This is a genomic window from Sinomonas sp. G460-2 (genome assembly GCF_047759905.1).
GTDB lineage: Bacteria > Actinomycetota > Actinomycetes > Actinomycetales > Micrococcaceae > Sinomonas.
Map to the genome: position 1 here is coordinate 1 of NZ_JBKZWT010000007.1, position 47,962 is coordinate 47,962.

At 66.7% G+C, this 47,962-nt stretch carries 47 protein-coding genes and 1 pseudogene; 25 read left to right on the forward strand and 23 right to left on the reverse strand.

What is annotated here, in order from left to right; genetic code table 11:
• Window positions 1–308 (reverse strand): annotated as a pseudogene (locus ACLN58_RS01705) (aldolase); the annotation flags it as partial.
• 85 nt (window positions 309–393) lie between these two features.
• Window positions 394–1,539: a galactonate dehydratase gene (gene dgoD, locus ACLN58_RS01710; RefSeq protein ID WP_415853547.1), complete on the reverse strand. Its 1,146-nt coding sequence runs from the start codon at window positions 1,537–1,539 to the stop codon at window positions 394–396.
• A gap of 88 nt (window positions 1,540–1,627) precedes the next feature.
• On the opposite strand from dgoD, the gene ACLN58_RS01715 reads away from it, so the two are divergent.
• From ACLN58_RS01715 to ACLN58_RS01730, 4 genes are all read left to right on the forward strand, one after another.
• The gene (locus ACLN58_RS01715; RefSeq protein WP_415853548.1) at window positions 1,628–2,401 is read left to right on the forward strand and encodes a FadR/GntR family transcriptional regulator; all 774 of its coding nucleotides are present in this window, start codon (window positions 1,628–1,630) and stop codon (window positions 2,399–2,401) included.
• Window positions 2,402–2,405: 4 nt separating this feature from the next.
• Complete coding sequence (gene nadE, locus ACLN58_RS01720) at window positions 2,406–3,251, forward strand: ammonia-dependent NAD(+) synthetase (RefSeq protein WP_415853549.1); 846 nt, start codon at window positions 2,406–2,408, stop codon at window positions 3,249–3,251.
• Window positions 3,252–3,324: 73 nt separating this feature from the next.
• Window positions 3,325–4,137: an exodeoxyribonuclease III gene (locus ACLN58_RS01725; RefSeq protein WP_415853550.1), complete on the forward strand. Its 813-nt coding sequence runs from the start codon at window positions 3,325–3,327 to the stop codon at window positions 4,135–4,137.
• 33 nt (window positions 4,138–4,170) lie between these two features.
• Window positions 4,171–5,007 (forward strand): hypothetical protein, encoded by an 837-nt coding sequence (locus ACLN58_RS01730; RefSeq protein ID WP_415853551.1) that lies wholly within the window; start codon window positions 4,171–4,173, stop codon window positions 5,005–5,007.
• Window positions 5,008–5,058: 51 nt separating this feature from the next.
• On the opposite strand, the gene ACLN58_RS01735 is transcribed toward ACLN58_RS01730, so the two are convergent.
• From ACLN58_RS01735 to ACLN58_RS01780, 10 genes are all read right to left on the reverse strand, one after another.
• Window positions 5,059–6,084 carry a LacI family DNA-binding transcriptional regulator gene (locus tag ACLN58_RS01735; protein ID WP_415853552.1) on the reverse strand — a complete coding sequence of 342 codons (1,026 nt, stop codon included), beginning with the start codon at window positions 6,082–6,084 and terminating at the stop codon, window positions 5,059–5,061.
• A gap of 48 nt (window positions 6,085–6,132) precedes the next feature.
• Window positions 6,133–6,423 carry a hypothetical protein gene (locus ACLN58_RS01740; protein ID WP_415853553.1) on the reverse strand — a complete coding sequence of 97 codons (291 nt, stop codon included), beginning with the start codon at window positions 6,421–6,423 and terminating at the stop codon, window positions 6,133–6,135.
• Window positions 6,420–7,301 (reverse strand): carbohydrate ABC transporter permease, encoded by an 882-nt coding sequence (locus ACLN58_RS01745; RefSeq protein WP_415853554.1) that lies wholly within the window; start codon window positions 7,299–7,301, stop codon window positions 6,420–6,422. Before ACLN58_RS01745 ends, ACLN58_RS01740 begins: the two co-directional genes overlap by 4 nt.
• Window position 7,302: 1 nt before the next feature.
• A complete protein-coding gene (locus ACLN58_RS01750; protein WP_415853555.1) occupies window positions 7,303–8,310 on the reverse strand; it encodes a carbohydrate ABC transporter permease in 1,008 nt (335 codons plus the stop codon).
• Window positions 8,311–8,384: 74 nt separating this feature from the next.
• Window positions 8,385–9,677 (reverse strand): ABC transporter substrate-binding protein, encoded by a 1,293-nt coding sequence (locus ACLN58_RS01755; RefSeq protein ID WP_415853556.1) that lies wholly within the window; start codon window positions 9,675–9,677, stop codon window positions 8,385–8,387.
• Window positions 9,678–9,886: 209 nt separating this feature from the next.
• Window positions 9,887–10,516 carry a hypothetical protein gene (locus ACLN58_RS01760; protein WP_415853557.1) on the reverse strand — a complete coding sequence of 210 codons (630 nt, stop codon included), beginning with the start codon at window positions 10,514–10,516 and terminating at the stop codon, window positions 9,887–9,889.
• A complete protein-coding gene (locus tag ACLN58_RS01765; protein ID WP_415853558.1) occupies window positions 10,513–11,160 on the reverse strand; it encodes a hypothetical protein in 648 nt (215 codons plus the stop codon). Before ACLN58_RS01765 ends, ACLN58_RS01760 begins: the two co-directional genes overlap by 4 nt.
• Window positions 11,157–11,534 (reverse strand): hypothetical protein, encoded by a 378-nt coding sequence (locus ACLN58_RS01770; RefSeq protein WP_415853559.1) that lies wholly within the window; start codon window positions 11,532–11,534, stop codon window positions 11,157–11,159. Before ACLN58_RS01770 ends, ACLN58_RS01765 begins: the two co-directional genes overlap by 4 nt.
• Window positions 11,531–11,722 (reverse strand): hypothetical protein, encoded by a 192-nt coding sequence (locus ACLN58_RS01775; protein ID WP_415853560.1) that lies wholly within the window; start codon window positions 11,720–11,722, stop codon window positions 11,531–11,533. The genes ACLN58_RS01770 and ACLN58_RS01775 overlap by 4 nt, the downstream gene beginning before the upstream one ends.
• On the reverse strand, window positions 11,719–12,198 hold the full coding sequence (locus tag ACLN58_RS01780) for an Asp23/Gls24 family envelope stress response protein (RefSeq protein ID WP_415853561.1): 480 nt from the start codon (window positions 12,196–12,198) through the stop codon (window positions 11,719–11,721). The genes ACLN58_RS01775 and ACLN58_RS01780 overlap by 4 nt, the downstream gene beginning before the upstream one ends.
• A 143-nt stretch (window positions 12,199–12,341) precedes the next feature.
• Here ACLN58_RS01780 and ACLN58_RS01785 point away from each other — a divergent pair, with 143 nt between their 5' ends.
• Window positions 12,342–12,560: a hypothetical protein gene (locus tag ACLN58_RS01785; RefSeq protein WP_415853562.1), complete on the forward strand. Its 219-nt coding sequence runs from the start codon at window positions 12,342–12,344 to the stop codon at window positions 12,558–12,560.
• A 30-nt stretch (window positions 12,561–12,590) separates the two neighbouring features.
• On the opposite strand, the gene ACLN58_RS01790 is transcribed toward ACLN58_RS01785, so the two are convergent.
• Window positions 12,591–12,938, reverse strand: coding sequence for a cupin domain-containing protein (locus ACLN58_RS01790; RefSeq protein WP_415853563.1), 348 nt, complete (start codon window positions 12,936–12,938; stop codon window positions 12,591–12,593).
• A 256-nt stretch (window positions 12,939–13,194) separates the two neighbouring features.
• Between ACLN58_RS01790 and ACLN58_RS01795 the strand changes: the two genes are divergently transcribed.
• From ACLN58_RS01795 to ACLN58_RS01810, 4 genes are read left to right on the forward strand one after another with little or no spacing between them, the layout of a single operon-like run.
• Window positions 13,195–13,764: a GNAT family N-acetyltransferase gene (locus ACLN58_RS01795; protein WP_415853564.1), complete on the forward strand. Its 570-nt coding sequence runs from the start codon at window positions 13,195–13,197 to the stop codon at window positions 13,762–13,764.
• Between the two features lie 49 nt (window positions 13,765–13,813).
• Complete coding sequence (locus ACLN58_RS01800) at window positions 13,814–14,236, forward strand: hypothetical protein (protein WP_415853565.1); 423 nt, start codon at window positions 13,814–13,816, stop codon at window positions 14,234–14,236.
• 58 nt (window positions 14,237–14,294) lie between these two features.
• Window positions 14,295–14,684 carry an ArsR/SmtB family transcription factor gene (locus ACLN58_RS01805; protein ID WP_415853566.1) on the forward strand — a complete coding sequence of 130 codons (390 nt, stop codon included), beginning with the start codon at window positions 14,295–14,297 and terminating at the stop codon, window positions 14,682–14,684.
• Between the two features lie 16 nt (window positions 14,685–14,700).
• The gene (locus tag ACLN58_RS01810) at window positions 14,701–15,840 is read left to right on the forward strand and encodes a cation diffusion facilitator family transporter (protein ID WP_415853567.1); all 1,140 of its coding nucleotides are present in this window, start codon (window positions 14,701–14,703) and stop codon (window positions 15,838–15,840) included.
• 36 nt (window positions 15,841–15,876) lie between these two features.
• On the opposite strand, the gene ACLN58_RS01815 is transcribed toward ACLN58_RS01810, so the two are convergent.
• On the reverse strand, window positions 15,877–17,037 hold the full coding sequence (locus tag ACLN58_RS01815) for an FAD-dependent oxidoreductase (protein WP_415853568.1): 1,161 nt from the start codon (window positions 17,035–17,037) through the stop codon (window positions 15,877–15,879).
• Window positions 17,038–17,264: 227 nt separating this feature from the next.
• Here ACLN58_RS01815 and ACLN58_RS01820 point away from each other — a divergent pair, with 227 nt between their 5' ends.
• The 5 genes from ACLN58_RS01820 to ACLN58_RS01840 all read left to right on the forward strand — a co-directional run bounded on the left by ACLN58_RS01820 (window position 17,265) and on the right by ACLN58_RS01840 (window position 22,037).
• A complete protein-coding gene (locus ACLN58_RS01820; RefSeq protein WP_415853569.1) occupies window positions 17,265–17,480 on the forward strand; it encodes a heavy-metal-associated domain-containing protein in 216 nt (71 codons plus the stop codon).
• The gene (locus tag ACLN58_RS01825; RefSeq protein WP_415853570.1) at window positions 17,480–18,418 is read left to right on the forward strand and encodes a heavy-metal-associated domain-containing protein; all 939 of its coding nucleotides are present in this window, start codon (window positions 17,480–17,482) and stop codon (window positions 18,416–18,418) included. Before ACLN58_RS01820 ends, ACLN58_RS01825 begins: the two co-directional genes overlap by 1 nt.
• Before the next feature lie 24 nt (window positions 18,419–18,442).
• Complete coding sequence (locus ACLN58_RS01830) at window positions 18,443–20,767, forward strand: heavy metal translocating P-type ATPase (RefSeq protein ID WP_415853593.1); 2,325 nt, start codon at window positions 18,443–18,445, stop codon at window positions 20,765–20,767.
• A gap of 28 nt (window positions 20,768–20,795) precedes the next feature.
• The gene (locus ACLN58_RS01835) at window positions 20,796–21,071 is read left to right on the forward strand and encodes a hypothetical protein (RefSeq protein ID WP_415853571.1); all 276 of its coding nucleotides are present in this window, start codon (window positions 20,796–20,798) and stop codon (window positions 21,069–21,071) included.
• A gap of 276 nt (window positions 21,072–21,347) precedes the next feature.
• Window positions 21,348–22,037, forward strand: a complete 690-nt coding sequence (locus ACLN58_RS01840) for a GntR family transcriptional regulator (RefSeq protein ID WP_415853572.1) — start codon at window positions 21,348–21,350, stop codon at window positions 22,035–22,037.
• A 76-nt stretch (window positions 22,038–22,113) separates the two neighbouring features.
• Here ACLN58_RS01840 and ACLN58_RS01845 read toward each other — a convergent pair whose 3' ends face one another.
• The 4 genes from ACLN58_RS01845 to ACLN58_RS01860 all read right to left on the reverse strand — a co-directional run bounded on the left by ACLN58_RS01845 (window position 22,114) and on the right by ACLN58_RS01860 (window position 28,272).
• Window positions 22,114–24,000 (reverse strand): ABC transporter permease subunit, encoded by a 1,887-nt coding sequence (locus tag ACLN58_RS01845; RefSeq protein WP_415853573.1) that lies wholly within the window; start codon window positions 23,998–24,000, stop codon window positions 22,114–22,116.
• A gap of 37 nt (window positions 24,001–24,037) precedes the next feature.
• A complete protein-coding gene (locus ACLN58_RS01850; protein WP_415853574.1) occupies window positions 24,038–25,549 on the reverse strand; it encodes an ABC transporter substrate-binding protein in 1,512 nt (503 codons plus the stop codon).
• Between the two features lie 72 nt (window positions 25,550–25,621).
• Entirely contained in the window at window positions 25,622–27,259 is a 1,638-nt protein-coding gene (locus tag ACLN58_RS01855; protein WP_415853575.1) for an ATP-binding cassette domain-containing protein, read from the reverse strand.
• A gap of 326 nt (window positions 27,260–27,585) precedes the next feature.
• Window positions 27,586–28,272 carry a GntR family transcriptional regulator gene (locus ACLN58_RS01860; protein WP_415853576.1) on the reverse strand — a complete coding sequence of 229 codons (687 nt, stop codon included), beginning with the start codon at window positions 28,270–28,272 and terminating at the stop codon, window positions 27,586–27,588.
• Between the two features lie 273 nt (window positions 28,273–28,545).
• Here ACLN58_RS01860 and ACLN58_RS01865 point away from each other — a divergent pair, with 273 nt between their 5' ends.
• Window positions 28,546–29,829: an aspartate aminotransferase family protein gene (locus tag ACLN58_RS01865; protein ID WP_415853577.1), complete on the forward strand. Its 1,284-nt coding sequence runs from the start codon at window positions 28,546–28,548 to the stop codon at window positions 29,827–29,829.
• 74 nt (window positions 29,830–29,903) lie between these two features.
• Window positions 29,904–31,376, forward strand: a complete 1,473-nt coding sequence (locus ACLN58_RS01870) for an NAD-dependent succinate-semialdehyde dehydrogenase (RefSeq protein ID WP_415853578.1) — start codon at window positions 29,904–29,906, stop codon at window positions 31,374–31,376.
• Window positions 31,377–32,430: 1,054 nt separating this feature from the next.
• Here ACLN58_RS01870 and ACLN58_RS01875 read toward each other — a convergent pair.
• The 5 genes from ACLN58_RS01875 to ACLN58_RS01895 form a co-directional block, all read right to left on the reverse strand.
• Window positions 32,431–33,165 carry an SDR family NAD(P)-dependent oxidoreductase gene (locus tag ACLN58_RS01875; protein WP_415853579.1) on the reverse strand — a complete coding sequence of 245 codons (735 nt, stop codon included), beginning with the start codon at window positions 33,163–33,165 and terminating at the stop codon, window positions 32,431–32,433.
• Between the two features lie 76 nt (window positions 33,166–33,241).
• Window positions 33,242–34,303 carry a tartrate dehydrogenase gene (locus tag ACLN58_RS01880; protein ID WP_415853580.1) on the reverse strand — a complete coding sequence of 354 codons (1,062 nt, stop codon included), beginning with the start codon at window positions 34,301–34,303 and terminating at the stop codon, window positions 33,242–33,244.
• Window positions 34,300–35,817 (reverse strand): aldehyde dehydrogenase family protein, encoded by a 1,518-nt coding sequence (locus ACLN58_RS01885; RefSeq protein WP_415853581.1) that lies wholly within the window; start codon window positions 35,815–35,817, stop codon window positions 34,300–34,302. The genes ACLN58_RS01880 and ACLN58_RS01885 overlap by 4 nt, the downstream gene beginning before the upstream one ends.
• Window positions 35,818–35,833: 16 nt before the next feature.
• The gene (locus tag ACLN58_RS01890) at window positions 35,834–37,111 is read right to left on the reverse strand and encodes an NAD(P)/FAD-dependent oxidoreductase (RefSeq protein ID WP_415853582.1); all 1,278 of its coding nucleotides are present in this window, start codon (window positions 37,109–37,111) and stop codon (window positions 35,834–35,836) included.
• A gap of 29 nt (window positions 37,112–37,140) precedes the next feature.
• Window positions 37,141–37,815 (reverse strand): haloacid dehalogenase type II, encoded by a 675-nt coding sequence (locus ACLN58_RS01895; RefSeq protein WP_415853583.1) that lies wholly within the window; start codon window positions 37,813–37,815, stop codon window positions 37,141–37,143.
• Between the two features lie 422 nt (window positions 37,816–38,237).
• Between ACLN58_RS01895 and ACLN58_RS01900 the strand changes: the two genes are divergently transcribed.
• From ACLN58_RS01900 to ACLN58_RS01940, 9 genes are all read left to right on the forward strand, one after another.
• The gene (locus ACLN58_RS01900; RefSeq protein ID WP_415853584.1) at window positions 38,238–39,161 is read left to right on the forward strand and encodes an ABC transporter substrate-binding protein; all 924 of its coding nucleotides are present in this window, start codon (window positions 38,238–38,240) and stop codon (window positions 39,159–39,161) included.
• 15 nt (window positions 39,162–39,176) lie between these two features.
• A complete protein-coding gene (locus ACLN58_RS01905; protein ID WP_415853585.1) occupies window positions 39,177–40,109 on the forward strand; it encodes an amino acid ABC transporter permease in 933 nt (310 codons plus the stop codon).
• Window positions 40,106–40,873, forward strand: a complete 768-nt coding sequence (locus ACLN58_RS01910) for an amino acid ABC transporter ATP-binding protein (RefSeq protein ID WP_415853586.1) — start codon at window positions 40,106–40,108, stop codon at window positions 40,871–40,873. The genes ACLN58_RS01905 and ACLN58_RS01910 overlap by 4 nt, the downstream gene beginning before the upstream one ends.
• Window positions 40,873–42,003, forward strand: a complete 1,131-nt coding sequence (locus tag ACLN58_RS01915; RefSeq protein ID WP_415853587.1) for an FAD-dependent oxidoreductase — start codon at window positions 40,873–40,875, stop codon at window positions 42,001–42,003. Before ACLN58_RS01910 ends, ACLN58_RS01915 begins: the two co-directional genes overlap by 1 nt.
• Window positions 42,004–42,009: 6 nt before the next feature.
• Entirely contained in the window at window positions 42,010–42,783 is a 774-nt protein-coding gene (locus ACLN58_RS01920; RefSeq protein ID WP_415853588.1) for a GntR family transcriptional regulator, read from the forward strand.
• A gap of 103 nt (window positions 42,784–42,886) precedes the next feature.
• On the forward strand, window positions 42,887–43,633 hold the full coding sequence (locus tag ACLN58_RS01925) for a VIT1/CCC1 transporter family protein (RefSeq protein ID WP_415853589.1): 747 nt from the start codon (window positions 42,887–42,889) through the stop codon (window positions 43,631–43,633).
• A gap of 596 nt (window positions 43,634–44,229) precedes the next feature.
• On the forward strand, window positions 44,230–44,709 hold the full coding sequence (locus ACLN58_RS01930) for a Fur family transcriptional regulator (RefSeq protein ID WP_415853590.1): 480 nt from the start codon (window positions 44,230–44,232) through the stop codon (window positions 44,707–44,709).
• Window positions 44,710–44,794: 85 nt separating this feature from the next.
• Entirely contained in the window at window positions 44,795–46,996 is a 2,202-nt protein-coding gene (gene katG / locus ACLN58_RS01935; RefSeq protein ID WP_415853591.1) for a catalase/peroxidase HPI, read from the forward strand.
• Between the two features lie 205 nt (window positions 46,997–47,201).
• Entirely contained in the window at window positions 47,202–47,798 is a 597-nt protein-coding gene (locus ACLN58_RS01940; protein ID WP_415853592.1) for a dihydrofolate reductase family protein, read from the forward strand.
• Window positions 47,799–47,962: the final 164 nt, after the last annotated feature.

Consider the following 47,962-nt stretch of genomic DNA (forward strand, 5'->3'; position numbering starts at 1 on the left):
GCGACCGACTCCGTCACCGCCGGGGTGACCACGAAGTCCGCACCCGCGGCGGCGACCGCATCGACGTCGTCCTCGGTGAGGACCGTCCCCGCGCCGAGGTACGCGCCCTCGGGGAGGCTGGGCGCGAGCTCCGCGATGGCGTGGAGCGTGCCCGGGGTGGTGAGCGCGATCTCGACGAGGCGCACGCCAGCGTCGAACAGCACGCGTGCCGCAGCGACGGCGCTTTCGGACGAATCGCCGCGGATGATCGCGACGAGCCGGGTTTCGCGCAGGATCTGCAGGAGGGTTGCCGAGTCCAGCTGGGCCATAGTCACTTTCCTATCACCGACGTTCGTCTTGTCATACCCGTGACCGTCATCCCCGTCACCGTCATACCGGTCACCGTCATCCCCGTCACCACTCCGCGAACGAACCGTCGGGGTGGCGCCACACGGGTCCGCGCCACGCGTGGCCCCGCGCGTCGGCGGCGCGCACGGCCGCCTCGTCGACCTCGATGCCGAGGCCCGGCGCGGTCAGCCGCTCGATGCACCCGTCCACGAAGCGGAGCGGTGTCTTGTCCACGACGTAGTCGAGCACCTCGGCGCCCTGGTTGTAGTGGATGCCAATGCTCTGCTCCTGGATGAGGTAGTTGGGCGTCGCGAAGCCCACCTGAAGGCAGGCCGCGAGCGAGATCGGCCCGAGGGGGCAGTGCGGGGCGAGCTGGACGTCGAACGTCTCGGCGAGGGCCGCGATCTTGCGCACCTCGGTGATGCCGCCCGCGTGGCTCAGGTCCGGTTGGGCCACAGCGATCCCCGCCTGGAGCACGGGGAGGAACTCCTGCCGCGAGTACAGTCGCTCGCCTGTCGCGATGGGGATCGGCGTCGATTCGGCGATCCGGCCGATGAGGTGCGAGTTCTCCGGGACCACGGGTTCCTCGAGGAAGAACGGGTGGAGGTCCGCGAGCAGGGAGGCCGCGCGGCGCGCCGTGGCGAGCGTGAAGCGCCCGTGGAAGTCGACGGCGACGTCGCGGTCCGGGCCGAGGACCTCGCGCGCTGCCGCGACGCGGCGCACCACGCCGTCGAGCTCGGAGACGCTCCCATTGGGCGACATCTTCCCGGAGGCGTTCATCTTGACGGCCGTGAGGCCCACCTCGAGCTGGGCCGCGATCGCGTCCGCGACCTCGTTCGGCTCGTCGCCACCCACCCAGCCGTACACGCGGATCCGGTCGCGGACCGGCCCGCCGAGGAGCTGGTGAACGGGTGCGTCGAAGTGCTTGCCCGCGATGTCCCACAGCGCCTGGTCGAGGCCCGCGACGGCGCTCGCCAGAATTGGCCCTCCGCGATAGAACGAACCCTTCGTGAGCACCTGCCAGTGGTCTTCGATGCGCAGCGGGTCCTGCCCGAGCAGGAGCTCGGCGAGCTGGTCGACGGCGGCGCGGACGGTCTCGGAGCGGCCCTCGCACGTCGCCTCGCCCCAGCCGACAATCCCGGAATCGGTCTCGAGCCGCACGAACAGCCAGCGGGGCGGGACGAGGAAGGTCTCGATGCGGGTGATTTTCACGGATTCAGCCCTTCGTGACGAGGAGGATTTGTAGTATTTAATGTCAACCTTAGCGGCTTAAGTCGTACCTAACCAGTAGGATGAGGTCATGACGAACGCCCTAGAGGCAGCGCCCGCCGCCTCCCGCCGGCACGCTGAGGTGCTCGACGCCGTCGGCGCGGCGATCTGCTCAGGCGAGCTCGCGCCGCAGTCCGCCCTGCTCTCCGACGAGCTCGAGGCGCGCTTCGACGTCTCGCGGACGCTGGTGCGCGAGGTGCTGCGGGTGCTCTCCTCGCTCGGGCTCATCGCGTCGCGCCGCCGCACCGGCACGGTTGTGCTGCCCGAGTCGGAATGGGACGCGTTCAGCCCCCAGGTGATCCGCTGGAAGCTCGCCTCGCCGCACCGCGTCGCGCAGCTGCAGGAGCTCACGGAGCTGCGCCGCGCCGTCGAGCCACTCGCCGCCCAGCTCGCCGCGGAGCGCGCGGGGAACGAGGCGCGCGCCGAGATCGTACGGCTCTCCGCCGCGATGTGGGCGGCCGGCACCACCGAGCGCACGGACGAGTTCGTCGAGTTGGACATCGCGTTCCACCACGCGATTCTCGCTTCCAGCGGCAATGGCATGTTCGGCAAGCTCAACCGGGTCACGGAGGAGGTCCTCGCGGGGCGCGTCCACCACGGGCTCATGCCGCCGCATCTAGACCGCACGGCGCTCCAAGGGCACCTCGAGGTCGCAACCGCGATCCAGCGCGGGGACGGGCAGGGCGCGCGCGCAGCGATGGAACGCCTCGTGGTTCGCTCCGTTGACGAAATGTCCCATCTGTGGGCCGACCCCGCGCCGGCCATCCCCGCGCAACCCCGGAGAAACATGCCTGAAGTACGCTAGCCCCATGCGCGAACTTCAGGCGAAGATCATCGATGAGATGGGCGTCAAGCCGCAGATCGACCCGGCCGAGGAGGTAGAGGCGAGGGTCGCTTTCCTCAAGGACTACCTCCGTGCCACGGGGGCCAAGGGCTTCATTCTCGGGATCAGTGGCGGGCTCGACTCTTCGCTCGCGGGCCGCCTCGCGCAGCTCGCCGTCGAATCCCTCGCCGAGGAGGGCATCGACGCGGACTTCATCGCCGTCCGCCTCCCCCATGGCGTCCAGCACGACGAGGACGACGCGCGGGCCGCCCTCGCGTTCGTCCGCGCCAAGTCCGAATGGACGTTCAACGTCAAGCCCGCCGTGGACGGCTACGAGGCCGAGTACGCCCGCACCTCCCCGGCCGAGCTCAGCGACTTCGTCCGCGGCAACACGAAGGCTCGCTCGCGTATGGTCGCGCAGTACATGATCGCGGGCGAGCGCAACCTGCTCGTGATCGGCACCGACCACGGTGCCGAGTCCGTCACGGGCTTCTTCACGAAGTTCGGCGACGGCGGCGCGGACATCCTGCCGCTGTTCGGCCTCAACAAGCGCCAGAACCGCCAAGTGCTCCGCTACCTCGGCGCCCCCGAGCGGATCTGGCAGAAGGTGCCCACGGCCGACCTCCTCGACCTGCAGCCGGGCCGCACCGACGAGCACGAGCTCGGGATCACGTACGAGGAGATCGACGACTACCTCGAGGGCCGCGAAGTCCCGGACGAGGTCGCGGAGGCGATCGAGCGCCGTTTCCTCGTCACGCGGCACAAGCGCGCGACGCCGGTCACGCGCTTCGACACGTGGTGGCACGAGGGCGCGGCCGCCTGGTCGAAGTAACCCCCAGCGTCCTCGAACAGCGAGTGGGCACCCCACGGTGCCGACTCGCTGTTCGATTGATAGCGTGGTCAGCGTGAAGATCGCCACCTGGAACGTGAACTCCCTCCGCGCCCGCGCCGACCGCGTAGAGAGCTGGCTGCTGCGCAGCGACGTCGATGTCCTGGCGATGCAGGAGACCAAGTGCCGGGACGACAATTTCCCGTGGGAGCTCTTCGAGCGCAACGGCTACGAGGTCGCTCATTTTGGCCTGAGCCAGTGGAACGGCGTGGGGATCGCCTCCCGCGTGGGCCTCGACGACGTCGAACGCACGTTCCCCGATCAGCCCACCTTCGGCAAGGGTGGGGTCGAGGCAGAGCAGGAAGCGCGCGCGATCGGCGCGACGTGCGGCGGCGTCCGCGTGTGGAGTCTCTACGTTCCCAACGGCCGCGCGCTCGATGACGAGCACATGCCGTACAAGCTCGAATGGCTCGCGACGCTCAACAAGCACGCGTCGGAGTGGCTCGCGCAGGACCCCCACGCGCAGATCGCGCTCGTGGGCGACTGGAACATCGCCCCGCTCGACGAGGACGTGTGGGACATCGAATATTTCCTTGCGGAGAGGCTTACCCACGTGAGCGAGCCCGAGCGCGAGGCGTTCCGGGCCTTCGAGCAGTCCGGCTACGCCGACGTCGCCCGGCCGTTCACCCCCGGGCCCGGCGTGTACACGTATTGGGACTACAAGCAGCTCCGCTTCCCCAAGAAGGAGGGCATGCGGATCGACTTCGTGCTCGCCTCCCCGACGCTCGCGGGCCGCGTGGTCGGCGCCCAAATTGACCGCGAGGAGCGCAAGGGCAAGGGCGCGTCTGACCACGCGCCGGTGGTGGTGGAGCTTGCGAACGGCGCCTGAGCTCGGCGCCGCGGACGACGGCGGGGGGCTGAGTTGAGCGACGCGCACGGCTTCGCGGCACGGCCGTTGTCATCGCATCTGCGCGTCTACGAGCCGCTCGACGCGTTCAGCTCGCACGAGCGCGAGCGGCTCAAGGCTGGGCTCCAGTCCAAGGGCGGGCGCGAAGCGCTCGATACCGCCGAATCGGACGCCGCGCTCGACCGCATCATCAACACGACCGGCGATCCGTTCCCCGGCGACAAGGCCGAATTCACGCGGGCGTTGACCGTCAACGGGACCACGCTGTACTGCCCGAGCCAACTCGTACTGCGCTCGGGCCTCGCGGCCGAGTCCGTGATCAGCACGGCTCCGCGGATGCTCGCCGAGCTCATGCTCCCGGAGGAGGCGCGGGAGCGGCATCAGCGGCGCGTCGACAAGATCGCCGCGGAGACGGCGTCCCCGCGGATCAACACGCGCGAATCGCTGTGGGGCATCCCGTTCAGCTGGTTCGTGCTGTTCCAGGAGTCCGATCCGACCGAGATCGTCGAGGCCGGCGACCATCTGCGGACGGTCCGGATCGTGGCCCCGTGGTCGAAGGCCATCAGCCGGGCGCGGTTCGCCGTGGCCAACCTCGCGCTCGCCGCGCCGGACATGAGCATGCTCGACGAGCTCACGGCGCTGACCGAGTGGCTCGAGGAGTTCAACCCGGAATCGGCTGTCGAGCTCGACTACGGGCGGGTCGCGGACCGCGTCTACCCCGACGAATCGTGCCTCGACGTGAAGCTCGGGATCGAATGCCTCGCGGAGGGGGACATGACCGGGGCCGCCGCCGCGTACCGTCGGCTCGCGTCCCGCTGGATCCCCATCCGCCAACTGGCCCGAGCCTCCTAACTGCCCGGGCCTCCCGGCCGTCCGAGCCTCCGGGCCACCCGCGCCTCCCGGCTAGCGGTAGGCGAGGCTGCCCAGGGGCGGGGCCGTCGATTCTCGGAGCACGAGCCGCTGCTCGGCGTTCTCCGCGTGCACGGCCCCAGTCTCGCCCGCGAGTTCGGCGAGGAGCATCTGGGTCCCGCGCCGTGCCTGCGCGGTCGGGTCCTGCCACACGGTCGTGAGGCCCGCGGCGGCGCCCATCTCGTGCCCGTCGATCCCCACAACCGACAGCTCGGCGGGAATCCGCACCCCCTGCCGCCGCGCCTCGAAGATCACGCCGAGCGCCATCTCATCCGAGGCGCACACGATCGCCGTGGGCCGCGGTTCCGGAAGCTCGATGAACCGGCGCATGGCCTCGACGCCGCTCTCCACCGTGAAGTTGCCGAAGAGGGCCGTGTCCGGATCGAACTCGAGGCCCGCCCGATGCACTGCGTCGTGGAAGCCCTCGACCCGGATCCGCGGCACGCTGAAGTTGAGGTCGGAATCGTCCTGGCCGTGCAGGAGCGCGATGTGCCGGTGGCCGAGGCCGATGAGGTGCTCCGTGATGGTCCGGGCCGCCAAATAGTCGTCGATGCCGACGTTCGAGCAGCCCGGAACGGGCCCTCCCACGACCACGAGCGGCATGTCGATCGTATGGAGATCGTCGATCTCCTCCTGATGCAGATACATGCACAGGAGCAGGAGGGCGTCGATCTGCTTCTGCACCATGGCCTTGCTGAAGAGCCGCTCGCGCGGCTGGGTCCGGCCGCCGAGGTTGAAGAGCGAGAGGTTGTAGCCGCGCCCGTGCAGCTCGCGGTCCACGCCGTCGATCGCCTTGCCGAAGAACCACCGGTCCACGTAGGGCGCGAGGACGCCGATGGTGCGCGTCTTGCCGGACGCGAGGCGCGACGCGGCCGACGACGGAACGTACCCGAGTTCCTTCGCGGTCGCCAGGATCTTGGCTCGCGTGCGCGGCGAAACCCGAGGGAGACCACGGATGGCCCTTGAGACCGTCGCCGTCGACACCCCCGCCGCTGCGGCTACGTCCTCGATCCCGACCATTTTTCCTCCGTTGTCCCGGCCCCAGCACCGGCGAGGCAAGCGCCCGTCTCAGCGATCGGCGTCGTCTGTATGCCCCCGAAGCACCTTACGCCTCACGGCCCACAGCCCTGCCATTGCGACGACAATCGCCGCGAGGCCGAGCGCCCACCCGAGAGCAGGCTGGCCGGTCACCTCGAGCCACACGGTGATCCCGAAAAGGACCAGTCCCCAGAAGGCGAGGATGCCGAAGAAGAGTTCGAACTGCTCGACGACGGCCTTCCGCGGGCCGGAGGAGAGGCGATAGGCCTCTCCCCCGACCGCGAAAGGATTCCACGGCCGGCGTCCGTGCTGTTCGGTCACTTCACCGCGCCAGCGGTGAGACCGGCGACGATCTTGCGCTGGAAGACCAGCACCAAGATCACGAGCGGGACAGTCACGATCGTGCCCGCGGCCATGACGGCGGTGTACGGCTCCTGATGCGGCTGCGCACCGGCGAAGTAGGCGATCGCAACGGTCACCGGACGGGTCGCGTCCGACGACAGCTGGCTCGCGATGAGGAACTCGTTCCACGCCCCGATGAACGCAAGGATCGCGGTGGTGAACGTCGCGGGCGCGGCGAGAGGCAGGATGATCTTGCGGAACGCCTGGCCCTGCGTGCACCCGTCGATGCGCGCCGATTCCTCAAGCTCCCACGGCATCTCGCGGAAGAACGAGGTCAGCGTGTACACCGTGAGCGGGAGGGTGAAGGAGATGTCCGGGATGATCATGGCCTGGTAGGAGCCCATGAAGCCGATGTTCGTGAACAGCTGGAACAGCGGGGTCACGAGCGCCACGCCCGGGAACATCGAGGCCCCGAGGATGAAGCCCATAACGGCGAACTTGAACCGGAAGTTCAACCGGGCCAGGGCGTACGCGGCGAAGACGCCGACCACGAGCGCGACGACGGTGGTCACGCCCGCCACGATGAGGCTGTTGAGCAGGTTCCGTCCGAAGTGGTTGCCGAGGCTCTCGTCGAACACCGTCGCGAAGTTGTCCCACGTGATGTGCGTGGGCCAGAAGCTCGCATCGAAGGTGAACGCCGTGTCGCGGAAGGCAGTCACGATCATCCAGTACGCCGGGAGGAGGCACCAGATGAGGATGATGAGGGCCGAGATGTAGGTGCGGACTTGGCCCCAGTCGAAGCGCTTGCGGCGAGCAGGCGCGGTTGCAGTACGCGGGAGCGTAGCGGTGGCGGCCATGTCACTTCCTTCCCGAGGACGTGGCCGCGCCCACGGCGTTGGCGCCGAGGAAGCGGACGAAGATGAACGCGACCAAGAAGATCACGATGAAGGTGACGGTCGAGAGTGCGGCCGCGCTGTTGAACCCTTCACGGATCTGGTCGACCACGAGGATCGAGAGCGTCGTGGTGTTGTTGGCGCCCTGCGTCATGATGTACGGCAGGTCGAACATGCGCAGCGCGTCGAGCACGCGGAACAGGACCGCGACCATGAGGGCCGGCTTCACGAGGGGAAGCGTGATCTGGGTGAAGCGCTGCCAGGCGGTCGCGCCGTCGACCTTCGCTGCCTCGTAGACCTCATCCGGGATGAGCTGGAGCCCAGCGAGGATGAGGAGCGCCATGAACGGCGTGGTCTTCCACGTATCGGAGATGATGATCGCCCACTTGGCAGGCCATTCCGAACCGGTCCACAGGATCTGGGTACCGAAGACCTTGTTGGCGATGCCGTCGAACGCGAAGATGAAGAACCACAGCTTGGCCGTCACGGCCGTGGGGATGGCCCACGGGACGAGGACGGCGGCACGGACCGCGCTCCGCCCGCGGAACGACCGGGCCATGATGATCGCCATCCAGAATCCGAGGACGGTCTCAAGGGCAACGGTCACCACGGTGAAGAAGAAGGTGGTGCCGAAGGCGCTCCAGAACTGGGAGCCGATGGTTCCCGGCGGGCAGGCTTGCCCGTTGCACTGCTGGAACAGCCAGTGCGCGTAGTTGTCGAGTCCTGCGGGGCCGCCCTGCTCGAAGAATCCGGTCGCCGGGTTGAGGCCTGCGTCCTTCTGGAAGGACATGATGATGGCGTTGACCACCGGGTAGATGATGACGACGGCCAACAGGACGAGCGTCGGCAACAGGAGGGCGGAGGCCCAGCGGCCTTGGGTGACTTGCTTCCGGTCCGCGCTCTCGCGACCCGGCATATGGTGGGTCTCAGCTCTCGCCTTGGCCCGGGTACGCTCCGGGAGTTTCGTAGACATCGAGTCTCTCCTCTTCAGGGGGCCGCTGGCCCGGGAGTCCGTTCCGACCCCCGGGCCACCGGCTCACGACCTGGCTACTTGGCGGCTTCTATCGCAGACTGCATATCGGCCACCGCTTGATCGACCGTCTTGTCCCCCTTGAGGGCGGCATACGCGTTGTCCTCGACTGCCTTGGTCACTGCCGGGTAGAACGGCGTGACCGGACGCGGGACGGCGTTCTGGATCGACGTCAGCAGCGTGGGCAGGTACGGGAGCTTCTGCACGAGGGTCTGGTCCGAGTAGAGGCTCGAGAGGACGGGAGCGAGGGAGCCCTGCGTCGCGTAGTACGTCTCGGTCTCCTGGCTGGTCATGAACTTCATGAAGTCAAGGGCCGTAGCCTTGTTCTTCGAGTAGACGCTCATCGCCACGTTGTGGCCACCGAGCGACGAGGCGCCCGGGCCGGACTTGCCGGGGAGCGGTGCGATGCCGAACTTGCCGGCCACCTTGGACGAACCGTCCGTCTTGCTCGCGATGCTGTAGACGTAAGGCCAGTTGCGCAGGAACAGGAGCTTGCCGTCCTGGAAGGCAGTGCGGCTGTCCTCTTCCTTGTACGTGATGGCCTCGGCGGGGATGTTGCCGTTCTTGAACGCGTCAACGAGCTTACTCAGGCCCGTCTTGGCGTCGGCCGAGTTGACCGCGGCCTTGCCGGAATCGTCAACGATCTTGCCGCCGAACGAGTCGATGGCCTCGGAGGCGTTGACCGTGAGGCCCTCGTACTTCTGGAACTGGCCCGCGTAGCAGCCCATGTTGTTCTGCTTCGCGACCGAGCACATGCTCATCATCTCGTCCCACGTCTTGGGCGGGTTGGGCACGAGATCCTTGCGGTAGTACAGGAGGCCGCCGTCGGAGGTCTGCGGCGCCGCGTAGAGGGTGCCTCCGTACGTGGCGGTCTTGACCGTCGCGGGAAGCATGGCCGAGGTGTCGAAGGCCGTCTTGTCCTTGAGCGGCTGCAGCCAGCCCTTCGCCGCGAACTCGGCGGTCCAGACGACGTCGACGTCGACGACGTCGTAGTTCGCGTCCTTCGCCTGGAAGTGCTGCACGAGATCGTCGTGCTGCTGGTCGGCCGCGTCCGACTGCTCCTTGAACGTGACCTTCTCGTTCGGGTGCGCGGCGTTCCACTTGTCCACGAGCGGGCGGACGACGTTCGAGTTGTCCTTGCCCTGAACGTAAGTGATGGGGCCACGGCCGTCGAGGTTCGCGGAGGCGTCTCCACCGCCACCGCCGCTGCTTCCCCCGGTACTGCTGCCGCCGCTACAGGCTGAGAGTGCCAGGGCCAGTACGCTCACCGTGGCTAACGGTGCGGCATACCTGGAGAACGTCTTTCTCATGCTCGACTCCCTTGTCTGTCAGGGGCAGCCCTGCGCCGCCCCCGGGGTTGTGACGCAGTTCACCCTATGGCCGTGACGTGGAGTGTGCAAGCGCTTACGCACGTCGTTTTCATTCCGTGATCAAAGACCCTAGACACGGGACAGGGCACCGCACTTGTGCGGTGCCCTGCGAACGACGACGGCGCGCGCCCGGCTTGAGCGCGGGAGATTCAGTGCACGCGTTCGGCGCGGCTGAAACGGGCCCTCGTGCCCGAGGCAATGTGCAAGAGCACGGGGCACGAGGCGCCGAGGAGGAGGTCCATCCCGACCGTCAGGCGCTCGATCTCGCGGGCGATCGCGGCCGGGTCGGCCCCCTGCCGCGCAATGACCCTAACGCGCAGGGCGACCCGGCGCTCGAACTCGACGGCGGCGACGGACAGCCCGAGGATGTCCTTCCGGCGCGACAGGGCGGCGCGAAGCGCCTGATCCACCGTCGACGCCGAAATCGCCACGCGGCCCGCCGCCTCGCCGGTCTCCTCGGAGCCGTGCTCCGAGGCCGACCACGCGATCAGGTCGCGCCGCCCGGTGCCCTGCTGGGCCATCCACCAGATCATGACGAGGATGACCACCACGAGGAGAGCCATGGCAAGGAGCCACAGCCAGCTCACGCTCGTGCCGGGGATCCACGTGGTCGCGAAGTCGCGGCCTACTTGAAGAGACGCGGCCGGCGCCCACGAGGCCCACCACGAGCCGACGGAGGGAACCGCGGAGAGGAGCACCACGAGGATTCCCACGGCGAACACGAGCACCCCGAACACCACGACGAGGACGCGATTGAGGGTGCGCGGCGTTCCGTTCATGCGCCGACCACCCCCGTCCCGGCCACGCGTACCCGGATCACCGGGTACGGCGCCGGGCGGAGCCGCCTGAGCTCGTCCTCGACCGCTGCGAGCACCGCCTCGGCACTCACGGGCACGCCCGACGTGGGGCGTACGTTGACAAGGGCCTCGCCCTGCGAGACGAACACCGTGACCTGCTCCGGCCGAACGGTCGCGGCGGCACGGGCGCGGCGCGCGAGGGCCGAGGCGAGCACCTCGTCGTCGACCACGACGGCGATGCGCTGGCCCGGCAGCGCTCGGCGACCCGGACGCCCCGGACGAAGGCCGAGCAGGACGAAGACGAGGCCCGCGAGCGCGATCACGACCCCGAGCAGGCCGAGCACCCCTGGATTGGCGCTCTTCGGCAGGCCCGCGATGAAGCGCGCGGCCGTCTCCGGGTCCGTGATCCAGGCCGGCTGGCCGATGGCCTGGAGCGTCGACTCGAGCAGCGCATACAAGCACAGGAGCGTCACGATCACGGCAACGACGGCTGCCGCGAAGACGCGCCCGGAACTCGTCTCGCGGCGCACCGCCGCGCCAAGACCGTGAGGCGGCTCCGGGCTCTGGGCCGCGGGCGGTTGCTGGGGTGTTCCCTCGGGCTGCGTGACGGATGCCTCCGTGCTCATTGGACGCGCACCCTTCTGGCGGCGGCCGATCGCACCCCCGCGATCCGGACGTCGACCCGGCTCAGCTTCGCGCCGCTGAGCCCCGAGACTCGACGCAGGATCGCGCCCTTCGCTCCCGAGGCGCGATCCCACACGCTTCCGCCGGCCGCAGCGACGTCGGCCGCGCTCTCAATGGCACCCAAGTCCGGTACCGCGATGGGCGAGACGACGCGCAGTGCCAGCAGGCCGGCGTCGTCCGTCCAGCTGGCCCGCACCTCGGACGGCCGCACGCCGAAGAGCTCCGCCGCCGCGGCCTGCGCGAGGCTCGTGAGGGCCTGCGTGCTCACGCGGTTGTGCCCGGCGAGCCCTGGAGCTGGGGAGGCGGCCTCGGTCACTGCGACGAGCGCCTTCCCATGAGCGCGTCCCACACGCGGCGGAGATCCACCTTGCCCTCGACGAGCCGGCCGAGGATCGCGCCGATCGCCATGAAGATGATCGAGCCGATAAAGCCCCATGCGCCGAACTGGAAGGACATGAACGCGACGAAAGCACCGATGGCGATGCCGACTACGGTCAGATTCACAGCACCTCGTTCCCGGACGAGGCAGGCGGCTGCGGGGGTGCAACCGGGGCCTCGGCCTGACGTGACTCGCCCTGCCTGGGCTCGCCGATATAGACGTCCGCGATCTCGACGTTGACTTCGATGACAGTCAGCCCCGTGTACTGCTCGACGGCGCGGTAGACGGCAGCGCGGACATCGTCCGCGAGCTTCTGGAGCGGGACGCCGTACTTGGCGACGAGCGTGACGTCGACAGCCGCCTGCGTGGCGCCGGCCTCCGCGCGGACGCCGCTCGCATGGTCAGCGCCCACCGCGTCGCGGATCGCGCCCAGCGCGCGCGACGGCGTGGTCCCCAGCGAATGCACGCCCGGAACCGACCGGGCTGCGGCGGCGGCAACCTTCGCGACGGCCTGCTCGTGGATGACCGTTCGGCCGCCCGCCTCCGGGGGATCCGTCGCGTAGACGGGCGTCCCCGGGCGCACCTCGGGATACTGCTCCATTCGGTTCCCCTCGCCGTGTGGCCGGACTTTGTTCCCACCTTAGTACGGCTGGGTTCGGGGCACCTCAGGGCGCGCGTTCGGCTCCCGCCGGCACGGCCCTACGGCCCATTCCGGCGGCCGATCGGCGGGCGTACCTTCGGGGTATGGAGTTCATTCGTGTTGCCTACTACCCGAAGGGGCAGCTCGGACCCATCGTCCATCCCATCGCGGCGAGCGACGTCGAGTCCGCCATCGCCGCGACCCAGGGGACGATCGCCGAACTCACCCGCGAGCACTCTCTCCTGCGGCTCGAGCTTCTGGAGCCCAAGCATCACAGGATCGTCGCCGAGTGGGACGGGGCGGCCTGGACCCGCCGCTCCTAACGTCTCGGGTGGGGTTGTGAGTGAGGCGGCTCAGTCGAAGCCGTGGCAGTAGACCTTGCGCAGGGTCTCGGTGACCTCCCAGCGGCCCGACCAGTCCTTGGGCTGAACGATCACGTCGCCCCCGGAGATCTCGTACCTCGTCCCGGTGGTCCCGTCGGTGACCGTCGCACGGCCGCTCACGATGTAGCACACCTCGGTGTCCTCGCGAGGAGTCACGTCCCAGCCGCCGGGCTGGCACTCCCAGACGCCAGTCTTGATGGCGGTGTCGAACTTGAGGATCGCCGTCTTGGGGTCACCCGAGTCATAGCCGAGACGGTAGCCGTTGGGCTCGAGCTCCCCGAGGATCTTGGCCGAGGGCACGTACACGTAGGGCTGCATGGGGTCCTCCTTATGTAGGGTTGTTCAATTGTTGACAATACTAGAGTTGTCGACGGCCGATGTCTATACGGCCCCCCCGTTCGCTGCGTCTCAGCCGTAGGCATGGTCAAAATTGTTCGTTTGACTTGTTGTTGACAATCCTAGGAACTGTTAGTTGAATAGCTACGCAGAAACGCAGATAACGAGCCCGCCAAGCACTCGAACCCAGCCGATGCCCAGACAGCCGATTGAGTCGGCGCCAGAAAGGATCATTTCGATGAATCACGACGTCCGAGGGGGATACACGGTCAGCGACATGGCGCCCGAGGACGTCCAAGAGGCGCGGGCTGTGATGTTGCGGTCGGTGGCCGAGGACTTCGGCTGCGACTACGACCCGGCTATCCACGCCGACATCGACGACCTCCTGGGCTGGTATTCCGGCCCGGACGGCCAGTTCATGCTCGTCGTGAAGGACGACGCGAGTGGGCGTGTTGTCGCCACTGGCGGCATCCGCGGCGGCGCCCTCAAGGAAGGCCTGAGCCCCGAGCATCTGGTGGAGCGGTACCGCGACGGGAGAACGGGGCAGATCGTCCGCGTCTACGTCTTGCGCGAGGAGCGACGCCGCGGGATCGCCCGGGCAGTCGTGGAGGCGATCCTGGACCGTGCGCAGGCCGAAGGGCGCTACGACCGGATCGTGTTCCACACCTTCCTGCACTCCCCCGGCGCGGTCGCCTTCTGGACGTCCATGGGCGCAAGCCTGATTGAGGACGACACGGACGGCATCTCCAACGCAATGTTCTACGAGTTCGACGGCCTCCCGGGCCGCGTCGACGCCACCACCCCCTGATCCTTCACGACCTTCAATCGCACCATCACACCCCAGGAAAGGAACCACCGTGACAAAGCGCCGTGACCTGTTCATCTTCGTAGCCGACCCGGAGAAGGGCGCGGAGGCTCGGGCCTACCTCAGCGGCTGGCTCCGTGAGCTCGACGGCCACCCCGGTTATCTCGGCGGCGCGGTGCTCAAGGAGACCGCCGGCGAGCTCTTCGACAACACCCTCGTCCTCGCCCTCGACTTCGAGTCCACCGAGGCCGCCCGTGCCCTGTGGCCCAAGATCGAGAACACCGTCAACCCGCTCTACCCGGACGACAAGTCCGACAAGACCCCCGACCAGGGCCCCGCCTTCTTCGACCGCACCGCGAGGGCGGCCGCCGAGGGGGGCCAACTGTCGCTGAAGTTCACGCGCGGCAATGGGCTTCTGGCCCGCATGCTGCACATCCACGCCGAGGCCATCGACGAATACGCGACCGCGTCCTGAGATCCATTCGCGGCGGCGTGCCCATTGCTCGCCACCGAGCGACGCACGCCCCAGACTGATGAGCGAAGACGTGAACGCATACCAGCAGGTACCTGCCCAGCTGCATCGCCCCACCCCGGAGGAGATGGACCTCGCGACAGAGGTGTTCCAGATGCTGGCCGACGGCACCCGGTTCCGGCTGCTGCTGGCCCTCCTCGACGACGAGCTTCCGGTTAACGACCTCGCGCGGGCCGCAGACAAGCCGCCGACCGGGGTGTCGCAGCACTTGGCCAAACTGCGCTTGGCCCGCCTTGTGGCGACCCGTCGCGAGGGGACTCGTGTCTTCTACCGCCTCGAGAACGATCACGTGCGCCAGCTGATCGTCGACGTCCTCAACCACGCCGAGCACATGGGTTCGTCCGTGCCGCGCCACCACCAACAGCAGGCGCTCCCCTTCCCCAACGCCTAGCAGGAGATTGAGTCAAATGAGCATACCGAGACCAACGTCCGAGAACCTCGCACCCCGAGAGGTCCGGCGCCACGAGCACAACCACGGCGACCACGGGCACGACCAGGGCGGGCACGAACACCCGCACGGGGGCGCACCGCACGGGCACCCGCACCCGCACGGCCACCCCCACGCCCACGGCCACGGCCACGGCCACGGCCACGGCCACGGCCACGGCCACGGTACGGGCTTCTGGGCGACTGTGAAGGAGTTCTTCGTCCCCCATACGCACGATGCGGCCGATTCGATCGACGATGCGCTCGAGGCCAGCACGGAGGGTGTGCGGGCGCTGAAGATCAGCCTGTTCGCACTGCTGGGCACGACGATACTGCAGTTCGCCGTCGTCCTATTCAGCGGCTCCGTGGCGCTGCTGGCGGACACGGTCCACAACTTCTCCGACGCGCTCACCGCGCTGCCGTTGTGGGTCGCATTCATCCTCGCGCGGCGTCCAGCGACCAGGCGCTACACCTACGGCCTAGGTCGGGCCGAGGACCTCGCGGGCCTGTTCATCATCGTCGTGGTCGCGCTCTCGGCCGTCGTCGCCGGCTGGCAGTCGGTCGAACGCATCTTCAACCCGCACCCGATCGAGAACCTCTGGTGGGTCGTAGCGGCCGGTCTCATCGGTTTCGCTGGGAACGAAGGCGTCGCGGTCTTCCGGATCCGCGTGGGTCGGCGCATCGGTTCCGCCGCCCTGGTGGCGGACGGGATCCACGCCCGCACGGACGGGTTCACATCCCTCGCCGTCGTCGTCGGTGCGTTCGGCGTGATGCTGGGCTTCCCGCTGGCTGACCCGATCGTGGGGCTGCTCATCAGCATCACGATCTTCGTCCTGCTGTGGGGCACAATCGGCAGCATCGGCCGTCGACTGCTCGACGGGATCGAACCGGACCTCGTCCACCGCGCCGAGCACGCGCTCAAGGAAACCCCCGGGATCGTTGGGGTCGAGAGACTCCAGCTGCGCTGGATCGGACACCGCATCCACGGCACCGCAATGGTTGGCGTGGCCCCCGGGTCGACGGTCGAGGAGGCGGACAGCGTGCGCCGCGACGCCCAGCACCGGCTTGGCCACGCCCTGCCAAACGTAGAGGAGATCACGGTGGCAACGGCCCCCAGTTGATCACGCATGCTGGCACCGGCCAGCCTTCTCTCGACCTCACCCAATCGACGACGCAACGCGGGCCACGGCCGCGCCGGCGTTGAACCCGGCCACGCCGGTCAGTTCGCCGTGCGCGTCCACGAACTCGGTCAGCACGGCGTCGGGTTGGGGCGGGGCGATCGGCCAGGCGGCCGGCCGCTCCGATCCGTCCGGGGACCGCAGTCCGCGGACGGATATCGTCGAGCCGAACGCGCGAAGGTTGAAGCCCGTCGTCGGCCGGTAGGGACCGGGGTCTTCGGCGTCCAGGAAGTCGTGGAGTATCGTCCGCGCGGCGTGCTGGCCTTGGGCGACAGCGGCGTTCCAGTGGTCGGTCGTGAGTCGCATTCCTCCGGAGGCGATGTATGCCGCGCTTCCGGCCGCATACCATCCCCTTTCGCTCCAGCGGAGGCGGTCGTCCACCCGGATCCCGTCCGGTGAACCCGCCCAGTCGGTGGCGGGAACTGCTCCATGCGCGAGGATGACAGCGTCAACCTCGACGGAACTGCCGTCGGAGAGGGAGAGCCGTGCGCGGGCACCGCAGGGGGTGATGGCGTGCACAGTTGTTCCCAGCCGTGCGTCCGTCCGCCCCCGTTGCAACGCGGCCAGCCGCGGGGAGATCTCGGAGCCGAGCGCGCCGGCCAGAGGCATCGCCGACCGGCCCACGAGGACAACTTCGGCTCCCGCATCCACATAGTGGCTGGCCAGTTCGGTGCCAGAGAATCCAGCCCCGATCACCGCGACCCGCCGCCCAGCGGCTTGAGGGATCGACTCTCGAAGAGCACCCGCGTCATGTGCTGTGTGCAGCCGATGCAATTGGACTTCCGAAGCCACATCGATGCCGTCTGGTCGCCTCGGTACGGCTCCGGACGCAATCACCACCGCGTCGGCGGCCAGGCGCCGGCCATCGCGGAACTCGACCGTTTTGGTTCCGAAGTCGACGGCGATCGCTTCGCCCGCCGTCACCACCACGCCCTCGATGGGCGGGAGCGCGATCTGCTCTCTCGTGAGCAGGCCCGGAAGCAGTGCCTTGTCGACCAGCGTGCGGTCGATCGCACCCCCTGGCTCGGCGTCAACGATCTGGATGGAGCCAGCGAAGCCGCGCGCGCGGAGCTCCTGTGCGCAGGCACGACCGGCGGCTCCTCCGCCGACGATGAGGACCCTTGGGCTTCGTTCCGGCATGAGCGTACGACCTTCCTTCGGAGAGTTCTTGAAATCATCGGGATAATGTTGGATTGTAGACAAAGCATACCCCGTGGGGGTACTCCCCCAGTAGGCGCCAAGACAGTCGGACCCAGCCGGGCCCACTCGCCTCACCCCTTGCATCCGATACCCCCTATGGGTATATGGTTGGCTTGCGATATACCCCCTCCGGGTATCCTCGCGTCGGAACAGGAAAGGACCCTGTCATGAGCACCACCGAATATCAGGTCACCGGAATGAGCTGCGGGCACTGCGAGATCTCCATCCGCCGGGAGGTCGGGCAGATCCCCGGGGTTGAAGGGATCGAGGTCAGCGCCGCGACCGGCCGGCTCCTGGTCAGCACAGGCTCGGAGGCTCCTGCCGACGACGATGCCGTGATCGCCGCCGTGGACGAGGCCGGGTACGTGGCGGCGCGCGTCTGATGAACACTGCCACTCGCCTGGGCCTGTACACGGCCGGTCTAGCCCTCGCCTTCGGCGCGGCATTCACCGTGGCAGGCGCGGCAATCCCGAAGACGGCGGTAGCCGAGCGGATGGCGACTGCCGCACAGGCGCACGGCGGACACGGCTCGATGGGAGATATGGGAGACGCCGCCGTCCCCCATGGGGTCACCCTCGCGGCTGGCGGCTACCAACTCGGTCCCGTCCACGCACCCGCCGAGGTTGGCTCCGCCGGCAGTCTCTCCTTCGCGATCGACGACGCCGCCGGGCATCCGCTACGCGATTACACGACGTCGCACGATAAGGACCTGCACCTGATCGTGGTTCGCACCGACGGATCAGAGTTCCGGCACGTGCATCCCCAGCTCACCGCAGACGGCACCTGGACGATCCCGTGGACGTGGAAAGAGGCGGGCAGCTACCGCGTCTTCGCCGACTTCGTCCCCGGAGGCGGCGCCGGTTCGGTCACGCTCACCCGCACGGTCGACGTCGCCGGTCCAGTCACACTGGCCACCGCGCCCACCGAGGCGCGAACCGCGCACGTCGACGGCTTCGATGCGACGATCGCCGGCGACCTCCGCGACGGGGCCTCGTCGGAGCTCGCCGTCTCGGTCGCCAAGGATGGCGCCCCGGTCACTACCCTGCAGCCCTATCTCGGCGCGTTCGGTCACCTTGTGGTACTGCGCGACGGAGATCTCGCCTATCTTCACGTGCACCCCGAGGGCGCCGATCCCCAGCCGGGCCAGCTTGGCGGAGGGACCGTGAGGTTCGCGGCAGAGGCGCCGTCGTCGGGGCGCTACCTGCTGTACTTCGACTTCCAGGTCGACGGCGTCGTCCACACTGCGGCGTTCGTGCTCCCGGCCGAGGGCGCATCAGCTCCGCAGGCCGCCCCAACGCAAGGCGAGAGCCATGGCCACTGAGCGCTTCACGAAGATCGGATCATGATGTCCACCACCACAGCACCGACCGAACCTTCGCGTTCGAGCTACGAACTCGAGATCGGCGGCATGACGTGCGCCTCCTGCGCCAACCGGATCGAGAAGAAGCTCAACCGCATGGACGGGGTCGAGGCGAGCGTCAACTACGCCACCGAGAAGGCGAAGGTGTTCGTCCCCGAGGGCTACGACCCTCAGCTGCTCATCATCGAGGTCGAGAAGACCGGCTACACCGCTGCCTTGCCGGCCCCACCCGAGCAGGCCTCAGACGCGAACGAGGGCGAAGAGCCCGACCATGAGCTCGCGGACCTGCGGCGGCGGCTCATCGGATCGGTTGTGCTGGCCGTACCGGTGATCCTCATGGCCATGGTCCCCGCCCTGCAGTTCACCTATTGGCAATGGGCATCCCTCACCCTCGCCGCGCCGGTGATCCTGTGGGCGGCCTTCCCCTTCCACAGGGCAGCCTGGACCAACCTGCGCCACGGTGCCGCCACCATGGACACCCTCGTCTCGGTCGGCACGCTCTCGGCGTTCCTGTGGTCGCTCTACGCGCTCTTCCTCGGCACTGCCGGGATGCCCGGGATGCACCATGCGTTCGAGCTCTCGATCGCGCCAACGGACGGCGCGGGCAACATCTACCTCGAGGTCGCCGCCGGCGTGACGATGTTCATCCTGTCCGGGCGCTACTTCGAGAAGCGTTCAAAGCGCCAGGCGGGCGCCGCCCTGCGCGCGCTCCTCGAACTGGGCGCGAAGGACGTCGCCGTGCTCCGCGGCGGGGTCGAGACACGCGTCCCGATCGAGCAGCTCGCAACCGGAGACGAATTCGTTGTGCGGCCCGGCGAGAAGATCGCCACCGACGGCGTCATCGTGACGGGAACGTCCGCGGTGGACGCGTCGATGCTCACGGGGGAATCGGTGCCGGTCGAGGTCGGCCCGGGCGATGCGGTGACGGGAGCGACGGTGAACGCCAGCGGCCGCCTTGTGGTGCGCGCGACCCGCGTGGGCGCAGACACCCAGCTTGCCCAGATCGCCCAGCTCGTCGAGGACGCCCAGTCCGGGAAGGCCGAGGTGCAGCGCCTCGCCGACCGGGTCTCCGGCATCTTCGTCCCGATTGTGATCGCCGTCGCGGTGGCAACCCTGGGTGCTTGGCTCGGCGCCGGATTCCCCGGCGCGACGGCGTTCACCGCCGCCGTCGCGGTGCTCATCATCGCCTGCCCGTGCGCCCTGGGGCTTGCCACACCGACCGCGCTCCTGGTCGGAACCGGGCGCGGCGCACAGCTCGGGATCCTCATCAAGGGCCCCGAGGTGCTCGAGTCCACCCGGCGCGTCGACACGGTCGTGCTCGACAAGACAGGAACCGTGACCACGGGCCGGATGACCCTCATCGAGGCCGTCGCCGCCGCCGGAACGGATCGCAGCGAACTGCTGCGCCTCGCCGGCGCCCTCGAGGACGCCTCCGAGCATCCAATCGCCCAGGCGATCGCCCGCGGGGCAACCGAAGCACTCGCCGCCCCCCTCTCTGACGTGAAGGACTTCCGCAACGTCGAGGGCAAGGGCGTCACGGGCGTCGTCGACGGCCACAGTGTGCTCGTGGGCCGCCAGACCCTGCTGGACGAATTTTCGATCGCACCCGATCCCGCGATCACGGAAGCGAAGCGCGCCGCCGAGTCAAACGGCCAGACCGCAGTCCTCGCCGCATGGGACGGCGCAATCCGGGGCCTGCTTGTGGTCGCGGACCGGGTCAAGCCGACAAGCGCCGAGGCGGTACAGCAGTTCCGGCGCCTGGGACTCACTCCCATCCTCCTCACCGGCGACAACGAGGTCGTGGCCAGGCACATCGCTGCGGAAGTCGGTATCGATCAGGTCATCGCCGAGGTGCTGCCCAGCGAGAAATCAGCCGTGGTCGCTCGCCTGCAGAGCGAGGGGCGCACGGTCGCGATGGTGGGCGACGGCGTCAACGACGCCGCGGCGCTCGCGCAGGCCGACCTAGGGCTCGCAATGGGCACCGGCACCGATGCGGCGATTGAAGCGTCCGATCTCACCCTCGTCCGCGGCGACCTGCGCGGTGCCGCCGACGCGATCCGGCTCTCGCGGCGCACGCTCGGCACGATCAAGGGCAACCTCTTCTGGGCGTTCGCCTACAACGTCGCTGCGATCCCGCTGGCCGCCCTCGGCCTGCTCAACCCCATGCTCGCCGGCGCGGCGATGGCGTTCTCGAGCGTCTTCGTCGTCGGCAACAGCCTCCGCCTGCGCTCCTTCAAGAGCCAGGCGGTGGACCTACGGCCGCCCGCCCTCGACCGAACCCTGCGTCCGGCCGAACCGGTGAGCGCCTGACCATCCGCAACCAACGAAAGGAAACCCCATGTGCGAGGCACACAACCACGACGCTTCCCCGGCCCACGAGCACTCTCACTCCGAAGCCGCCCCAGCCGAAGAGCACTGCCACTCCCACGCTGTAGCGACCGCAGATGAGAGCACAGCGGAGTGCCCCGTGATGCGCGGCAACTATGTGGACAAGGCGGACGCCGAGGCGAGCGGCCTCATCCGCGACTACGACGGCACCCGCTACTACCTCTGCTGCGCCTCGTGCGGCCCGCTGTTCGACGCCGACCCCGAGAAGTACCTCGCGGCAATCTAGAAGATCTGTTTACCACGCCGAGCGACGACGGAAGGGAAGGGCGGGAGCGCTGCGCGCACTCCTGCCCTTCCCTTCCGTCACGTCTAGTCGCCCCGAACACTCCGATCATATCGCCCGATTGTCAACTATGAACAATCCTGCTAACGTGACAAGTGACTCTCTCATCCGTGAGCGCAACGGCGGGCCGTGATGTGAGAGATTCACCAGCATGAACTCGAGGAGGGTTCCGTGAACGGGGTACACACGCTCTCTGCAATCGCAACAAGACCGACCGCGGTGATCATCGCCGACCAGCTGCGAGAAGGAATCATTGACGGCGTGTTCGAACCGGGCGATCAGATCAACGAGGCCCAGGTTGCCAGTCAGTTGAACGTCTCCCGCGGGCCGGTGCGCGAGGCGCTGCACCGGCTCATGCAGGAGGGCATTCTGATCGGCCGGCCGAACCGCGGTGTGTTCGTCCGAAAACTGACCGCCGACGACGTCAGCGAGGTCTACCAGGCCCGCGAGGCGATCGAACTCGCGGCCGTTTCGATCCTTGCGGGCAAGGACGCTTCGTCCAGAGCAGCCGTCACCGAACAGCTCAACCAGGTCATCTCGCGGATGCGGAAGTCCGTCGAGGCCTCCGATTGGTCAGCGATACACCGCGTCGACTTGGAGTTTCACACGAGGCTCGTTCAACAGGCTCACAACACGCGACTCATGCGCGCGTATGCCACCCTCGCCACAGAAGCTCTCATCTGCATCGCGCACTTCGTGGATGCACACCCTGATCCGTACCACGTACTGCAAAAACACGAGGAAATCGTGTCGCTGCTCGATGCCGGGGATCTGCCCGCGCTCCAAGATACACTCCGGCGGCACCTGTCGGTCAGTGAGGACGAGCTGCGTTCGCCCGACGACGTCGACCAGTCGCCGTCGTCGTCTGACGAAGCGATGTCAGCTCCGATTCTTCGATCCATCCAATAGCATCGCGGAAACGGGAAGAGGGCCGGTCTCCCGGCTCTCTTCCCGTTTGTTTGCCGAGGTCCCTCAGCCCCGCTTGCTACCTGATTTCCTCAAAGTTCTTGACGACAGCCGTAGGACCGGTGTTCCTGGGCCCACGGTCCTTCGGGCGCGTCGCGCGGAGGCGGCGGATCCCTCCGCGGCCGCTGCGGAAATCGACGGTGAGGCTGGAGAGCGAGACCGCGAACACGGACAGGAGCACGAGTGCTCCCGCGGGGATGAGCACCACCAGCGGTGCGCGCTCGATGTACGGCATCCCCTCGGCGAGGATCAGGCCCCAGTCCGGTGCCGGCGGGCGTGGACCGAGGCCGAGGAAGCCGAGCGCGGCGAGCGCGAGGGCGATGCCCGGCAGGCGCAGGGCAGCATGGCGGAACACGGGCCCGACGACGCCGGGCAGCACATACCGGAGCATGAGGCGGGCACGTCCCACTCCCAGCATCGGCGCAATCTGCACGTACGGTTGGGCTCTGACTTCCGCCACGAGCGCCGAGGTGTGCGCGGCGAGCGGCGCCCACCCGGCCAGGGTTATCGCCAGCGCCGCGCCGATGGCCGAGGGGCCGAGGATGCCCGCGACGATGAGGCCGGCGATAACCGGCGGCAGCGCATTCTTGACCTCGATCAGGCCGGCTGCGGCGTTGGGGAACATCCCGATGACGATGCCGAGGACGAAACAGAGAATGCTGACGCCGATCGCGACGAAAACGGTGTCGAGCGCGCCGTGCGAGATCCGCGCCAGCAGGTCGCGGCCGGACTCGTCGGCGCCCAGGGGGATCGCCCAGGACGGCGCCGCGAGGCGCGGCCATGCGACGGCGTACGGGTCTCGGGCCAGCCCGAGGAGCACGAGGATCACGATGGCCGAAAGCGAGGCAATCGGCAGGATCCAAGCCCTGCGCGGGCTCGGCGGCTTCGGCACCGCGGTGGGGAGGGCGTGGGTCCGGAGCGCTGGCCCCAGCAGGACGCGGCGGACGATTCCGGCGCTGATGCCGAGGAACATCGCCAGGAACATCAGGAAGATCACCCCGGCCTGAAGCATCGGGAGGTCCTGGGACTGGGCGGCGCTGAGGGTCGTACGGCCGATGCCAGGGATCGCGAACACCTGCTCGACCGCGACAGCCGCGGCGGTGAGCCCGACGAAAACGAGGCCGATCTGCGGGGTGATGCCGGGGAGCGAGCGGCGGATCACCGCTGTGACCAGGCGCGTCTTGGAAAAGCCGGCAACCGACCACGTCGCCACCCAGTGCTCGCTGAACGTGGTTGCCACGGCGTCGGAGAACAGCCTCCCCATGTAGCCTCCAGCCGGCAGACCCATGGCGAGCGCCGGGAGGACGGCGTCGGACAGATTGGCCCAACCGTACGGCGGGAACCATCGCAGCCCTACGGCGAAGACGACCAGCAGGAGTGACGCCAGCAGGAACTCGGGCATCGAGGTGAAGGCTGCCGCGATGCCGCCGCTGGGCCGGTCGGTGCGGCCCGCCATGCCCCTGCGGAACGTGCCGATGCTCAGGGCCGAGGCAACCACCGTGGCCACCATGAGGGAGAACAGCATGAGTGAGAGGGAAACGCCCAAGGCACTCAACACCGTAGGCAGCACCGGCTGCTGGCTGACCCAGGACACGCCCCAATCGCCCCTCAGCGCGTTCCCCAGCCAGGTGAAGAACACCCCGAACGGACCGGAGTGCAGGCCCAGCTGCTGCCGGACCGCTTCCAAGGCAGCTGGCGTCATGTCCGCCTCGGTATAGCGGGCCCGGAAGATCGAGACGGCCGGGTCCCGGTTGGACAGCCAGGGGAGCATGCCCAGGAAGAAGATGACGGCGGCGGCCGAGATGACACGCGACGCTGTGGGAACCCATGCGCGCCACTTGCCTCTGGTCTGAGGGCTTTGAGTGCGTCTCCGAAGAATCGGGACGAGCTGGGTGGAGTCGGCCATGGCTACTCCTTCTGCTCCGTGCTCATAGTGTCTCCCATCACCGTGCGACCGTGGTCTCGTTGGTGACCAGACGTCGCTCGTATGGATCGCGGACGGCTCCGTTGACTCCAGCAGCCTCGCCCTGGACGGATCGCTCGTTCACGAGCGGGACTACGACGTCCTGCTGGAGGAGCATTGCCTCGACGCCCATAGCCGCCTTCTGCCGGTCCGGGCCCAGCTTCTGCGTCGACGCATTCGCAATCGCCTTGTCGATCTCCGGGTTGCAGAGTTGGGCGAGCACGTAGCCGGTGCCTTTGCAGGTGTAGTCGCTCCGGAGGTAGCCGACCGGGTCACCGGTGTCCAGCGCGGACGACCTCGAGCCGATCACGATGTCGAATGCCCCGTGCAATGCGTCCTTGGACAGGTTGGAGTACTGGCGGATGTCCTGCTTCACCACGAAGCCGGCCTTCTCCAATTGCTGCTGGACGAGCACTGCGTCCTCCGGCAGCTCGGAACGATCCGTGTAGGTGGCCAGCGTGATCATCTTGCCCTTCGCGTCGCCGGGCGCAACCGCTGATGCGGTGCTTCCACGCAAATCCTTCGCCCAGGGGACGGCAGGGCCGAAGAGGCCTTCGGCCGCGTCAGCGTGACCTTCGTACACGTTGGAGACAAAGGCTTTCGGGTCAAGGACGGCCCGTGCCGCCGCCCTCATCGAGGGGTCCGCGAAAACGCCCTTGGAGTTGTTGAAGTAGATCGAGGTGGTGCGCGGCATGGCGACCTCGTGGAGCAGCTTCGGGTCCATCAGGGAGAACTGCGAGATGGGCAGGGCCGCTGCGATGTCGGCCGATCCGGACCGCAGGGCCGCTGCACGCGCGGTCCCGTCGGTGACGAAAGTGACGTCGATGCCGGCTGCCTTCGCCTTCGCACCCCAATAGCCGTCGAAGCGGTCCAGGGTAACCGTCGAAGTTCCACCGACGTTGGTGATCTTGAACGGTCCAGTTCCTGTGCCGACCGCGCTGACCGTACCGTCCGCCTTGTACGCCGCCGCGGAGAGGATCGCCAGCTGCGGGTTCGAGAGACGGGCGGGCAGGACCGGGTCGAGCGTCCCGGTGACGATCCGCACTGTCGAATCGTCGGGCGCCGAGAGCTTCAGGTCAATCCCGCCGAGCACACTCGGACGTGTCTTCGCGTCGAGCGCCTTCTGCAGCGAGTTGACAACTGCTTTGGCGTCAAGCTTCGTTCCGTCCTGGAAGGAGACGCCCGTGCGGATGGACAACTCCCAGGTCTGGTCGTCGATCTGCTTCCACGAAGTCGCGAGCGAGGGCTGCGGATTTCCTGATCCGTCCAGCTGGGTGAGCGACTCAGTGGCGTCCCAGCGCGAGAGGTCCGAAGCGTCATCGCTGTAGGGCGAAAGCCCGGAGCTCGGGGCGATGGCCATTGCCAGCCGAATGCGTGCACCCCCGCCGGCTGATGCGTCAGCGGATCCTCCCGCGAAGCATCCGGTGAGGGCGAGGGCGGAGGCGAGCATGAGCGCGCCGGTCAACGTCGAGCGGCGACGTACATGGTTCATCGGTTGGGCCTTTCGGGGGATGGGCTTTGTACTGGGGATCGGAAATGCCGTAGAGATCGTGCGGTAGGGGGCTCATCCCTCGACAGCGATGAGCGCTCGGGGAAGGACGTGCAGCGTGGGGATCGCCGCGAGGAGCTCGCGTGTTCGAGGGTGCCGCGGTTCGGTGAGCAGTTTGGCTGTGGGGGCGTCTTCGACGACCTCGCCGCCGTGCATGACCACCGTGCGGTGACACATGCTGGCCACCATGGACAGATCGTGGGAGACCACCACGATGCCGGTGCCGCGCTCGTCCGAGATCCGGGTGAGGAGGGCGACGATGGACTCCCGCATCGGCAGGTCCAGTCCGCTGACGGGCTCATCGGCGATCAGGAAGTCCGGCTTCGTGGCGATCGCGCGGGCGATCGCCACGCGCTGCGCCTGGCCGCCCGAGAGCTCGTTGGCGCGGCGCGAGACGAACCTCTCGTCGAGCCCGACCGACTCGAGCGCCTCGCGCACCGCCTGGTCGCGGTCGCCTGGCACCTTCAGCCGGACCAAGGGCTCGGCCACTAGCTCGCGGACGGTCATGAGCGGGTGCAGCGAGCTGGCCGGATCCTGGGGAACGTACTGCACCCGGCGCCGATACCACTTCAGCGCGCGGATCTCGGAGGGAAACACCTCTTTCCCATCGCACGCCACTCCCCCGGTGTCCGTTGAGTCGAGGGCGAGCAGGATGCGCAGCAGCGTCGTCTTGCCCGACCCCGACACACCCACAATGCCCACGCGCTCGCCCGCCGAGATGGCGAGCGTGGTCGACTGCAGCGCGACCTTCATCTCCGGCTTGGCGAACGGCTTCTTGCGAGGCATCGGGTATGCGCGGCTGACCCCGCCGATGTCGAAGAAGACCTGGCGTCCGGGCGCCTGCACTGCCCGGTCCTCTGCCTGGAGCTTCTCGATGTAGGGCTCTACCGTCGCCGCGCGTGCGGCGCGGATCAACTCGCAGGTATAGGGGTGCTTCGGAGAAGCAAAGATCTGGTGGATCTGTCCCTGCTCGACGATCTCGCCGTCTTTCATCACCACCGAGTCGCTGCACAGCTCGGAGGCGACCGCGAAATCGTGGGTGATGAACAGCAGGGCCGGGGTGTCCTTGCCCGTCGTGTACTTCTTCAGGACGTCCAGGACGCGCGCCTGCGTCACGACGTCCAGCGCCGTCGTCGGCTCATCGGCGACCATGAGGCGCGTGTTGCACGCCAGCGCCAGCGCGATACACACCCGCTGGCGCTGGCCGCCGGACAGTTCCGAGCAAAAGCGGTTAATAAGACGCTCGGGATCGGGCAGCCCCACCGAGCCAGCTAGTTCGATGGCGGCGCTGAGCGCGTCCCGCCGCGAGAGGCCGCGATGGCGGCGCAGCGGCTCGACGAGCTGATCGCGCAGGCGCACCAAGGGGTTGAGGGCAACGGCGGAGTCCTGGAATACCATCGCCACGCGTGCGCGGTCTGGCCTCTTCGACACCGGAAGGCCCAGCACCTCGACCCCGTTGATCCGGATGCTGCCCTCGGTGACCGCATTCGACGGCAGCCGGCCAAGGACTGCGGCCGCCGTAAGAGACTTGCCCGAGCCGGATTCGCCGAGCAGGCAGACCCGCTGCCCCTGTGCTACGGCGAAGGAGATCCCCTTCACGATCTCTCGACCGCGAATCGAAATCTTCAGGTCAGTGACTTCAAGAGTGTTCACGATTTCCCTCTGCACTTCAGCGGAGACGCATCATCGTTGATGCCCCGGATCGTTGCTTCAACGCTAGAAGTGGATAGGCAAATTGTCAACACTCAAACAATATGCCTTCGGAGTTGAGCAGGCCTCATCAACGACCCCGCAGTCACAGGCAGAGACGCTCGACGACTGAAAAGCGCGGTCGGGCGAGGATGGCCGCTTCCATGAGAGCGCGAACGACGACGGCGAGCGTGCCTTAGTCGCAGATCACGCCCGGCTGGTGGAGCCTTGTCAGCAGCCCGATGCCTGAGTCGTGCCAGCTTCAACGAGCCAGCCCCAACGTCGCGCCATTAAGAGACAGCTGTGCTGTTCGGCTCGCGAAGAGGGAGCAGCCTTGCGAGGGCGTCGTCCTTGTGTGCGTCCAAGCGGTCCATCACGAGATCTCGCTTCCCGTCACGGATGGCCTCAGCGATTCCCCGGTGCTCCGCAACACGGACCGATTCGTCGTCGTACCGCCCTTGGAGACGGTTGAGGCACATGCGGGTCTCGGTCAGAAGCGTCGCATGCATCTTCGAGAGCCTCGGGCTCGCAGCCATTTCCACGAGTTTTTCATGGAAGGCGATGTCGGCTTCCGAAACTGCCGTGTCATCGCCCGAGGCCCTGGCCTCATCCATGCGTTCGACGCGCCTGAGCAGTTCCGCCCCCGCCGCAGCGCGATCGCCGTCGGCAAGGATTCCCGCAGCAGCCTTCTCCACCGCCGTCCGCGCTTCGTAGATGTCGCGAATGTCGCTGTCGTCGAATTCGGAGACGAAGACGCCCCTGTTGCGGATGCTCACCAGGAGGCCCTCCTGGGTGAGCCGTTGGATCGCCTCACGAATCGGCCCCCTGCTCACGCCGAGCTCTCTGGCGATGTCAGCCTCAACGAGCTGGGCGCCCGGCTGCAGCGCACCCTCAGCGATGTGCCTTCTGAGCTGCGCGGCGATGAGCGACGGCGTGGACTCCTGGACGATGGGCTGGAGCACCCGGCTGGACTTCATAACGCTCTTCCTGAGACTCGGTCAATACGTTGTAGACAATCATATCGCGGACCCCCCGCGAAACCGGCGATTTCAGGCCGAAGGCCAGATGCTCAACGAAAACACACTTCCAGCGCCTCCTATCGTGCGATTGTTGACAATCTTGAAGTCGTGTTCCACCATTGAAGTCAGGCTGTGAGCACACACGGAGACGCGAGATCAGGCACCACCCGCCAGGTGACTCCAAGGCGCTGGCCGCACCGCATTAAAGGCACCACAAAAGGAAGGTGAAACGTGACTTCGCTGAGCCCCGTCCTCAAGCAGGCGACGCCCGTCGTCGTCGACCACGCCCTCGGCAGCTGGATCTTCGGCACCGACGGCGAGAAGTACCTCGACTTCACCACGGGCATCGGAGTCACCAGCACCGGACACTGCCACCCGAAGGTCGTAGCCGCCGCCCGGGAGCAGGTCGGCAAGATCATCCACGCGCAGTACACCACCGTGATGCACAAGCCCCTCCTCGAGCTGACCGAAAGGCTCGGCGAGGTCCTCCCGGCCGGCCTCGACTCTGTTTTCTATGCAAACTCCGGCTCGGAGGCGGTCGAGGCCGCCGTCCGGCTGGCCCGCATGGCAACGGGCCGACCCAACATCGTCGTCTTCCAGGGCGGCTTCCACGGCCGCACCGTGGCCGCTGCTTCCCTCACGACTGCGGGGACGAAGTTCTCCGCCGGCTTCGCCCCGCTCATGGCGGGCGTGCACATGTCCGCCTTCCCCCACGCATACCGCTATCGCATGGATGAGGCGAGCGCGGTCGCGTTCGCCCTTCAGGAACTGGACTACCTGCTCAAGACCCGCACGGCCCCCGAGGACACCGCCGCGTTCCTGATCGAGCCGGCGCTTGGCGACGGCGGCTACATCCCTACGCCTCCGGCCTTCATGGACGGCCTCCGGGAACGGGCAGACCGGCACGGAATCAAGCTCATCTTCGACGAGGTTCAGGCGGGCGTGGGCCGCACGGGCAAGTTCTGGGGCCACCAGCACTCCCACGCGACCCCGGACATCCTCATCACCGCCAAGGGCATCGCCTCCGGCTTCCCCATCTCTGCGATCGCGGCGTCCACCGAGACGATGTCCAAGGCCTGGCCAGGCTCGCAGGGCGGAACCTACGGCGGCAACGCCGTCGCTGCCGCCGCCGGCGTCGCGACCCTTCAGGTCATCGAGGAGGAGGGGCTCGTCGAGAACGCCCGCGTCCGCGGAAACCAGATGCTGGCCGGGCTCAACGAGATCCACAGCCGGTTCCCCGCGATCGGAAACGTCCGCGGGATCGGCCTCATGGCGGGGATCGAGTTCACCGCACCCGACGGCACAGCCGATGCCGCCACGGCCGCGTCCGTGCAGCAGGCAACGGTCGACCAACGACTCCTGACCCTCACCTGCGGCCCAGAGGGCAACGTCGTCCGGCTCATCCCGGCCCTCGTCGTGACCGAGACGGAAATCGCCACAGGCCTCGAGAGGTTCGAAGCGGCCGTCGCCGCAGTCCTCGGCATGCCGGTAGCAGCGGCGGGAATCGGCTCCTGAACCAACGGCCGGAATTCCCGCCGCACGGTCAAAAAGCAACCCTCACCCACCTACGGCAACCGAAGGACAAGCCAGTGACCATCACCGCCCACCTCCTCGAAGAGCTCCAGGTAGACCTCTTCATCGACGGACAATGGACCCCCTCCTCATCCGAGAAGCGATTCGCCGTCGAGAACCCAGCGACACTTGAGACCCTCGCCTATGTGGCCGACGGCACGCCGGAAGATGCCCAGCGTGCCATCGTGGCCGCTGGCGCCGCCCAGGCCTCGTGGGGACGGACCTCGCCCCGATTCCGTGCCGACATCCTCCGGAAGGCGTACGAGATCATCCTCGGCCGGGCCGAGGAACTCGCCGCGATCATGACCGCGGAAATGGGCAAGCCGCTCGCGGAGGCCAAGGGCGAAATCGCGTACGGTGCGGAATTCTTCCGCTGGTTCTCCGAAGAGGCCGCACGGATCGACGGAGACAGCACGACCTCGGTCGACGGCGCCAACCGCATCCTGGTGACCAAAGAACCGGTGGGGCCATCCATCCTTGTCACGCCGTGGAACTTCCCCCTTGCCATGGGGACCCGCAAGATCGGCACCGCGATCGCGGCGGGCTGCACGATGGTGTTCAAGCCCGCCGAGCTCACCCCGCTGACCTCCCTTGCCCTCGCCGCGATCCTCAAGGAGGCCGGGCTGCCGGACGGCGTGCTCAACGTGGTACCCACCTCGAGCGCCCCATCGGTGGTCGGCGTCTGGATGAACAGCGGGATTGCCAGGAAGATCAGCTTCACCGGATCCACCGAGGTCGGGAAGATCCTGCTGAGGCAGGCTGCGGAGAACGTCCTGCGCTCTTCTATGGAGCTCGGCGGCAACGCGCCCTTCATCGTCCTGCGGGACGCGGACCTGGACCGGGCCGTCGAGGGAGCCCTCGCCGCAAAGATGCGCAACATGGGAGAGGCCTGCACGGCTGCCAACCGCATCTACGTGCACCGCGACATCGCCGAGGAGTTCAGCCGCCGGTTCGCCGAGCGCATGGACGCGCTCGTCGTGGGCGATGGAGCGCGTCCCGGCACTCAAGTCGGGCCCCTGATCGATCAGGACGGCCTCGACAAGGTCCAGCAGCTCGTCAACGATGCGGTCGCACGCGGAGCCAAGGTCCTCACCGGCGGATTCCGGCCTGAGGGACCCGGGTACTTCTACAAGCCCACGGTCCTGGTCGACGTTCCCGCCGATGCCGAGATAAGTCGCACCGAGATCTTCGGCCCCGTCGCCCCCATCACGGCCTTCGACACGGAGGACGAAGTCATCCGGATGGCCAACGACACCGAATGGGGCCTCGTCGGCTACGTCTTCACGCAGGACCTCGACAAGGCCGCCCGCTTCTCGGCCGAGCTCGAGGTCGGCATGGTCGGGATCAATACGGGAATCGTCTCCAATCCCGCCGCACCGTTCGGAGGCGTCAAGCAGTCCGGACTCGGGCGCGAAGGCGGCCGAGTGGGCATCGACGAGTTCCTCGAGTACAAGTACACGGCCATCCCCGCACCGGTCCCCCGGGCATAGCTCCGCCTCAGAGAAAGGGGCGGCGGGTCGCTAGGCGAGCCAGAATGGCTCACCGGGCACCTGCTGCCCCTTTGCTGTGCCCAACGCCACCAGGACGTGTCCGATTGTCACCACTTTCACAAAATGATTGTTGACAATCTACGGAAAGGATGCGAGACTAAGGGGAAAGAAACCGCTTGAGCGGTACACCGGCTTCACTCCAGTTCTGGCCCTTCGTACCGCTCCACACCTCAAGGAAGAGGCAGAGGGCGATGCCGACCAGTGGATCAACGACCAGTCCGCAGCGATGGCCTTGGGTCGTCATCCTCCGTCAGGAGGACCGGGTCGCAACGACTGGCGAACATTGCCCGACGAGCGGTGCCTGGACTGCCCCGGCTTGGCCGGCTGCCGCCGTCGTCCTCCTGAAGGGCGAGATCATGCCGCCTCTTTGTGGGAAGGCGGTCGAATGGCACTACACGGCGGAGCTGAACCCTCTCGACTTAGAAGTCACCATGGCAGGGAACGCAGCTCAGCCATTCCGCCGTCTGCCGGCGAGGGTGGCACTAGCAATGGGAAAGGAGCACGGCCGTGAAATCGAGATCCCGTTTCTCGCAGAGGAACACTGAAGCGGCCACGCGGGTGCGTATGAGCGGACTCGAGCTCGACGAGGACCTCATGGGAGCGCCTCTCGCGTCAGAGGTACCTCACCATGAGTGGGTGTCCCTCGAGAAGCACGACCGAGTGACAGTCCACAGGGGCTGGGAATCCCGCTTCAGCGGAACAGTGGACGTCGTCGCTGAGGACGGGACAGTCTTCTGGGTCTGGGGCGACGAGGGCCGTGGCAGGTTTGCCGTTCACGCAGGAGACCACGTCAGTGTGTCGCGGACGGAGCAATGCGGATGTGGCACTTGCACATCACCCGCCGCTCACGGTCGTCCATGAGGACGTCGACATCGGCCCCGCGGGCTTGGAACGCTGTGCCCCCGGCTCACTTCCGGCCGTCCTCCGGCCACCCGACCGAAGTGGCGCGATTTCCTGGGATGAGTGCCGTCTGGGGGCCCCGGGCAGGCCGTTGCTAGAAGGCGGTGTAGCCGCCGTCGACCGGGAGGGTTGCCCCGGTGATGTAGGACGATTCCGACGAGGCGAGGAAGAGGACCGCGTCGGCGATCTCCTCCGGCGTGGCGAGGCGCTGGAGGGGGATCGAGGCCTCTCGCTGGCGGCGGGCGGCCTCGGGGTCGGGCCTCCGCTGGAACGATGCTTCGATGACCGGAGTCGCGGTCAGGCCGGGGGCAACCACATTGACGCGGATATTCCGCGGAGCCCATTCGATCGCCGCACCCTTGGCGAGCATGATGAGGCCACCCTTGGCCGCGGAGTACAGGACCTCCTCGGCCTTGCCGACCATCCCGAGCCGTGAGCTGACCAGGACGAACGAGCCGCCCGCGGCGGACATCAGGGGTGCGAAGTGCTTCATCACCAGGAACGCGCTGAGCAGGTTGCTGTGGAGCACGTTCTTCGCATCCTCGTAGGCCATCTCGGTCAGAGGGCTGCTGACTTGCAGGCCATGGTTGAGGACGACGACGCCGACGCTGCCGAACGCCTCTGCGGCTTCACGGGCCAGGCTTTCGACGAAGGCCTCGTCGTTGAGATCCCCGGGGACGAACATGTCGCCAGGCTGGGCTCCCTCGAGTCGCTCCCTGCGGCCGGTGAGCAGCAGGCGTGCCCCCTCACGGCGGAACCGGGAACACACGGCCTGCCCGATGCCGCTATTCGCGCTCGTCACCAAGGCGGTGACCTTCTCAAGCCTCATCGAGGCACTCCTTCCGAGTAGGCAGCGGGGTAGTCAGCCGGGGCGGAGACTCATGTCGAACGAGACGAACGTCGGCTTAGGGTGAGACGGTGTCGATCATTGAGAGGACGGCCGAGGTGAATTCCGTCGTCGAAGCGGTCCCGCCGATGTCCCTGGTCCGCACTCCGCCCCGGAGCACTGCCTCGAAGGCTTCCTGAAGGTGTCGAGCGGCTTCGGTATGACCGAGATGTTCGAGCATCATGGCCCCGGACCAGATCTGGCCAACCGGGTTGGCGAGACCCTTCCCCGCGATGTCTGGGGCCGAGCCGTGGATGGGCTCGAAGAGAGACGGGTAGCGGCCCTCCGGGTTCAGGTTGGCACTCGGGGCAAGGCCGATCGACCCCGCTACCGCGGCGGCAAGATCCGAGAGGACGTCGCCGAACAGGTTCGAGGCGACAATGACGTCGAGCGTCCAGGGCTTCAGTACGAGATGAGCCGCGAGGGCGTCCACATGCACGGACGTGAGCTCGACATCAGGGTAAAGACTGACTGTTTCGGCAACGATCTCGTCCCAGAACGGCATCGTGTGCACGATACCGTTGCTCTTGGTCGCTGACGCCAGCTGCCCACGGCGGGACGCCGCGAGGGACGCCGCGAAGTGCGCGGCACGGGCGACGCCCAGACGAGTGAAGACGGATTCCTGGACAGCACTCTCCTGCGGGAGGCCACGGTACATCCGGCCACCGATTTCGGAGTACTCCCCTTCGTTGTTCTCGCGCACGATGACGAGATCGACCGGACGCTCGCTGGCGAGAGGTGAGGCAACGCCGTCGAGCGTCTTGACCGGACGGAGGTTGATGCACTGCTGGAACTCCCGACGAATGGGAATGAGCAGCCCCCACAGGGTCTCCGCATCCGGAACCTCGGGTGAGCCCACGGCACCCAGGAAGATCGCATCGTGCAGGGCCAGCCGCTGCAGACCGTCAGCTGGCATCATGCGGCCATGCTGAAGGTAATAGTCCGAGCCCCAGTCGAAATGAGTGAACTCCAACGTGAGCGAGTGGAGCTCCCCGATCCGCTCGAGGCATGAGATCGCGGCAGGAACCACTTCCTTACCGATGCCGTCGCCCGCGATGACTGCGATCCTACGAGTGCTCATGAGATGCGGTCCATCTGCTCGCGTGCCGGACCGGACAGATTGATGATGGTGTTCTTCGGCTCCGTCATCTCGCGAACGGCGTGCTTGAGTCCTTCGCGGCCCACGCCTGACTTCTTGAATCCGCCGAACGGCATGGAATCAATGCGCACGTCGCTGGTCTCGTTGACGACGACACTGCCCACCCGGAGCCTGTCCGCAACTGCGAGTGCCAGATCGATGGACTGAGTGAAGACTCCGGCCTGGAGGCCGTAATCGGAGTCGTTGGCCGCGTCGATCGCTTCAGACACCTCAGAAAAGGGAACGATGCTCACCACCGGACCGAAGACTTCGTCTCGGACGACCCTGCTCTCCCCCGGCACGTCCGTGAGGACTGTGGGCTCGTAGTAGGCGCCCCGGCGTCGGCCCCCCACCTGAACCGTTGCGCCGCCGGCTCGGGCTTCCTCCACCCAGTCGGCCACGCGGCGGGCTTCGGCCTCCGTGATGAGCGGACCCACCTCGGTGGTTCGGTCGAGCTTCGGCCCGATCCTGAGGGACTCGGTCCGGCAAACGACGTGATCGAGGACTGGCTTGAACAGCGAGGAGTGGACGTAGACCCGCTGGACGGAAAGGCAGTTCTGCCCGGCGACCCCGAAGGCGCCGGCCACGATGGCGTCGGCCGCCGCCTCTGGATTAGCATCGGCGAGGACTACCGTGGCGTTGTTGCCCCCGAGTTCGGAGAGGAACTTCTTCGCGCCGGCGACCGCTGCAATCCGAGCGGCAGTTCCCGGGCCCCCCGTGAACGAGATTAGATCGACGCGGGGGTCGCTGACGAGCGTTTCAGACACCCCAGGGCCGGTGACGACCACAGCGATGCGCCCCGAGGGGACGCCCGCCTGGAGCAGCAATTGGACCAAGGCGAGCGCGGACAGGGGCGTGCGGCTCGAGGGCTTGAGTACGACGCCGTTGCCCCCTATGAGGGCCGGGCCAACCTTGTGCGCTACCAGATTCAGCGGGTCGTTGAATGGGGTGATCGCGGCAATGATCCCGATAGGATGACGCCGGTACCAGCCGGTCTTGCGCTTTCCGACGAGACTGTCCTCGAAGGCGAGCGTCTCCCCCTCCAGCTCCGCGGAGGCCGCAGCGGAAAGCCTGAGAGTCTCAACGCAGCGACGCACCTCCTGCTCAGCTTCCCGGATGGTCTTGCTGCTCTCAGCGGCAATGATCTTGGCAAAGCGTTCGGATTGCTCGCCGAGGAGGAAGGCGGCCCTTTCGAGGGCCTCTCGGCGGGAACGCAGAGGCCACTCGTGGCCGTCGAGCTCTCGGTGGATGTGCGCAATTGCACGCCTCACCTCGGCGGAAGTGGACTCGCAGACCTGCCAGAGCAGGAAGCCGTCCTCGGGGTCCCTCACGTCGAAGGTCATGTTCGCCGTCTGCCACTGCCCCTCGAAGAAGGCTCCTCCCGGGATACCGGCAGCGAAGCTGCCCCGGTCGTCGACTTTCGGGCGCGTTTCAGCCGCGAGTGTCTCTGGAAGCACGGATGAGTTCTCCTGCCTAGCTGAACCGGTCGTGGACCTTGGCGTATGCGCCAATGAGGGGCAGGAACCAGGGCGGTCCGAAGTGGCCGGGAACCGGTGGGTTCGGGATGCCCCTCCAGACATTGGCGGTCTCATCGCCACCCATGTACTGGACCATCTTCTTGCCCATGTGGGTCGCCATCTGGACGCCGTGGCCGCTGTAGTTGAGCGAGTAGAAGACGCCGTCGTGAATACCCGCGTGCACAATCTGGTCCATGGAGAGGTCCACGAGGCCGCCCCACGTGTAGTCAACTCGGGTGTTGGCGAGGTACGGGAAGAGCTCCGTCATCGCCTTGTGGAGGATCTCGCCGCTTTTGACGTCAGAGTCCGGGCTCGAGAGGGCGAACCGCGCCCGGCCGCCGAACAGGAGCCTGTTGTCCGGCGTGATCCTGAAGTAGTACGTGAGCATCTTGCTGTCCGAGGCCATCCGGCGGTTCGGCAGGATCCTGTTCACGACCTCATCGGACAGGGGCTCAGTCACGATGATGAAGCTCCCCACGGGGATGACGCGCCGCTGAAGCCAGGGCGTAATTCCCCCGGTGTATCCGCTGGTGGCAACCAAGACCTGGTTCGCCCTCGTGATCCCGCGGGTCGTGTGGACATCATGCACGGTTCCCGAGATCCTCTTGAGTTCCGTGACTCCGGCATTCTCACAGATGAAGGCGCCGGCGTCAGCGGCTGCACCGGCCAGGCCGTGGACGAACTTGCCCACATGGAGTCCGGCTCCCATGGGGTCGAGCATGGCTCCGTGATAGAAGTCGCTGCCGATTTCGCTGTGAATGTCCGACTTCGGGATCACTCGGACGTGATGATCTGCCAGCGTGGCAAGCAGCTCCTGCGATCTCAGCATCCCGTCATAGTGGGAAGGGTGGAACGCGAGCGAGAGCTTGCCATAGCGGCTGTAGTTGCAGTCGATACCGTGGTCGCCGACAAGCTTTTCGATGGTGTCGATGGCGTCGTTGTATTCGTTGAACATCTCGACGGCCCGTGAGTTCCCGTACCGCTTCACGGCGGTACCGAAGCCGATGGCCAGTCCCGTCGTGGCCATTCCTCCGTTGCGGCCGGATGCCCCCCAGCCGACCGTGTGGCGCTCCAGGAGGGCGACGCTCGCGCCCTGCTTGGCAAGCTCCAAGGCTGCAGACACGCCGGTGAAGCCAGCACCGATCACGGCGACATCGACGTTCCCAGGGATCGGCGTGCGGCGGTAGTCACCGGACGGTTCGGCAATGTCGAGCCAGTAAGGCGTGAGTTTCATGGCGTGCCTTCTCTCTCCTTGGTGGCGGCTCAGAGACCGAGGAGCTTGTTGAGCTCGTCGAGCGAATAGACGGTGGTGTAGTTGTAGCCGGGAACGTCGGGGTCGTAGCCGCGGTCGAGGTAGATGGTGTTGGTAAAGCCGAGGTCGTGGCATGGCATCAGGTCGTAGCGGGTATGCGAGGAGACGTGCAAGAAGTCCTCCGGGGAGGCGTTCAGCTGGTCAAGCATGTACTCGAAGGCCTGGTACCGCGGCTTGTATGCTCCAGCCTGCTCAGCGGTGTAGACCGCGTGGAACTCGGCCCCGAGCCTGGGGACGCTGATGTCGAGGAAGGAGTCGTCAGCGTTGGAAAGGATGACGAGCTTGTAGTTCTCGCCCATGAGCTTGAGCGGCGCCAGCACGTCATCGTGCGCGACCCAAGACCGGACAGCCTCGCCGAACTGAGCACCTGCGCCCTCGACGGGTTCGAGGCCCCATCGCTTGCTCACCCGGTTGAATGAGTCTTCCAGGACCTGCTCATACGGCTGGTAATCGCCGCAGACCTGGTCGTAGCGGTAGCCACGGAACATCGCCTTGAACTTGGGCCACTGCTCCTCGCTCAGCCGTCCCGCGAGAAGGCGACGCGTGGTGGAGTCGATCGCGAAGTTGATCAGCGTCCCGTAGCAGTCGAAGGAGATGTACTCCGGCCGGAAGTTCGTCTGTGCCATGGTGTTCGTCCTTTTCATCCACATTGATCGAGGGCTTGGCGCGGAACCTTGGGCAGGGCCCTGGGATCTAGGCTTCTTCGGGCTCACCCCCAGCCGGGGGTCGTCAGAGCCTCGTAGCATTGACTCTATGGTCCCTATTGTAGATTGTCAACAGTCTTACGCATGCCCCAGATGATCCCGCTGGGCATCCGTACTTTCGCAGACTGTTGACAATCTACCGTTTGCACGATTCTATTGCATGGTCGGTCGACTGGAGACGCGCGTCACAGACGCGAAGGTTCCTCACCGGCCAAAGGTCTACCGCGATGGTCGGAAGGCCACCGTCGCGGCCTATCCGTTTTCAGCTCCCGCTGTCATCTCTAGCCGTCAGGGCTGCGTCTAGCCGTCAGGGCTGCGCTGAAAAACATTCGAAGGGAAGCACCATGAAGATCAGAAGCAAAGTTCAGACTGCAGCAGCAGCGCTGGCCGTCCTCGTGACGCTGAGCGCCTGTGGCAACGCGGCCGGCGCTTCGGCACCCGGAGGTTCGCCGTCGTCAAACGACTCTGACATCGCTGCTAACGTCCAGCCAGACCCGGCCGCCGTGAAGCTGCTGCCGCAGTCCTACAAGGACAAGGGCGAGCTCACGGTAGCCATGGACCTTCACTATCCCCCGACAACGTTCCTCGCGGCGGACAACACGACGCCGATCGGCATGAACCCCGACATTGCGCGGCTCATCGCTGCGAAGCTGGGCCTGAAGCTCAGGTTCGAGAACGTCGTCTTCGACACCATCATCCCCGGCATTCAGGCCAATCGCGATGACTTCACCGTGACGACGATGTCTCCCACAGCGGACCGGCTCAAGGTTCTGGACATGATCAACTACTTCAAGGCGGGGAATTCCATCGCGGTGCCGGCAGGCAATCCGATGAAGCTCACCAATGAGACCCTGTGCGGGAAGAACATCGCCGTGACTGCCGGTTCGACCGGCCAGCTCAAGCGGCTCCCGGCCCTCTCCGAGCAGACCTGCACGTCCAAGGGACAGCCCGCCATCAACGCAGTGACGCTGCCCAACGTCCAGGAGGCTCTGACCCAGCTGGCCTCAAAGCGCGTCGACGGCATCCTCTACGACACTACCGGCCTTGCGTGGGCGGCCAAGCAGCAGCCCAATGCCTTCACCCTCCTGACCCCCCAGATCAACGTGGGCTCCAGCGACCTCACGGCCATCGGTCTGAAGAAGGGATCCGCCCTGACCCCGGCACTCCAGTCCGCCGTCCAGTCGGTCTTGGACAGCCCGCAGTACAAGCAGTCGCTCGCGAACTGGGGCCTTGAAGCGGGTGCCATCACGGATGCGAAGCTCAACTAAGGGGAGGGGGCTTCCATGCTGCAGACGATCAGTCGCGGAAGCGGACGCGGCATGAACGGGCCGGACGCTGCGCTCAAACCCCGTCTGAGGCGCAGAAGCGCCTTCGAATACACAGCGTGGATCATCTGCGTCCTGCTGGGTGCGAGTGTCTTCTTCTCGGTGTCGACGAATCAAAACTTCGAGTGGGGCGTCGTCGCGAAGTACTTCACCGATCGATCGATCCTCGGCGGGCTCATGCTCACGATCTTCCTCACTGTCGCCAGCATGCTCCTCGGGACTCTCCTGGGGCTGCTGCTGGCGATCATGCGGTCCTCGAAGCTCAAGCCCGTTGCATTCACGGCCGGGGTCTACCTCACCCTGTTCCGCGGCACCCCGGTGCTGGTGCAGCTCATCTTCTGGTTCAACATCGCCGCACTGTACCCGAACCTGACCATCGGGATACCCTTCACGAACCTCGGCATGCCCGTCGACGTCAACGCCATCATGTCCCCGATCACGGCCGCGCTCGTCGGCCTGACCCTGAACGAGGCCGCCTACATGGCGGAGATCATCCGCGGGGGCTTCGCGACTGTCGGCAAGGGCCAGATCGAGGCTGCGGACTCGCTCGGGATGAGCACCGGGACCAAGCTGCGCAAGGTCATCATTCCCCAGGCCATGCCCTCGATCATCCCAGCCACCGGGAACCAGTTCATCGGCATGTTCAAGGAGTCCTCGCTCGTGAGCGTCCTCGGGGTCGCCGAGCTGCTGCAGAGCGCCCAGCTCATCTACGCCCGCACCTACGAGACCATCCCGCTGCTGATCGTGGCCAGCCTGTGGTACCTGGTCATGACCCTGATCCTGAGCTATCCGCAGTCACTGCTGGAGAAGAAGTACTCCCGCTCCACATCACGACTGCCCAGGAAGGCACGCAGAGTGGAGCTCGCAAACCCGGAAGGTGTTGCCCGATGAGCGCCGACGGCACGATCCACGCCCGCAGCATCCGCAAGTCCTTCGGGCCTAAACCCGTCTTGAAGGATGTCGACCTCGACGTCGCCAGCGGCGAAGTCGCCTGCATCATAGGCCCCAGCGGCTCCGGCAAATCCACGCTCCTGCGATGCCTCAACGGGCTCGAGACAGTGGACTCGGGAGTGCTCAAGGTCAACGGCGAGGACTTCGGCCACTTCGAAACGCCCACCGCCTACCACGCGCTCAGCCGGAAGCGACTTGCCGAACAGCGCACGAGGATCGGCATGGTCTTCCAGCAGTTCAATCTCTTCCCCAACATGACAGCCCGGGAGAACATCATGGCCGGCCCTGTCCTGGTCAAGGGAGCCGACAAGCGTCAGGCCGCCGCTCGGGCGCAGCAGCTGCTCGCCAGCGTCGGACTCCGCGAATTTGGCGATTGCTACCCCGCCCAGCTCTCCGGCGGCCAGCAGCAGCGCGTAGCCATCGCCAGATCGTTGGCGATGGACCCGCAGATCATGCTCTTCGACGAGCCCACGAGCGCCCTGGATCCCGAGAAGGTCGGCGAGGTCCTTGCTGTCATGCAGGACCTCGCCAAGAAGGGCATGACCATGGTCGTCGTCACGCACGAGATGAACTTCGCCCGTGAGGTATCCGATTCGCTGCTTTTCATGGATGACGGCTGCGTCGTGGAGCGCGGCGACGCCAGGGAGATTCTGGGCAATCCCCAAGAACCTCGCACCCAGGCCTTCCTAGAGAAGGTTCTCTGATGGACGGAAGGCTGGCCGTGATCGGCCTCGGAAGTATCGGCAGCATGGCCCTGTGGCAGGCCTCCCGCCTTTCCGATTCGGTAGTCGGCTTCGAAGCACAGACCCCGGCCCATGGGCGCAGTGCCGTCGGGGGAGATACTCGGCTCTTTCGGATGCTCTACCGCGGCACACCGGGCTTATACCCCATCCTCGTGAAGTCCCGAAAACTCTGGACCGAGCTCGAGGAGGAGACCGGCCTAGACGTCCTGAGCCGTTGCGGAGGGCTCTTCATCGGCGGCGGCGATGGACCGTATATCTCCGACCTTCTCGAGACCACCCGCGCAAACCGAGCGAACCACGAGCTGCTGAGCCGCGACGCCATGGCCGAGCGGTATCCCCAGCACAACCTGCGCCCTGACGACTGCGCCGTTTACGACCCTCATGCCGGGGTTCTCAGAACGGATCGTGCCGTGACCGCCGCGGTGTCCGCCGCTCAGGCGAACGGGGCAACCGTGCTTGAGAACACGCCCGTTGATGGGTTGCGGACGACGGCCCGCGGTGTAGAGGTCAGGTCCGGGGATCGCGCATGGACGTTCGAGCAGGTCGTCGTCGCTTGTGGCGGATGGTCTCGGTCCCTCATCCCCGAAAATCTGAGGGCCAATACCGAAACTCGCAGGCTCATCTTGTCCTGGTTCCTGGCCAAGGACCCCTCAGAATTCTCACCCAACCGATTCCCAGTTTTCATCCGAATTTCGGGCGGTCGGTCCATGTACGGCGCTCCCAGCATCGACGGCGCCACAGTCAAGGCGACACTCGAGGCCCGAGGAGCGCGCACTCGAACAGCCTCCGCGGTGACGCGTGAGCTTACGGCTGCAGAAATCTCGGAGACCACGGAGACCGTCAGCGAGTTCTTCCCAGGCCTCTATCCCAATATTGTCCGCAGTGACGCGTTCCCCGACCTCTACACCGTGGACCGCCGAGGCCTGCTCGGTCGGTTGAGGGAAGAGAGCCGGATCTACCTCGCCACCGGATTCTCCGGATCGGGGTTCAAGATGGCACCAGGGTACGGCGCGATCGCCGCGAGTGAATCCTTGGGTGAACCGCCGCTCGACAACCTTGACTTCCTCAGACCCCGACGGTTCGGAAGCTGAGCTGCGATGGACCGCAGGGCGTCTCCGGCTGAGATCAAATCTCTTTCGGCACCATTGTGGAACGGGCAGCACGAAAAAGGGACGCTGACGTCCGCACCGGATGGGCCGCTCATGCTGCAGGGACGACCGACTGCCGAAGTCATCGCCGGCCACCTTCGTGAACAAATAGTGCTCGGAGTATTCCGTCCAGGGCAGCAGATCAACGAATCCGTTCTAGCCTCACAATTGAACACTTCACGGGGACCCCTTCGGGAGGCAATGCAAAGGCTTTGCCAAGAGGGGTTTCTTGTGAATCTACGGAATCGCGGCGTCTTTGTACTGGAACTGACAAAGGCAGACATCAAAGAGATCTATGCAGTGCGGGAGGCAATCGAGTTGTCTTCGGCAGACGCCTTGCTGGACGGCGAAAAAAGGAATATCGATAACACCAGCCGAGCTCTCAAGCAGATCATCAAAGAGATGGCGAAGCACGTCGTACTGTCCGACTGGCCGTCATTGTCGCGGCTGGATATGGAGTTCCACACCGCCTTCGTCGCCGGAGCCGGGAACTCCCGGCTGATCCGGATTCAACAGACTCTTGCGGCTGAAAGCAGGATGTGCATCCTCAATCTGGAGGTGTCCTATCCTCGCGCCGATGCTCTCGTCGAGGAGCATCAGATTATTCTCAACCGTCTTGAAGATCGCGATCAAGGTGGCCTTCGAGAAGCAATCACGCAGCATGTGCGGAAAGCGGTGCAGGACCTGATGACAGAAAGGACACCGGACTCGTCCGGTGGCTGAAATCTGACCTACAACCTCGTCGCAATTGCCGACGAATAACAGAAGACAACAGAACCCCGGACGTCGATGTTCGGAAAGAGCAGGAAACGGAGAACGAAGAATAATGGTCAACACGACTGGAGAACTGACGGTAGGCCTGGGCACGAGCCTGCATCCCGAGCCGCAGGGAACCGCCCTCGCCGCGAAACTCAACTGGCTCCGCGCGGGCATCCTGGGTGCCAACGACGGCATCGTGTCCGTCGCAGCTGTCGTGGTCGGCGTCGCGGGCGTCACCACGAATACGGGTCCCATCCTCGCAGCGGGCATGGCAGCCCTCGTGGGCGGCGCGATTTCAATGGCCCTCGGCGAATACGTGTCAGTCAGCAGCCAAAGCGACAGCCAGAAGCACCTCATCGCCAAGGAGCGCCAAGAGCTCAAGGAGAAGCCCGAGGAAGAGCTCGCCGAGCTCGCGGGCCTCTATCGCAGCAAGGGCCTGTCCGAAGGCCTCGCCACGAAGGTGGCGCAGGAACTCACGGCCCACGACGCGCTCGGCGCCCACCTCGACATCGAGCTGGGCATCGACCCGGACGAGATCGTCAGCCCGTGGCACGCGGCCTTGGCCTCGGCGATTTCCTTCCTGTGTGGCGCCGTCCTGCCGATGCTTGCCATCCTCCTGTTCCCACATGCCGTCCGCGTCCCGCTGACCTTCGCAGCCGTCCTCGTAGCGCTTGCCCTCACGGGCGCCATCGGCGCGTGGATCGGCGGCGGCTCGCGGACACTGGCCTCAGTCCGGGTGGTCATCGGAGGCGCACTCGCGCTCGCCACGACCTTCGCCCTGGGCAGCCTGCTCGGCACCACGGGAATCGCCTAACCGAGTCTCAAGGGAAACGAACTTCCCCGTTCCACAGCGTGCCCTGGGCCAGCACCGGAAAGTGTGAGCCCAGGGCCCTCCCCCACAATGCCGTCTGGCCCGAGTGCTGCTCTCGCAATTGGACAACAGCTGCCAAATCTCCTGGGCGCCCGCCGACGGCTGTCTTCAACCACACGCCTCGTCACGAAATGAGAGGGAAACCATGAGGTTCCGCCTCCGCCTTTACCTGATCTCGATGCTCCTCATCCTCGGTACCGGGATTGCCTTCGCCATCATGGCAACCACCCCGCAATCCATGGCCGCTGGACTGCTTTCCATCTCCGTGGGGGGTGGGGGTCTGTCTTCGGGGATCCTCACCAGACTCGCGAGTCGGTCTTGAGTTGGGGGTCCGAAGCCGAAGCGTCGATACGGGAGCCCTATTCCGGCCGCACCCGCCTCGCTGATGACCGCCGCGGCCCACTGTGCCACGCCGGAAGTAGGCGGGCTCCGTGGTTCCCGGCCCTGGCGTCCGGCGTCCGGCGTCCGGCGTCCGGCGTTCACCCAGACTTCCTTGAAGTTTATTTTGATTAATTCAAAATAACTGGTTGAATGAGGGCATGTCCCAGATCACGGCCTTCCTCGGGAAGAGGCCATCATGGTCGGAGCAGCTCCGCGCCGCCGGACGGCGGGTGACCAAACAGCGCCTAGCCGTGCTGACCGCCGTCGAGACCCACCCGCACTCGACCGCGGAGGCCGTCCTGGAGGCTGCTCGGCGGGAGCTCCCAGCCCTCTCGGCGCAGGCCGTGTACGTGGTCCTGGGTGACCTGACCGAGCTGGGCATGCTGCGGCGTTTCGAGCCACCCCAGTCCCCCGCGCTGTACGAGACCCGTGTCAAGGACAACCACCACCATGCCGTCTGCACGCGCTGCGGTCGCATCGAAGATGTGGACTGCGCCGTCGGGCACGCACCATGTCTGGAGCCGCACTGGAATGACTCCCAAAAGCCCATGACCATCCACATCGCAGACGTCCTCTACCAGGGCATGTGCCAGGACTGCGTTGCGGCGAACGCTCCCGAACTCCGGGCGGCGCCCTGAGCTGCGGACTCGCGTTCAGCGGCCGGCAGCTCCGATCGATAGACCTCCCCTCCGCAAACCGATCACCAACCCCGGAAGGAAACCCGTGTCTGAGAGCACAATTTCGGCCGAGTCTGAGACCGCCATTTCGAAGTGCCCCGTGGCGCACGCCCCTCGTGTGCACCCGACCCAGGGCGTCGCCAACCATGAATGGTGGCCCAACAAGCTCAACCTGAAGATCCTGGCGAAGAACCCGGCGGTGGCGAACCCGCTCGGGGCCGACTTCGACTACGCTGAGGCGTTCAGCGCGCTGGACCTGGATGCAGTCAAGGCGGACCTGGCCCAGGCCATGACGGATTCCAAGGACTGGTGGCCGGCCGACTTCGGCCACTACGGGCCCTTCATGATTCGCATGGCCTGGCACTCCGCCGGAACGTACCGCTCCCACGACGGCCGCGGCGGCGGCGGGGCCGGCCAGCAGCGCTTCGCCCCGCTGAACTCCTGGCCGGACAACGGGGGCCTGGACAAGGCCCGCCGGCTTCTATGGCCGGTGAAGAAGAAGTACGGCCAGTCCATCTCCTGGGCCGACCTCATGATCCTGGCCGGCAACGTGGCCTTGGAGACCATGGGGTTCAAGACCTTCGGCTTCGCCGGCGGCCGCCCGGATGTGTGGGAAGCGGACGACGACGTGTACTGGGGCCCGGAAAAGGTGTGGCTCGACGACGAGCGCTACACCGGCGACCGTGACCTCGAAGCTCCCCTGGCGGCGGTGCAGATGGGCTTGATCTACGTCAACCCGGAGGGTCCCAACGGCAACCCCGACCCTCTGGCCTCCGCCCGCGACATCCGCGAGACCTTCCGCCGCATGGGCATGGACGACGCCGAGACCGTCGCCCTGATCGTGGGCGGGCACACCTTCGGCAAGACCCACGGCGCCCACCCGGCCGACAAGCTCGGCCCCGACCCGGAAACCGCCCCCCTGGAAGCGCAGGGCCTGGGCTGGAAGAACGGTTACGGCACCGGCCACGGCGCAGACACCCTCACCTCCGGCGTCGAGGTCACCTGGACCTACCACCCGACCCGCTGGGACAACGAGTTCCTGCACATCCTCTTCGCCTACGAGTGGGAGCTCATGGAGTCCCCGGCCGGGGCCAAGCAGTGGCGCCCGCAGGACAACGGCGGAGCGGATCTGGTCCCGGAAGCGCACGCCGGTTCCGGCAACCGCGAGCCGCGCATGCTCACGAGCGACCTGGCCCTGCGCTTCGACCCCGCGTACGAGCCGATTGCCCGGCGTTTCAAGGACGACCTGGGCGCCCTCGAGGACGCCTTCGGCCGCGCCTGGTTCAAGCTGACCCACCGCGACATGGGCCCGAAGGCCCGCTACCTCGGCAACGAGGTCCCAGCCGAGGATCTCATCTGGCAGGACCCGCTGCCCGCTGCGCCGGAGCAGACGATCGGCTCAGCCGAGATCGCTGTGCTCAAGGAGAAGATCTCCGCCTCCGGCCTCTCGGTCGAGGATCTCGTCTCCACCGCGTGGAAGGCGGCGGCCTCCTTCCGCGGCTCCGACAAGCGGGGCGGCGCCAACGGCGGCCGGATCCGCCTCGAGCCGCAGGTCAGCTGGTCTGTGAACCAGCCGGAGAAGCTCAAGCCCGTGATCGCGAAGCTCGAGGAGATCGTCGACGAGTTCAACGCGTCCTCCGCGGTCAAGGCCTCCTTCGCCGACGTCGTCGTCCTCGCCGGCGGCGTGGGCGTAGAGCAGGCGGCGCTGGCCGCTGGCCACGACGTCACGGTGCCGTTCACGCCGGGCCGCGTGGACGCGACCCAGGAGCAGACGAGCGTCGAGCAGTTCGCGTGGCTCGAGCCCGTGGCCGACGGCTTCCGCAACTACGACAGCGGCTTCCTCAAGCTGCCGACCGAGTACCTGCTGATCGACCGTGCGAACCTCCTGAGCCTGTCGGCTCCCGAGCTGTCCGTGCTCGTCGGCGGGCTCCGCGTCCTGGGCAACAACTGGGACGGGTCGCAGGTGGGCGTCTTCACCGACCGCCCGGGCGCCCTCAGCAACGATTTCTTCGTCAACCTGCTCGAGCTCGGCCTCGAGTGGATCCCGGACGCCGAGGAGAAGACCTTCACCACGACGGACGGCCGCTGGACCGGCAGCCGCGCGGACCTCGTCTTCGGGTCGAACTCCGAGCTCCGCGCCCTCGCCGAGGTCTACGCCTCGGACGACGCGCGGGAGAAGTTCGTGACCGACTTCGTCAAGGCCTGGGCGAAGGTCATGGACAGCGACCGCTTCGAGCTCAAGAAGTAGGCCGACGCCGGGGCAGCCCGGCACCGCCCAGGTAAACGCAAGCACCGGTGGCCGTCATCCTCACAGGATGGCGGCCACCTCAACTTCCCCGAAAGAATCTCGACGGCGGTGTCCGATCGGGCCGGCGGTGTTCGTAGCAATGTCGGACACACCCACTGCTCCAGAGTGGTGTGTCAAAGGGAAGCCGGCAAAGAAGGGAGCCATCATGAAGCTCACCATCAGCCTCCAGATCACCCTCGACGGCGTCGCCCAGGCGAACGGCGGCAACAACGAGGAGATGGACCCGGGATTCACCCGCGGCGGCTGGGCGCTCCCGCTCAACGACGACGACGCCGTGCAGTACATACTCGACACTTGGCGGCGACCGGACGCCTTCCTGCTCGGCCGCAAGACGTACAGCCTGTTCGAGACTTACTGGGGCGCGCGCAGTGGCGACGGCGGCTTCGGCGAGGCGATCAGCTCGAAGCCGAAGTACCTGGTCTCCACCACCGTGACCGACCCGACGTGGGAGCGGACCACGGTAATCTCCGGCGATGTCGCGACCCGCGTGCGCGAGCTCAAGGCACAGTCCGGCGGCGAGCTGCTCGTGGTCGGCAGCGCGGCGCTCGCGCGGTGGCTGCTTGAGAACGAATTGGTCGACGAGCTGAACCTGATCCAGTTCCCGGTCATCCTAGGGGAAGGAGAGCGCCTTTTCCCCACACAGGGCACCGACTTCGCGCTCAATCTGATCGACTCCCGCGTGTTCGGCACCGGCATCGTCGCCCTCACATACCACGTGGGCGGTCGCCCCCGGTACGCCTGATCGAGTATCCCCCTCGGGCGCCTGCCCGAGGCGGCGGCTCGAGTGTATCGACCCTGGCCGGGACCGGGTCGGACGGGGCGGGCTCTCCCCCGGCGCGCGGGGTGCGGAGGATCTGGAGCATCCCGGCCACGTCCTGGCCTGCGGGCGCGGTCACGGTGGGGCCT

Excerpts from the sequence above, each read along its gene's own strand:
- ACLN58_RS01715 (WP_415853548.1), top strand. The coding sequence starts at position 1,628 with ATGACGAACGCCCTAGAGGCAGCGCCCGCCGCCTCCCGCCGGCACGCT.
- nadE (WP_415853549.1), top strand. The coding sequence starts at position 2,406 with ATGCGCGAACTTCAGGCGAAGATCATCGATGAGATGGGCGTCAAGCCG.
- ACLN58_RS01735 (WP_415853552.1), bottom strand. The coding sequence starts at position 6,084 with ATGGTCGGGATCGAGGACGTAGCCGCAGCGGCGGGGGTGTCGACGGCG.
- ACLN58_RS01745 (WP_415853554.1), bottom strand. The coding sequence starts at position 7,301 with ATGGCCGCCACCGCTACGCTCCCGCGTACTGCAACCGCGCCTGCTCGC.
- ACLN58_RS01750 (WP_415853555.1), bottom strand. The coding sequence starts at position 8,310 with ATGTCTACGAAACTCCCGGAGCGTACCCGGGCCAAGGCGAGAGCTGAG.
- ACLN58_RS01755 (WP_415853556.1), bottom strand. The coding sequence starts at position 9,677 with ATGAGAAAGACGTTCTCCAGGTATGCCGCACCGTTAGCCACGGTGAGC.
- ACLN58_RS01760 (WP_415853557.1), bottom strand. The coding sequence starts at position 10,516 with ATGAACGGAACGCCGCGCACCCTCAATCGCGTCCTCGTCGTGGTGTTC.
- ACLN58_RS01765 (WP_415853558.1), bottom strand. The coding sequence starts at position 11,160 with ATGAGCACGGAGGCATCCGTCACGCAGCCCGAGGGAACACCCCAGCAA.
- ACLN58_RS01780 (WP_415853561.1), bottom strand. The coding sequence starts at position 12,198 with ATGGAGCAGTATCCCGAGGTGCGCCCGGGGACGCCCGTCTACGCGACG.
- ACLN58_RS01785 (WP_415853562.1), top strand. The coding sequence starts at position 12,342 with ATGGAGTTCATTCGTGTTGCCTACTACCCGAAGGGGCAGCTCGGACCC.
- ACLN58_RS01790 (WP_415853563.1), bottom strand. The coding sequence starts at position 12,938 with ATGCAGCCCTACGTGTACGTGCCCTCGGCCAAGATCCTCGGGGAGCTC.
- ACLN58_RS01795 (WP_415853564.1), top strand. The coding sequence starts at position 13,195 with ATGAATCACGACGTCCGAGGGGGATACACGGTCAGCGACATGGCGCCC.
- ACLN58_RS01805 (WP_415853566.1), top strand. The coding sequence starts at position 14,295 with ATGAGCGAAGACGTGAACGCATACCAGCAGGTACCTGCCCAGCTGCAT.
- ACLN58_RS01810 (WP_415853567.1), top strand. The coding sequence starts at position 14,701 with ATGAGCATACCGAGACCAACGTCCGAGAACCTCGCACCCCGAGAGGTC.
- ACLN58_RS01815 (WP_415853568.1), bottom strand. The coding sequence starts at position 17,037 with ATGCCGGAACGAAGCCCAAGGGTCCTCATCGTCGGCGGAGGAGCCGCC.
- ACLN58_RS01820 (WP_415853569.1), top strand. The coding sequence starts at position 17,265 with ATGAGCACCACCGAATATCAGGTCACCGGAATGAGCTGCGGGCACTGC.
- ACLN58_RS01825 (WP_415853570.1), top strand. The coding sequence starts at position 17,480 with ATGAACACTGCCACTCGCCTGGGCCTGTACACGGCCGGTCTAGCCCTC.
- ACLN58_RS01830 (WP_415853593.1), top strand. The coding sequence starts at position 18,443 with ATGTCCACCACCACAGCACCGACCGAACCTTCGCGTTCGAGCTACGAA.
- ACLN58_RS01835 (WP_415853571.1), top strand. The coding sequence starts at position 20,796 with ATGTGCGAGGCACACAACCACGACGCTTCCCCGGCCCACGAGCACTCT.
- ACLN58_RS01845 (WP_415853573.1), bottom strand. The coding sequence starts at position 24,000 with ATGGCCGACTCCACCCAGCTCGTCCCGATTCTTCGGAGACGCACTCAA.
- ACLN58_RS01850 (WP_415853574.1), bottom strand. The coding sequence starts at position 25,549 with ATGAACCATGTACGTCGCCGCTCGACGTTGACCGGCGCGCTCATGCTC.
- ACLN58_RS01860 (WP_415853576.1), bottom strand. The coding sequence starts at position 28,272 with ATGAAGTCCAGCCGGGTGCTCCAGCCCATCGTCCAGGAGTCCACGCCG.
- ACLN58_RS01875 (WP_415853579.1), bottom strand. The coding sequence starts at position 33,165 with ATGAGGCTTGAGAAGGTCACCGCCTTGGTGACGAGCGCGAATAGCGGC.
- ACLN58_RS01880 (WP_415853580.1), bottom strand. The coding sequence starts at position 34,303 with ATGAGCACTCGTAGGATCGCAGTCATCGCGGGCGACGGCATCGGTAAG.
- ACLN58_RS01890 (WP_415853582.1), bottom strand. The coding sequence starts at position 37,111 with ATGAAACTCACGCCTTACTGGCTCGACATTGCCGAACCGTCCGGTGAC.
- ACLN58_RS01895 (WP_415853583.1), bottom strand. The coding sequence starts at position 37,815 with ATGGCACAGACGAACTTCCGGCCGGAGTACATCTCCTTCGACTGCTAC.
- ACLN58_RS01900 (WP_415853584.1), top strand. The coding sequence starts at position 38,238 with ATGAAGATCAGAAGCAAAGTTCAGACTGCAGCAGCAGCGCTGGCCGTC.
- ACLN58_RS01905 (WP_415853585.1), top strand. The coding sequence starts at position 39,177 with ATGCTGCAGACGATCAGTCGCGGAAGCGGACGCGGCATGAACGGGCCG.
- ACLN58_RS01910 (WP_415853586.1), top strand. The coding sequence starts at position 40,106 with ATGAGCGCCGACGGCACGATCCACGCCCGCAGCATCCGCAAGTCCTTC.
- ACLN58_RS01915 (WP_415853587.1), top strand. The coding sequence starts at position 40,873 with ATGGACGGAAGGCTGGCCGTGATCGGCCTCGGAAGTATCGGCAGCATG.
- ACLN58_RS01920 (WP_415853588.1), top strand. The coding sequence starts at position 42,010 with ATGGACCGCAGGGCGTCTCCGGCTGAGATCAAATCTCTTTCGGCACCA.
- ACLN58_RS01925 (WP_415853589.1), top strand. The coding sequence starts at position 42,887 with ATGGTCAACACGACTGGAGAACTGACGGTAGGCCTGGGCACGAGCCTG.
- ACLN58_RS01930 (WP_415853590.1), top strand. The coding sequence starts at position 44,230 with ATGTCCCAGATCACGGCCTTCCTCGGGAAGAGGCCATCATGGTCGGAG.
- ACLN58_RS01940 (WP_415853592.1), top strand. The coding sequence starts at position 47,202 with ATGAAGCTCACCATCAGCCTCCAGATCACCCTCGACGGCGTCGCCCAG.